Origin of the sequence: Micromonospora parastrephiae, assembly GCF_016802865.1 — a bacterium.
Classification (GTDB): domain Bacteria; phylum Actinomycetota; class Actinomycetes; order Mycobacteriales; family Micromonosporaceae; genus Micromonospora; species Micromonospora parastrephiae.
This window is the reverse complement of record NZ_JAEVHM010000011.1, coordinates 1-56558: the sequence shown is the minus strand read 5'-3', so window position 1 is coordinate 56558 and position 56558 is coordinate 1. Positions and strand designations below refer to the sequence as shown.

Annotated in this window: 50 protein-coding genes, 5 tRNA genes and 1 pseudogene (1 of these 56 running past the window's edge); 27 read left to right on the top strand and 29 right to left on the bottom strand. The window is 72.7% G+C overall.

Features of this window, described 5'->3' with window-relative positions; translation table 11 throughout:
* On the top strand, positions 1–1210 hold the 3' portion of the coding sequence (locus tag JNW91_RS04745; RefSeq protein ID WP_203173723.1) for an RNA polymerase sigma factor. 212 nt of this gene lie to the left of the window's left edge; 1210 of the gene's 1422 nt are visible here — the last part of the coding sequence; its start codon lies off the left edge, out of view; its stop codon occupies positions 1208–1210.
* Positions 1211–1377: 167 nt separating this feature from the next.
* Here the strand turns inward: JNW91_RS04745 and JNW91_RS04740 are convergent, their stop codons facing one another.
* A complete protein-coding gene (locus tag JNW91_RS04740; protein ID WP_203173709.1) occupies positions 1378–2727 on the bottom strand; it encodes a cellulase family glycosylhydrolase in 1350 nt (449 codons plus the stop codon).
* Between the two features lie 321 nt (positions 2728–3048).
* Here JNW91_RS04740 and JNW91_RS04735 point away from each other — a divergent pair, with 321 nt between their 5' ends.
* Complete coding sequence (locus JNW91_RS04735) at positions 3049–4011, top strand: TIGR03557 family F420-dependent LLM class oxidoreductase (protein ID WP_203173722.1); 963 nt, start codon at positions 3049–3051, stop codon at positions 4009–4011.
* Positions 4008–4847, top strand: a complete 840-nt coding sequence (locus tag JNW91_RS04730) for an alpha/beta fold hydrolase (protein ID WP_203173708.1) — start codon at positions 4008–4010, stop codon at positions 4845–4847. Before JNW91_RS04735 ends, JNW91_RS04730 begins: the two co-directional genes overlap by 4 nt.
* A gap of 131 nt (positions 4848–4978) precedes the next feature.
* On the opposite strand, the gene JNW91_RS04725 is transcribed toward JNW91_RS04730, so the two are convergent.
* The 6 genes from JNW91_RS04725 to JNW91_RS04700 all read right to left on the bottom strand — a co-directional run bounded on the left by JNW91_RS04725 (position 4979) and on the right by JNW91_RS04700 (position 10266).
* Positions 4979–5788 (bottom strand): endonuclease/exonuclease/phosphatase family protein, encoded by an 810-nt coding sequence (locus tag JNW91_RS04725; RefSeq protein ID WP_203173707.1) that lies wholly within the window; start codon positions 5786–5788, stop codon positions 4979–4981.
* Positions 5789–5798: 10 nt separating this feature from the next.
* Positions 5799–7289: a phosphatase PAP2 family protein gene (locus JNW91_RS04720; RefSeq protein WP_203173706.1), complete on the bottom strand. Its 1491-nt coding sequence runs from the start codon at positions 7287–7289 to the stop codon at positions 5799–5801.
* Positions 7290–7359: 70 nt separating this feature from the next.
* The gene (locus JNW91_RS04715) at positions 7360–8361 is read right to left on the bottom strand and encodes a YihY/virulence factor BrkB family protein (RefSeq protein WP_203173705.1); all 1002 of its coding nucleotides are present in this window, start codon (positions 8359–8361) and stop codon (positions 7360–7362) included.
* The gene (locus tag JNW91_RS04710) at positions 8354–9358 is read right to left on the bottom strand and encodes a diacylglycerol/lipid kinase family protein (RefSeq protein WP_309244224.1); all 1005 of its coding nucleotides are present in this window, start codon (positions 9356–9358) and stop codon (positions 8354–8356) included. Before JNW91_RS04710 ends, JNW91_RS04715 begins: the two co-directional genes overlap by 8 nt.
* A 93-nt stretch (positions 9359–9451) precedes the next feature.
* Positions 9452–10030 carry a Clp protease N-terminal domain-containing protein gene (locus tag JNW91_RS04705; protein WP_203173704.1) on the bottom strand — a complete coding sequence of 193 codons (579 nt, stop codon included), beginning with the start codon at positions 10028–10030 and terminating at the stop codon, positions 9452–9454.
* Positions 10030–10266 carry an HTH domain-containing protein gene (locus JNW91_RS04700; RefSeq protein WP_007457155.1) on the bottom strand — a complete coding sequence of 79 codons (237 nt, stop codon included), beginning with the start codon at positions 10264–10266 and terminating at the stop codon, positions 10030–10032. The genes JNW91_RS04705 and JNW91_RS04700 overlap by 1 nt, the downstream gene beginning before the upstream one ends.
* A 157-nt stretch (positions 10267–10423) precedes the next feature.
* Between JNW91_RS04700 and JNW91_RS04695 the strand changes: the two genes are divergently transcribed.
* From JNW91_RS04695 to JNW91_RS04685, 3 genes are all read left to right on the top strand, one after another.
* Positions 10424–11284, top strand: coding sequence for a universal stress protein (locus tag JNW91_RS04695; RefSeq protein ID WP_203173703.1), 861 nt, complete (start codon positions 10424–10426; stop codon positions 11282–11284).
* Positions 11285–11350: 66 nt separating this feature from the next.
* Positions 11351–13744: a phosphoketolase family protein gene (locus JNW91_RS04690; RefSeq protein WP_203173702.1), complete on the top strand. Its 2394-nt coding sequence runs from the start codon at positions 11351–11353 to the stop codon at positions 13742–13744.
* Between the two features lie 10 nt (positions 13745–13754).
* The gene (locus JNW91_RS04685; protein ID WP_203173701.1) at positions 13755–14612 is read left to right on the top strand and encodes a universal stress protein; all 858 of its coding nucleotides are present in this window, start codon (positions 13755–13757) and stop codon (positions 14610–14612) included.
* Between the two features lie 34 nt (positions 14613–14646).
* Here the strand turns inward: JNW91_RS04685 and JNW91_RS04680 are convergent, their stop codons facing one another.
* The 3 genes from JNW91_RS04680 to JNW91_RS04670 form a co-directional block, all read right to left on the bottom strand.
* Positions 14647–15639, bottom strand: a complete 993-nt coding sequence (locus tag JNW91_RS04680; protein ID WP_203173700.1) for an NAD-dependent epimerase/dehydratase family protein — start codon at positions 15637–15639, stop codon at positions 14647–14649.
* A gap of 140 nt (positions 15640–15779) precedes the next feature.
* Positions 15780–15854, bottom strand: a tRNA-Val gene (locus JNW91_RS04675).
* A 26-nt stretch (positions 15855–15880) separates the two neighbouring features.
* Positions 15881–15953 (bottom strand) — tRNA-Gly (locus tag JNW91_RS04670).
* Positions 15954–16101: 148 nt separating this feature from the next.
* Here JNW91_RS04670 and JNW91_RS04665 point away from each other — a divergent pair.
* Together JNW91_RS04665 and JNW91_RS04660 are read left to right on the top strand one after the other, a co-directional pair.
* Positions 16102–16344: a DUF6458 family protein gene (locus tag JNW91_RS04665; protein WP_203173699.1), complete on the top strand. Its 243-nt coding sequence runs from the start codon at positions 16102–16104 to the stop codon at positions 16342–16344.
* Positions 16345–16475: 131 nt separating this feature from the next.
* Positions 16476–17210: a GNAT family N-acetyltransferase gene (locus tag JNW91_RS04660; RefSeq protein ID WP_203173698.1), complete on the top strand. Its 735-nt coding sequence runs from the start codon at positions 16476–16478 to the stop codon at positions 17208–17210.
* Positions 17211–17234: 24 nt separating this feature from the next.
* On the opposite strand, the gene JNW91_RS04655 is transcribed toward JNW91_RS04660, so the two are convergent.
* The 4 genes from JNW91_RS04655 to JNW91_RS04640 form a co-directional block, all read right to left on the bottom strand.
* Positions 17235–17675: a VOC family protein gene (locus JNW91_RS04655; protein ID WP_203173697.1), complete on the bottom strand. Its 441-nt coding sequence runs from the start codon at positions 17673–17675 to the stop codon at positions 17235–17237.
* A 150-nt stretch (positions 17676–17825) separates the two neighbouring features.
* A tRNA-Val gene (locus JNW91_RS04650) sits at positions 17826–17900 on the bottom strand.
* 13 nt (positions 17901–17913) lie between these two features.
* Positions 17914–17984 (bottom strand) — tRNA-Cys (locus JNW91_RS04645).
* A 34-nt stretch (positions 17985–18018) separates the two neighbouring features.
* Positions 18019–18091 (bottom strand) — tRNA-Gly (locus JNW91_RS04640).
* A gap of 409 nt (positions 18092–18500) precedes the next feature.
* Between JNW91_RS04640 and JNW91_RS04635 the strand changes: the two genes are divergently transcribed.
* The 8 genes from JNW91_RS04635 to JNW91_RS04595 all read left to right on the top strand — a co-directional run bounded on the left by JNW91_RS04635 (position 18501) and on the right by JNW91_RS04595 (position 28614).
* Positions 18501–19103: a TetR/AcrR family transcriptional regulator gene (locus tag JNW91_RS04635; RefSeq protein WP_203173696.1), complete on the top strand. Its 603-nt coding sequence runs from the start codon at positions 18501–18503 to the stop codon at positions 19101–19103.
* A 73-nt stretch (positions 19104–19176) separates the two neighbouring features.
* Positions 19177–19758: a TIGR03086 family metal-binding protein gene (locus tag JNW91_RS04630; protein WP_203173695.1), complete on the top strand. Its 582-nt coding sequence runs from the start codon at positions 19177–19179 to the stop codon at positions 19756–19758.
* Between the two features lie 270 nt (positions 19759–20028).
* Positions 20029–22959, top strand: coding sequence for a M36 family metallopeptidase (locus JNW91_RS04625; RefSeq protein ID WP_203173694.1), 2931 nt, complete (start codon positions 20029–20031; stop codon positions 22957–22959).
* A 1061-nt stretch (positions 22960–24020) separates the two neighbouring features.
* Complete coding sequence (locus JNW91_RS04615; protein ID WP_203173693.1) at positions 24021–24689, top strand: class I SAM-dependent methyltransferase; 669 nt, start codon at positions 24021–24023, stop codon at positions 24687–24689.
* A gap of 9 nt (positions 24690–24698) precedes the next feature.
* Positions 24699–25892: a cytochrome P450 gene (locus JNW91_RS04610; RefSeq protein WP_203173692.1), complete on the top strand. Its 1194-nt coding sequence runs from the start codon at positions 24699–24701 to the stop codon at positions 25890–25892.
* A gap of 120 nt (positions 25893–26012) precedes the next feature.
* On the top strand, positions 26013–26813 hold the full coding sequence (locus tag JNW91_RS04605; RefSeq protein ID WP_309244223.1) for a polysaccharide deacetylase family protein: 801 nt from the start codon (positions 26013–26015) through the stop codon (positions 26811–26813).
* 89 nt (positions 26814–26902) lie between these two features.
* Positions 26903–27835 carry an ABC transporter ATP-binding protein gene (locus JNW91_RS04600; protein ID WP_203173690.1) on the top strand — a complete coding sequence of 311 codons (933 nt, stop codon included), beginning with the start codon at positions 26903–26905 and terminating at the stop codon, positions 27833–27835.
* Positions 27832–28614 carry an ABC transporter permease subunit gene (locus JNW91_RS04595; RefSeq protein WP_203173689.1) on the top strand — a complete coding sequence of 261 codons (783 nt, stop codon included), beginning with the start codon at positions 27832–27834 and terminating at the stop codon, positions 28612–28614. Before JNW91_RS04600 ends, JNW91_RS04595 begins: the two co-directional genes overlap by 4 nt.
* 29 nt (positions 28615–28643) lie before the next feature.
* On the opposite strand, the gene JNW91_RS04590 is transcribed toward JNW91_RS04595, so the two are convergent.
* From JNW91_RS04590 to JNW91_RS04575, 4 genes are read right to left on the bottom strand one after another with little or no spacing between them, the layout of a single operon-like run.
* Positions 28644–29297, bottom strand: coding sequence for a response regulator (locus tag JNW91_RS04590; protein ID WP_203173720.1), 654 nt, complete (start codon positions 29295–29297; stop codon positions 28644–28646).
* A 14-nt stretch (positions 29298–29311) separates the two neighbouring features.
* Complete coding sequence (locus JNW91_RS04585; protein ID WP_309244222.1) at positions 29312–30931, bottom strand: sensor histidine kinase; 1620 nt, start codon at positions 30929–30931, stop codon at positions 29312–29314.
* A 54-nt stretch (positions 30932–30985) separates the two neighbouring features.
* On the bottom strand, positions 30986–31690 hold the full coding sequence (bioD, locus tag JNW91_RS04580; protein ID WP_203173719.1) for a dethiobiotin synthase: 705 nt from the start codon (positions 31688–31690) through the stop codon (positions 30986–30988).
* A 17-nt stretch (positions 31691–31707) separates the two neighbouring features.
* The gene (locus JNW91_RS04575) at positions 31708–32874 is read right to left on the bottom strand and encodes an 8-amino-7-oxononanoate synthase (protein WP_203173718.1); all 1167 of its coding nucleotides are present in this window, start codon (positions 32872–32874) and stop codon (positions 31708–31710) included.
* Between the two features lie 152 nt (positions 32875–33026).
* Here JNW91_RS04575 and bioB point away from each other — a divergent pair, with 152 nt between their 5' ends.
* The 3 genes from bioB to JNW91_RS04560 are packed head-to-tail and all read left to right on the top strand — an operon-like array spanning position 33027 to position 34730.
* Positions 33027–34022: a biotin synthase BioB gene (bioB, locus tag JNW91_RS04570; RefSeq protein ID WP_203173687.1), complete on the top strand. Its 996-nt coding sequence runs from the start codon at positions 33027–33029 to the stop codon at positions 34020–34022.
* A gap of 5 nt (positions 34023–34027) precedes the next feature.
* Positions 34028–34219, top strand: a complete 192-nt coding sequence (gene bsaP / locus JNW91_RS04565; protein ID WP_203173686.1) for a biotin synthase auxiliary protein BsaP — start codon at positions 34028–34030, stop codon at positions 34217–34219.
* Between the two features lie 4 nt (positions 34220–34223).
* On the top strand, positions 34224–34730 hold the full coding sequence (locus JNW91_RS04560; protein WP_203173685.1) for a GNAT family N-acetyltransferase: 507 nt from the start codon (positions 34224–34226) through the stop codon (positions 34728–34730).
* A gap of 24 nt (positions 34731–34754) precedes the next feature.
* On the opposite strand, the gene JNW91_RS04555 is transcribed toward JNW91_RS04560, so the two are convergent.
* Together JNW91_RS04555 and JNW91_RS33310 are read right to left on the bottom strand one after the other, a co-directional pair.
* Positions 34755–35282: a DUF488 domain-containing protein gene (locus JNW91_RS04555; RefSeq protein ID WP_203173684.1), complete on the bottom strand. Its 528-nt coding sequence runs from the start codon at positions 35280–35282 to the stop codon at positions 34755–34757.
* 102 nt (positions 35283–35384) lie between these two features.
* Positions 35385–38283, bottom strand: a pseudogene (locus tag JNW91_RS33310) (glycoside hydrolase family 9 protein).
* Positions 38284–38671: 388 nt separating this feature from the next.
* Between JNW91_RS33310 and JNW91_RS04545 the strand changes: the two are divergent.
* Both JNW91_RS04545 and JNW91_RS04540 read left to right on the top strand, forming a co-directional pair.
* Positions 38672–40237 (top strand): aldehyde dehydrogenase family protein, encoded by a 1566-nt coding sequence (locus tag JNW91_RS04545; RefSeq protein ID WP_203173683.1) that lies wholly within the window; start codon positions 38672–38674, stop codon positions 40235–40237.
* Positions 40238–40295: 58 nt separating this feature from the next.
* Positions 40296–40694: a VOC family protein gene (locus JNW91_RS04540; protein WP_238424351.1), complete on the top strand. Its 399-nt coding sequence runs from the start codon at positions 40296–40298 to the stop codon at positions 40692–40694.
* A 42-nt stretch (positions 40695–40736) separates the two neighbouring features.
* On the opposite strand, the gene JNW91_RS31825 is transcribed toward JNW91_RS04540, so the two are convergent.
* Genes JNW91_RS31825 through JNW91_RS04530 form a run of 3 tightly spaced genes read right to left on the bottom strand, consistent with a single transcriptional unit; the run spans position 40737 to position 42501 of the window.
* A complete protein-coding gene (locus tag JNW91_RS31825) occupies positions 40737–41084 on the bottom strand; it encodes a GNAT family N-acetyltransferase (RefSeq protein ID WP_238424350.1) in 348 nt (115 codons plus the stop codon).
* Between the two features lie 2 nt (positions 41085–41086).
* Positions 41087–41806, bottom strand: coding sequence for an ACT domain-containing protein (locus JNW91_RS31820; RefSeq protein WP_238424349.1), 720 nt, complete (start codon positions 41804–41806; stop codon positions 41087–41089).
* Positions 41803–42501, bottom strand: a complete 699-nt coding sequence (locus JNW91_RS04530; protein WP_203173682.1) for an ACT domain-containing protein — start codon at positions 42499–42501, stop codon at positions 41803–41805. The genes JNW91_RS31820 and JNW91_RS04530 overlap by 4 nt, the downstream gene beginning before the upstream one ends.
* A gap of 145 nt (positions 42502–42646) precedes the next feature.
* Here JNW91_RS04530 and JNW91_RS04525 point away from each other — a divergent pair, with 145 nt between their 5' ends.
* Both JNW91_RS04525 and JNW91_RS04520 read left to right on the top strand, forming a co-directional pair.
* A complete protein-coding gene (locus tag JNW91_RS04525; protein WP_203173681.1) occupies positions 42647–43717 on the top strand; it encodes a phosphotransferase family protein in 1071 nt (356 codons plus the stop codon).
* The gene (locus JNW91_RS04520) at positions 43717–44925 is read left to right on the top strand and encodes an acyl-CoA dehydrogenase family protein (RefSeq protein ID WP_203173680.1); all 1209 of its coding nucleotides are present in this window, start codon (positions 43717–43719) and stop codon (positions 44923–44925) included. The genes JNW91_RS04525 and JNW91_RS04520 overlap by 1 nt, the downstream gene beginning before the upstream one ends.
* 9 nt (positions 44926–44934) lie before the next feature.
* Here JNW91_RS04520 and JNW91_RS04515 read toward each other — a convergent pair whose 3' ends face one another.
* The 6 genes from JNW91_RS04515 to JNW91_RS04490 form a co-directional block, all read right to left on the bottom strand.
* Positions 44935–45981, bottom strand: a complete 1047-nt coding sequence (locus JNW91_RS04515) for a LacI family DNA-binding transcriptional regulator (RefSeq protein WP_203173679.1) — start codon at positions 45979–45981, stop codon at positions 44935–44937.
* Between the two features lie 82 nt (positions 45982–46063).
* On the bottom strand, positions 46064–47488 hold the full coding sequence (locus tag JNW91_RS04510) for a GH1 family beta-glucosidase (RefSeq protein ID WP_203173678.1): 1425 nt from the start codon (positions 47486–47488) through the stop codon (positions 46064–46066).
* The gene (locus JNW91_RS04505; protein WP_238424348.1) at positions 47485–48387 is read right to left on the bottom strand and encodes a carbohydrate ABC transporter permease; all 903 of its coding nucleotides are present in this window, start codon (positions 48385–48387) and stop codon (positions 47485–47487) included. Before JNW91_RS04505 ends, JNW91_RS04510 begins: the two co-directional genes overlap by 4 nt.
* Before the next feature lie 13 nt (positions 48388–48400).
* Positions 48401–49387, bottom strand: a complete 987-nt coding sequence (locus JNW91_RS04500) for a carbohydrate ABC transporter permease (RefSeq protein ID WP_203173677.1) — start codon at positions 49385–49387, stop codon at positions 48401–48403.
* A gap of 114 nt (positions 49388–49501) precedes the next feature.
* Positions 49502–50809, bottom strand: coding sequence for an ABC transporter substrate-binding protein (locus JNW91_RS04495; RefSeq protein WP_203173676.1), 1308 nt, complete (start codon positions 50807–50809; stop codon positions 49502–49504).
* A gap of 266 nt (positions 50810–51075) precedes the next feature.
* Complete coding sequence (locus tag JNW91_RS04490) at positions 51076–51630, bottom strand: plasmid pRiA4b ORF-3 family protein (RefSeq protein ID WP_203173675.1); 555 nt, start codon at positions 51628–51630, stop codon at positions 51076–51078.
* Positions 51631–51780: 150 nt separating this feature from the next.
* Between JNW91_RS04490 and JNW91_RS04485 the strand changes: the two genes are divergently transcribed.
* The 4 genes from JNW91_RS04485 to JNW91_RS04470 all read left to right on the top strand — a co-directional run.
* Complete coding sequence (locus JNW91_RS04485) at positions 51781–52527, top strand: pyrimidine reductase family protein (RefSeq protein ID WP_203173674.1); 747 nt, start codon at positions 51781–51783, stop codon at positions 52525–52527.
* Between the two features lie 148 nt (positions 52528–52675).
* Positions 52676–54427, top strand: a complete 1752-nt coding sequence (locus tag JNW91_RS04480; protein ID WP_203173673.1) for an ATP-binding protein — start codon at positions 52676–52678, stop codon at positions 54425–54427.
* An 18-nt stretch (positions 54428–54445) separates the two neighbouring features.
* On the top strand, positions 54446–55594 hold the full coding sequence (locus JNW91_RS04475) for an exonuclease SbcCD subunit D (protein WP_151492217.1): 1149 nt from the start codon (positions 54446–54448) through the stop codon (positions 55592–55594).
* Positions 55594–56558 (top strand): AAA family ATPase (locus JNW91_RS04470; protein ID WP_203173672.1); only part of this gene is annotated, 965 nt, incomplete at its 3' end. The genes JNW91_RS04475 and JNW91_RS04470, both read left to right, overlap by 1 nt.

Below are 56558 nucleotides of genomic sequence, written 5' to 3'. Positions count from 1 at the left end.
GGTCCGCGCCGAGCAGGCCCGGCGTCGCCGGGAGGACCTGGTCGCCCGCCGCGACCCCGACGACCGGCAGCACGCCCCGGCCGCGGACGAGGAACTGACCGCCGAGCGGGACGACACCCTGGTCCTGCTCTTCCTCTGCTGCCACCCGGCACTCGCGTCGACGTCGGCCGTGGCGCTGACCCTGCGCGCCGTCGGCGGGCTGAGCACCGCCGAGATCGCCCGCGCGTTCCTGGTGCCGGAGGCGACCATGGCGCAGCGAATCAGCCGGGCCAAGCAGCGCATCCGCGCCTCCGGGCTGCCGTTCCGGATGCCCGACCCGCCGGAGCGGGCCGAGCGGCTGGCCGCCGTCCGGCAGGTGCTCTACCTGATCTTCACCGAGGGACACACCAGCACCACCGGTCCGGAGCTGCGCCGCATCGACCTCGCGGCCGAGGCGATCCGGTTGGCCCGTGCGCTGCACGCGCTGCTGCCCGACGACAGCGAAACCGCCGGCCTGCTGGCGCTGATGCTGCTCACCGAGGCGCGCGGCCCGGCGCGGACCGGACCCTCCGGCGAGCTGATCTCACTGGCCGACCAGGACCGCGGCCGCTGGGACGCCACCGCGATCGCCGAGGGCGTCGCACTGGTCACCCGGGCGCTGCCACGCGGACCGGTCGGCCCGTACCAGGTGCAGGCCGCCATCGCCGCCCTGCACGACGAGGCGCCGAGCACCCAGGCGACCGACTGGCCGCAGATCCTGGCTCTCTACGAGGTGCTGGAACGGCTCGCCGGCAGCCCGGTGGTGGCGCTCAACCGGGCCGTGGCGACCGCCATGGCGCACGGGCCGGCGGCCGGCCTCGCCGCCCTCGACGCGCTGGCCGACGATCCCCGGCTGGCCGGGCACCACCGGCTCCCCGCCGCCCGTGCGCACCTGCACGAGATGGCCGGCGACCGGGAGCGGGCGATCGACGACTACCGGGCCGCGGCGGCGCGCACGAGCAGCGTTCCCGAACAGCTCTACCTGACCATGCGGGCGGCCCGACTCGCCGCCGAGTCCGGCGGTCCTGCGGCCCGGTCCGGCGGCTCGGGTGGCTCGGGCTGCTCGGACGGCCCCGATCGCTCGGCTCCGGGCCGAGGAGGTGTCCGGACCGCCTCTGGAGCTGATGCCGTAGACGATTCATCCGGCGAGACGGATGCCGGACCCGCGCATCCGCATCCGAGTCGTCTGTGACATCAGCTCCAAAGGGGCCGGACGGCAGACGTCCGGGGGCGGCACGCACGTGCTGCTGGGGATCGCCATCGCCGCCGAGGTGCTGGCGACCAGCCTGATCTGGTCGGCGAACACTGACGACGGCGGGCGCTGGTGGCCGGGCGCGCGCCCGGCCACCAGCCCGTGGTTCAGCTCGCGGTGCAGGTCACCTCCGGCTTCGCGTTGCTGCCGGTCCAGCCGCCGATGAAACCGAAGCTGACGCTGGCACCAGCCGCGAGCCGGCCGTTGTGGTCCACGTTGCGCGCGGTCACCGCGGCTCCGCTGCTGGTCAGCGTCGTGTTCCAGGACTGGGTGACGCTCTGGCCGTTGGCGAAGGTCCACCGGGTGGTCCAGCCCGTGATCGCGCTGGCGCCGGCGGTCACCCGCACCTCGCCCTGGAAGCCGCCCTGCCACTGGTTGACCACCGAGTACGTCGCTGTGCAGCCACCGCCGGGCGGAGGCGTGGTCGGCGGGGGGCGTGGGTGGGCGGTGGGGGTGGTCGGCGGTGGGGTGCCACCGAAGACGCTGGCCTCCCGGGCGGTCTGCCGGATGCCGTTGGGGCCGTTGAAGAGCCGCTGACCCCAGGTGGTCAGGCTGGCCGGGTTGAAGGAGGTGGCCAGGTCGAGATACTCGACGCCACCGCCGTTGCCGCTCCACGACCAGCCCAGCCAGCCGATCCCGTTGGCCTGGCTGTAGGCGAGGATGGTGTCCTCGTCCGGGTCACCGTCGGAGTGGTTGAAACCGAACTCACCGACCACGATGGGCAGCCCGGCGGCACGGAACCGACCCAGGTAGTCGCTGATCTCCGCGGCGGTGTCGAACACCCCGTACATGTGGATGGAGAAGACCGTGTTGCGGGCCGGATCGGCGGCGAAGACCGAGGCGGCGTTGTCGCGCATCGTGAACGACCAGTCCTGCCCCCAGTTCGGCGCGTCCACCATGATCGTGTGGGTCAGGCCGGCGGTCCGCAGCCGCTTGACGGCGGTGGCGCTGTCGGTGGCCCAGGAGCCGTAGTTCTGGTTGCCGTACGGCTCGTTGCCGATGTTGACGATGACGTACTTCTCCTGGCCGGCGAGGACGTCGGCGAGACTGATCCAGTAGTCCACCGCTCGGGCGAGGGTGATCGCGCCGCTCTGTTCGCCGTACCCGGTGGTGTCGTGCACCTCGAGCACGCAGATCAACCGGTTGGCCTTGCACAGCGAGATGACGTTCGCGACGTCGGCGTTGGTGTTGCGGGTCCACCGGTCGCCGCTGGAGAGCACCACCCGCACGGTGTTCGCGCCGAGCGCCTTCACGTCAGCGAACGAGCTGGTCTGCTGCGGGTACCAGGTGTGCGCGTGGTTGACCCCGCGCATGATGAATTCGGTGCCGTTGGCGTCGTACAACTTGCCGTTGGCGACGGTGAAACCGGCTGCGGCGCGCGCCGGCTGGCCGAACGCCAGCACGGCGACGAGCAGCGCGAGCAGGGCCGCGGCGGTGGCGGAGAGTCGTGTCTTCATGGCCTTCCTCAGGGAGACCCCCGGTGCCCGACAGGGGTGGGACGTGACAGGGGAAGGCGGCTGAGCCCGGCAGCCGCCGCCCGGTTCCCGGCGGCGCAGACATCAGCGTAGGACGATGGATTGATCGGCGCAACCGGTTCAGTTCCCGCAGCCGGTCCGGACAGCCGCGATGGCCCAACCTGATCTTAACCGGTTAAGAGTGGCCATCCGCAGCTCGCCGTCGCTTGTCGAGCACGGTCGCCCACGAACCGGACGGGAGGGTTGACGGCTGCCGACCTGGGTATCCCGGGAACGATCCCGTCGGTGGAAGGGGAAACCAGGATGGTCAGCGTCGGCTACACCCTCATGTGCGAACAGGCCGGTCCCAAGCAGTTGGTCGACCACGCGGTCCGGGCCGAGGCGGCCGGCTTCGACCAGCTGGTGATGTCCGACCACTACTACCCCTGGCTCGACTCCCAGGGCCACTCCCCGTACGCCTGGTCGGTGCTCGGCGCGGTCGCCCACGCCACCTCCCGCGCGGAGCTGATGTCCTTCGTGACCTGCCCGATCCGCCGCTACCACCCGGCCGTGGTGGCGCAGAAGGCCAGCACGATCGGGGCGCTCTCGGACGGCCGGTTCACCCTCGGCCTCGGCGCGGGCGAGAACCTCAACGAGCACGTGGTCGGCGGTTGGCCGCACGTGCAGCAGCGCCACGAGATGTTCGAGGAGGCGTTGCAGATCATCCGGCCGCTGCTCAACGGCGAGACGCTGACCTTCTCCGGCAACCACTTCGACGTGCCCGACGCCTACGTGTGGGACCGCCCGGAGCGGCCGGTGCCGATGGCCGTCGCCGCGTCCGGTCGACAGTCCGCGACGCTGGCCGCCGAGTACGGCAACGGCATCATCTCCACCGAGCCCGACCGACGCATCATCGAGATGTACGACGACGCCGGCGGCGCCGGTCAACCCCGTTACGGCCAGGTGGCCATCTGCTACGGCCCGGACGAGGCGGAATGCCGCAAGATCGCGCACGACCAGTTCCGCTGGTTCGGGGCGGGCTGGAAGGTCAACGCCGACCTGCCGGGCCCGGAGTCCTTCGCCGCCGCCACCCAGTTCGTCCGGGAGGAGGACGTCGCCGAGGGCATCCCCTGCGGTCCGGACGTGGACGCGCACGTCGAGGCGTTCCGCAAGTTCGTCGACGCGGGTTTCACCCACGTGGCGATCGTCCAGGTCGGTGGCGAGACCCAGCCGATGTTCCTGGACTGGGCCCAGGAGCAGCTGCTGCCCCGGCTGCGGCAACTGTGAAGCCGACCGGAGCGGGCCGGTTCGGGCGGGCCGAGTTGCGCCTCGCCATGGCCGCACCCTGGCCGGCCGCCGGACTGGCCAGCGATTGGCGGCTCGTCGACGGCCTGCGCACCCACACCCGGCGCGGCGGGGACCCCGACACCGGGGCGCCACCCGTCGTGCTGGTGCACGGGCTGGCGGTCTCCCACCGCTACCTGACCCCGCTGGCCGCCTGGCTCGCCGCCACCCATCCGGTGTACGTGCCGGACCTGCCCGGCTTCGGGCTGTCCCAACATCCCCGGTCCGCGTACGACGTGCGCCGGCACGCCGACCACCTGGCCGCCTGGCTGGCCGCGTACCGGCTGCCGCCGGTGTGCCTGCTCGGGCACTCGTTCGGCGCGGAGGTGGCCGCCTCGCTCGCCGCGAACCACCCCGACGCGGTGCGCGCGCTGGTGCTGGCGGGGCCGACCAGCGACCCGGCCGCCCGGTCCCGCCGGGGCCAGTTCGGCCGGTGGCTGGTGGACACCCTGCGCGAGGCGCCACTACAGGCGCCGGTCCTGGCGCGGGACGTCTACAACGCGCGGCCCTGGCGGGTCCTCGCGACGCTGTCGCACTCGGTGCGCAACGCGATCGAGGCGGACCTGGTCCGGATCACCGCACCGACTCTGGTCCTCACCGGCGAACGCGACCCGGTCGCACCGTCGCGGTGGCGGGACCAGGTGGCACGCCTGGTGCCCGACGCCCACCTGGTGGTCGTCCCCGGGGCCGCCCACAACGTGGTCACGACCGCTCCGATGGAGGTCGCGACCGCGATGCGTCACCTCCTCGCCCCCGATCCCGCACTCATGGACAGGTGAACCTCATGCGCTTCGGCAACACGGAGATCCGCCCGCTCGGCGGTGGCCTCGGCTGCCTGCTGATGATTCTCTTCTCGATCGTCGCCTCGGTGGTGCTGACCGTCCTGCTCAACCTGGTGCTCTGAGCGGGGTCAGTCGGCCGACAGGTCCAGCTCGGCCAGCAGCGGATAGTGGTCGGAGGCCGTGTCCGCCGCACCGCCCCGGATCACCCGGCAGTCACGGACCCGCTGCGCCGACGCCGGGCTGCCGAGCAGGTAGTCCAGCCGCATTCCGGCGAACTCCTCCCCACCGAACCGGGTGGGCACGGTGAGGCCGTCGGCCTCCGGCGCCCCGGCGGCCGACGACGGCCACAGGTCGACCAGGCCGGCGGCCAGCAACCGGGCGACCGCGCGGGTGTCCACGTCGTCCCCGATCCGGCGCAGGTGCCGCCGCCGGTAGAGGGCAGGCATCCCGGCCAGCCGCTCGGTGTGGTCCACGGTCGGGTCGAGGGAGTTCAGGTCACCGGCGATCAGCGTCAGCGGCCCCGGGGCGCGTCGCGCGGCGGCGGCCAGCCACTCCGCCTCCATCCGCCGCCGGCCCCCGGAGTACGGGTAGAGGTGCGTGCTGAGCACGGTGAGCGGGCCGGCCGACGTGCCCACCACGACGCGGGCGGCGGCGTGGTGGAACGGCCGGCGCAGCGCCCCCGCGTCGACGATCCGCAGGGGCGGCCGGACCAGCACCGCCACCGGCTGCCCGAGGCAGGACCGGGCCAGGTGCGGCGTCATGCCCACCCGACCCGCCACGGCGGCCATCAGCCCGTTGCGGTCGAAGCCGCGCAGCTCCTGCAGCGCCAGCACGTCGGGGGCCTGCTCGGCGATGACCTGGACCACCCGATCCAGCCGGTCCGAGCCACCGCGGTCCCGACCGCCGGTGCGGATGTTCCAGGTCATCACCCGCAGCACGACGCGGCGCTCAGTCGGCCCGGCCGGCCCGCGCCAGCTCGTCGTCGAGGGTCCCCACGTCCTCCGACTCGATTGCCGGCTGGTTGCCTTCCTTCAGGTCCGCGTTCGGGCGGACGACCAGGTAGAGCAGCCCGATCCAGAGCGCCGAGAGCAGGATCGCGCCCATGAAGTCGGTCGGGTGGTGCATCCCCCGGTACATCCGCGACGTGGCCACACCGACCGGCATGATCACGGCCAGCGCCACGAAGATCCAACGCCACCACCGGTCGGTACGGGGGAACACGATGACGGTGATCGCCAGCCAGACGCAGATCGTCGCCGCGATGTGCCCGGACGGGAACGACGAGGTGGGCATCTGCCCGTCCAGGTTCTCCACCGGCGGTCGCGGCCGGTCGACCGCCCGCGCCGCGGCGAGGAAGAGGGACAGCTCGCCGACCATCGCCAACGCCACGAACAGCACCGGCCGCCAGCGCCGCCACACCGCCAACACCAGCGGGCAGAACACCAGCGAGATGAGCAGGATCGCGTGGGTGTCGCCGAACTTGCTCCACCACCAGCTCACGTCGGTCAGCACCTCGGTGTGCCGCTCGGCGAACCAGCGCGGCACCTGCGTGTCGAGGGTGTCGAAGAAGGTGCCCTTGGCGTGGTAGCTGACGTACATGCCGAAGCCGTACAGCGCCCCGAACACGAGCACCCAACCGACCAGCAGCTCCGCCACCGCCGAGCGGGGGTGCGCCAGCACACGCTCCTCGGCCGGCGCGGGGGCGATGTCGTGCCCGGCCTCCGGCTCCAGACCCTCGCTCAGCGGCGGCACCGACCGACCCCGCTCACGCCGCCACAGCCGGAAGGCGTACGCGGAGACGCCCAGCCAGGCGGCGCCGAGCAGCCAGCCGGCGAGCACGTCGGAGATGAAGTGCACGCCGAGCGCGATCCGGGTCAGACCGATCAGCGCCACCAGCACGCCGACGCCGACGATCGCCGGCTTGCGCCAGCGGGGCGCCATCGCCGGCAGGAACACCAGCAGCAGCGCCCCGTACGCGACGAACGAGCCGAGCGCGTGCCCGCTGGGGAAGCTGTTGCCGGGGGCGCTGGCGACCGGCACGTCCACGACCGGGCGGAGCCGGCCGACCAGCGTCTTGAGCGACGGGTCGAGGATCAGACCGCCGACCCCGGTGATGATCAGGTAGACGGCCAGTCGGGGCTGGCGCCGGATCAGCAGCCCGACCACGGCGATGGTGACCAACCAGATGAGGATCGGCCGGCCACCCAGGTCGGTCACCGCCTGGAGCACGGTGACAAGCGCGTGGTGCGGGGCTACGAGCCCGTTGAACCATTCGGCGACCGCGTGGTCGGCGTCCTGCAACGGGCTCCACCGCACCCGGACGAGCAGCAACAGCACCCCGAAGGCCACCCCGGCGCCGGTGACGGCCACCAGACCGGCGATGCTCCGTTCGGCGAAATGACCGATCGGCCGCCGCGCCACCTCTTTGACCGCGGTCACCCCGCACCTCCCTTGTCGCCTCTGGCGAGGCGCTTTACCCGATCCGCGTCGGGCGTACACGCCGGCGCCCCTACAGCGCGGTCATGTCCCCGGTGTCGAGCAGCTCCGCGCGGTCGGTGTCGGGCTCCCACAGGTCCGGTTGGGCGGGCTCCTCCACACCGATGCGCAGCGCCTCCAGTTGGGCGGCGAACGACAGCCCACCGAAGAGCGCCATCCCGGTCAGGTTGGCCCAGAGCAGCAGCGCCATCATGCCGGTCAACGCACCGTAGGTCTGCCCGAAGCCGTCGCTGAACCGCACGTACGCGGCCAGCAGCAGGCTCGCCAGCCACCACAGGGCGGTGGCGATCACGGCGCCGAAGAACAGCCAGGACAGGCCGGGCTGGCGGCGGCGGGGCGCGTGCCGGAACAGCACGGCCACCGCGAGCACGGTCAGCCCGAGGCTCAGCGGGAAGCGGACGGCGTCCCAGATGCCGTGGGCGACCTCGCCCCACTCGTAGTGCTCCCGCACCGAGTCGCCCATCGCGCCGCCGCCGACCAGGATGAGGAACCCGGCGAGCGCGGGAAGGCCGGCGGTCACCGCCAGCACCGCGGCGCGCAGGTATTTCCAGAGGGCGGGTCGGTCCCGTTCGACGCCGTAGATGCGGTTGGCGCCCCGCTCGATCTGGGCCATCGTCGTGGTCAGCGCGACGAGGCCGGTGAGCAGACCCAGGGTCAGCGCCAGTTCACCGGCGTCCTCGACACGTTCGCCCTCGCCGAGCAGTTCGCCGACCACCTGGGCGCTCTGCCCGGGGGTGAGCGCCAGCACGGTGTCGGCGACCACGCGGCCGCCCTCCTCCACGCCCAGCTCGCTGACCAGGCCGGTGAGGGCGATCAGGAACGGCACGACGGCCAGGCAGAGTTGCAGCGCGAAGGCCCGGGAGTGGCTGAACCCGTCGCCGTAGCGGAACCGGACGAAGGCGTCCCGCAGCAGGTGCCAGCCGCCCTTGCGGCGCAGTGTGTGCCAGGCGTCGTCGGCGGACAGCTCCGCGTCGGCCATCAGCCGGGTCTCCGGCACGATCCGGGTGCTACTCACGGCGCGCTTCCTCGATCAGCTGCTCGCCCCGCTCTCCGGCGCCTTGCGCGTCCGCGGCCAGGTCGGGGGCGTCCTGGGGTTGGGGGACGCAGAGCCAGAGCGCCTGGGGCCGGACGTCCGCCCGCAGCTGCCGGTCCGGGGAGATGAGGTCGCCGTCGAGCTCCCGGGGCTGGGACCGGTTGCTGGTGACCACCACGGTCCGGCCGCGGAACACCTCCATCCGGGGCACCTGGCCGCTGCGGCGGATCACCGCCCAGCCGAGCGCGAGCCAGTGCCGCAGGCTGCGCGGCGTGAGCACCGCGACGTCGAGCCAGCCGTCGTCCGGCTCGGCCTCGGTGAGCAGCCGTACCCCGCCCTGGAGCCGGCCCACGTTGGCGATCAGGACTGAGCGCGCCCGGCGGCGTACCGGTGGTCGGTCGTCGATGCGGATCTGCACCCGCATCGGCCGGTCGCGCAGGTGCCGGGCGGCGCCCACCACGTACGCCGGCCAGCCGATGCGGGCCTTGGTGGTCTCGTTGGTGGCAGCGAGCATCTGGGCGTCGAAGCCCATGCCGGCCATCACGGTGAAGTAGCGGTCCTCGACCGCGCCGACGTCGAGCAGCCGCCGGCCCCGCTCGACGGCGACCTGCAGGCCGGCGGCCAGGTCGGTGGAGAGGCCGAGGTTGGCGGCGAGCAGGTTGCCGGTGCCCTGCGGCAGCACGGCGAGGGCCACGTCGGTGCCGACCAGCGCGCTGACGCAGGACATCACGGTGCCGTCGCCACCGCAGGCGAAGACCAGGTCGACCCCGTCCTTGACGGCCCGCTCGGTCTGGCCGCGGCCCGGGTCGTCGACGGTCGTCTCGTACCACTGCGGCGCCGGCCAGCCGGCGGCGGCCAGGGCGTCGTCGACGGTGCGTCGCAGCTCGTCGAGATCGCCGACCTTCACCGGGTTGACCACCACGGCGGAGCGCAGACCGCCGTCGCCGCCCGAGGGCCGTCTGTCCTGTCCAGCATCCACGGCGCCAGTGTGCAGCACCCGGACGGCTTCAGCGAGCCCGTGAACGCGCGGCGTCGGAAGTGCCACAGAAAGGTTTCAACGCGTACGCGCCCGTCACGCGGCGGTCCGGAGCGCGCTCTCCACCCGTCGGCGCAGATCGTCGAGGTCGACGCCGGACTCGGTGAGCACCTGCGCGCCGAGCCCGTGGCCCTCGCGGAGCACGCCCAGCAGGATGTGCTCGGTGCCGATGTGCTTGTGGCGCAGGCGCAGCGCCTCCCGCAGTGACAGCTCCAGCACCTTCTTGGACCGGGGTGAGAGCGGCCCGCCGAGATACCGCTTGCGCCCCCAGCGGCGGCGCGGCGCGGGCACGGCCTCGCGCAGCGCGTCCGGGCCGAAGGACTGCTCGATGCGGGCCACGATCGCGGCCAGGTCGATGCCGATCTCCCGTAGGGCGGCCGCGTCCGCGTCGCCGAGGCCGGCGCCACCGCTGGCCGTGTGCCGGCGGACCCGCTCGCGCAGGTCGTCGGCGCGCACCCCGGCGTCGGTCAGCACGCGGCTGGCCAGGCCGGCCTCGTCGGCGAGCAGGGCGAGCAGCAGGTGCTCGGTGCCGACCGGGCGTTGCCCCTCGGCCCGCGCCTCCTCCAGCGCCCGCCGCACCACGTCACGTGCCCGGTCGGTGAACCGTTCGAACATCACGCCTCCCAGGATGAGTTGACCGCCGGTCGCCCGGCGTGCTTCTTGTGCACTGCCTGCCGGCTGACCTCGAGCGCGTCGGCGATCTCCTGCCAGGACCAGCCCTGTCGACGGGCGTTGTCCACCTGGACCACCTCAAGTCGCTCGAGCAGCCGGCGCAGCGCACGGACGGCGCGCAGCCCGACCCGGGGGTCGGTGCTGCCGGCTGCCGCCGCGAGTTCCGTCGCCTGACTCATGCCGTCAACATACGTTGACAACACCACCCTTGTCAACCCTAGTTGACGAGACGCCGGTTCGACCCGTCCCGAACCGGCCCGCCGGCGTGTTCATCCGACTACCCTCGGTCAGGACAGCGTGGTCGTGCCGGGCGCGACGCCCGGGAGGTGATGTCGGATGACCGCATCCGCGGATGCGGAGGTGCTCGTCGGCCTCGGCTCGGAGCGCGACCTCCCGGTGGTCCAGCAGGCGGCAGAGGAGGCCGTCTGGCACGGCCGGGCACTGCACCTGCTGCACACCTTCGACTGGCATGCCGCCTTCGCCGCGGACACCGTCGCCGCACCGCGCGACCGGGCCGAACAGCTGATCGCCAAGGCCGCGCAACTCGCCCACCGGACCGAGCCCGGGCTCACCGTCCGCAGCGAAATCGTCCAGAGCGCCATGCTGCAGACCCTCATCCGGCGTTCGGAGGCGGCCTTCCTGCTGGCGGTCGGCGACAGCGGCATGGCCGGCAGCGGCCAGTGCGTGCCGGCCGAGACGCCGGCGGTGCAGTTGGCGGCGCGGGCCGGCTGCCCGCTGCTGGTGGTCCGCCGCGAGCCACCGCCGCAGGGCCCCGTGCTGGTCGGCGTGGACGGCTCACCCAGTTCACACCTCGCTCTGCGGTGGGCCCTGGAGTGCGCGGCCCAGCGCGGCGCCCGACTGCTGGCGTTGCGGGTGGTGGAGTACGACGAGGACACCGACGCGGTCGCCGAGCAGCTCACCGAGGCGTTGGCCCGCCACGCCGGCGACCACACCGGGGTGCCCACCGAGTGCCGTGTCGAGCGCGGCGATCCGGGCCAGGTGCTCATCGACACGTCCCACTCGGCGCAGGTGGCGCTGGTCGCCGCCCGGGGCGACGAACCGGGCCGGGCCATGTTGGGCGCCGTCGCCCAGTCCCTGCTCTACCACTCCCCGGCCCCGGTGGTCGTCGTCCGCGGCCTGGCCGAGATGCCCCTCACCGGGCCCGACGCCCGCCCGGCGCGGGACCAACGGCCCTGATCCGGGGCGCCGCCAGCCGCGAGGCTGGACGCCGGACGCCCATTCCGACCCGCGAGAGGCAGCATCATGGACACCGCTCTCGACGTGCGCAGCGCCCTCACCGACGACGAGCTGCGCCGGCTGGACGCCTACTGGCGCGCCGCGAACTACCTCACCGTCGGGCAGATCTACCTGCTGGGCAACCCCCTGCTGCGCGAGCCGCTGACCCCGGACGACATCAAGCCGCGGCTGCTCGGCCACTGGGGCACCAGCCCGGGACTCAACCTGATCTACGTTCACCTCAACCGGGTGATCGTGGCGCGCGACCTGAACGCCATGCTGGTCACCGGTCCCGGCCACGGCGGCCCGGCCATCGTGGCGAACACCTGGCTGGAGGGCACCTGGTCGGAGCGCTACCACGACGTGGCGCGCGACGAGGCCGGGATGGCCCGGCTGTTCCGGCAGTTCTCGTTCCCCGGCGGCATCCCCAGCCACGTCGCGGCCGACGTGCCGGGCTCGATCCACGAGGGCGGTGAGCTGGGGTACGCGTTGAGCCACGCGTACGGCGCCGCGTTCGACAACCCGGACCTGGTGGTGGCCTGCGTGATCGGCGACGGCGAGGCGGAGACCGGCCCGCTGGCCGGCAGCTGGCTCTCCGACGTGTTCCTCAACCCGGCCCGCGACGGCGCGGTGCTGCCCATCCTGCACCTCAACGGCTACAAGATCGCAAACCCGACGGTGCTGGCCCGGCTCCCCGAGGCCGACCTGCTCGACCTCATGCGCGGATCCGGCTACCAGCCGTACGTGGTGGCCGGCGACGACCCGGCCCAGGTGCACCGCACGCTCGCCGCGACGATGGACCGGGCGCTGGACGAGATCGCGGCGATCCAGCGTCGGGCGCGCTCCGGCGCCGTCGTCGACCGTGCCCGCTGGCCAATGATTATCTTGCGGACGCCGAAGGGTTGGACCGGCCCCAGCGAGGTCGACGGCGCGCAGGTGGAGGGCACCTACCGCGCCCACCAGGTGCCGCTGTCGGGGGTGCGCACCAACCCGACGCACCTCGCCGAGCTGGAGCGGTGGCTGCGCAGCTACCGGCCGGAGGAGCTGTTCGACGCCACCGGCGCGCCGGTGGAAGAGCTGCGGACGCTGCCGCCGCGCGCCGACCGACGGATGAGCGCCAACCCGGTCACCAACGGCGGAGTGGTGCTACGGGACCTGGCCCTGCCCGATTTCCGCGACTACGGCGTGGACGTGCCCGAGCCGGGCCAGCCGATGGCCGGGGCGACCGGGGCGCTGGGCCCGTGGATCCGCGACGTCATCGCCGCCAACCCGCGGACGTTCCGGCTGTTCGGCCCCGACGAGGTCGCCTCCAACCGGTTGGGCGCCGCCTTCGAGGTGACCGACCGGGCCTGGGTGGCCGCCACGGTGCCCGGCGACGACCACCTCTCCCCCGACGGCCGGGTGATGGAGGTGCTCTCCGAGCATCTGTGCCAGGGGTGGCTGGAGGGCTACCTGCTGACCGGCCGGCACGGCGTGTTCACCAGTTACGAGGCGTTCATCCACATCGTCGACTCGATGCTCAACCAGCACGCCAAGTGGCTGAAGGTGACCCGGGCCATCCCGTGGCGGCAGCCGCTCGCCTCGCTGAACTACCTGCTGTCCAGCCACGTCTGGCGCCAGGACCACAACGGCTTCTCCCACCAGGACCCCGGCTTCATCGACCACGTCGTCAACAAGAAGGCCGAGGTGGTCCGCGTCTACCTGCCGCCGGACGCGAACACCCTGCTCGCCACGATGGACCACTGCCTGCGCAGCCGGCACTACATCAACGTGGTGGTGGCCGGTAAGCAGCCGGCGCCGAACTGGCTCACCATGACCGAGGCCATTCAGCACACCCGGCGCGGCCTCGGCATCTGGGAGTGGGCCAGCAGCGACGGTGGCAGCGAGCCGGATGTCGTGCTCGCCTGCAGCGGGGACGTGCCCACCCTGGAGACGCTGGCCGCCGCCGAGTTGCTGCGCCAGCACCTTCCGGAGATGAAGGTGCGACTGGTCAACGTGGTCGACCTGATGCGGCTCCAGCCGGACACCGAACACCCGCACGGCCTGACCGACAACGAGTTCGACACCATCTTCACCGAGGACCGGCCGATCATTTTCGCGTACCACGGCTACCCGTGGCTGATCCACCGCCTCACCTACCGCCGTACCAACCACGACAACCTGCACGTGCGCGGCTACAAGGAGGAGGGCACCACCACCACTCCGTTCGACATGGTGATGCTCAACGACCTGGACCGCTTCCACCTGGTCATCGACGTCATCGACCGGGTGCCCGGGCTCGCCGCCCGCGCGGCGCACCTGCGCCAGGACATGGTCGACGCGCGGCAGGCCGCCCGCGACTACACCCGCCGGTACGGCGAGGACGACCCCCAGGTCGCGGAGTGGCGCTGGGTCCGCGAGACCGACCCGACCAGCCCCTGAGGAGGACGACGTGCGTGACGCGGAGATCCTGGTCGGCTACGACGGCTCCACCGACGCCTCGGTGGCCCTGGACTGGGCGCTGGAGGAGGCTCGGCTCAGCGGCCAGCCGGTGCGACTGGCGTACGTCTTCGAGTGGCTGACCGTGGCCGGCTGGGTGGGCCCGGGCTTGGCGCCGGGCGTCTGGCCGGACGACACCGCCCGCCGGCAGGTCGAGGACCTGGTGCGCGGGGCCGCGGCGGACGCCTCGTCCGCGAACCCCGGGCTGACGGTCACCGGCGAGGTGTACGACGGGCCGCCGGCCCTGGTGTTGCAGGAGCGCTCGGCCGAGGCCGGGATGCTGGTGCTCGGCAGCCGGGGCCACGGCGGGTTCGGTGGCCTGCTGGCCGGGTCGACGGCGGTGGCGGTCGCCGCGCACGCGCACTGCCCGGTCGTGGTGGTCCGCGACGGTGCCGGCAGCGTTCCGGCCGAGGCGTCGGCCGGCCCGGTGGCGGTCGGCGTGGACGGGTCGGAGCCGGCGCTGGTGGCGCTCGGTTTCGCCGCGGAACGGGCCGCGCAACGGCGGGTGCCGCTGCGCGTCCTGCACGCCTGGACCCCGGGCCCCGGTGGGGCGGCCGGGGTGCCCGACGAGCGGGCCGCGGTCGAGGAGACGCTGGAGCCGTGGCGGCGCACGTTTCCCGAGCTGAGCATCACCGTCGACCTGGTTCCCGGCAGCCCGGCGGCGATGCTGATCGAGGCGAGCAGCGACGCGCGGCTGGTGGTGGTCGGCACCCGGGGCCGGGGTGGGCTGGCCGGGATGCTGCTCGGCTCGGTCAGCCAACAACTGATCCAGCACGCCCACTGCCCGGTCGCGGTGGTCCGGGAACGCTGACCGAGGCGGGCGGGACGACACCGTGGAGGCCCGCTCAGGCGGCGAGCAGCGCCGCCTCCCGCTCCGGGTCCAGCCCGATCGAGCTGCGATGCGGTAGCCCGGCACGGGACGGAACGGTGCCGACCTCGCCCAGCCACCGCCAGGTGTCGTCGACCGTCTCGACCACCGGCCGGCAGGTCAGTCCGGCGGCGAAGGCGCGGGTCACGTCCCGCTCCAGCAACCCCCGGTACGGGTGGCCGGTCGGCAGCCAGATCGGCAGGTCGCTCCAGGGCTCCACCCCGGCGGCGAGGATCGTCGCCGGGTCGGTCCAGCACAGCCGCGCGTCGGCACCGGTGGCAGCCTGGCACGCGCCGAGCAACTCGCCCATCGTGGTCTGGCCGGGCCGACCGATCGCGTTGAACGTGCCGCCCAGCCGGCGGGCACCCGCGTCCAGCATCCATCCCGCCAGATCACGTACGTCGATGTACTGCACCGGCAGGTCGGCCGGTGCGGGGGCGAGCACGTCGCCGCCCCGCTCGATCCGCCGCAGCCACCAGGGCAGCCGGCCGATGTCCTCCCCGGGGCCGAGGATCAGCCCGGCACGGGCGATCAGCGCCCGGCGGCCGAAGATCTCCCGCACGGCACGCTCGGCACCGGACTTGAGCTGCGGGTAGTCGCCGTCGACGGAGTCCGGGTCGGCGTCGACCACCGGGGAGTCCTCGTCCAGCCCGAGCGCGGCCGGATCGGCGTAGACCGACCCGCTGGACACGTACACGTAGTGGTCGACCGCGTCGACCAGGGCATGGGCAGCGTTCCGGGCCGCGCGCGGCGCGCCGTCCCAGGTGTCCACCACCATGTCCCACTCGCCGCCGGCCAGAGCCGCCAGACCGTCCGGCGCGGTGCGGTCACCCCGCAACCGGTGTACGCCGGGGGGCACCGCGCCGTGCAGCCCCCGGTTGAACACGGTCACCGACCAACCGCGGCGCACGGCCTCGGTGACCGTCGCCCCGCCCACGAAACCCGTACCGCCCAGCACCAGCAGTCTCATGCGCTCCACCCTGCCGGGGACGGGCCGGCGGACGGTACCCCCGTTCACCGGTAGCGGATCTGCCCGTGGCAGAACCCGGTACGTCGAACCGGAAACGGGAACAGCTCGTCACCGGATCTCCGGTAACGAGCCGTGTTCTCTGGTGGGCGATACTGGGTTTGAACCAGTGACCTCTTCCGTGTCAAGGAAGCGCGCTCCCACTGCGCCAATCGCCCGTGGTGACCGCCCGGGGCGGATCGCGAGCGGACGACGGGATTCGAACCCGCGACCCTCACCTTGGCAAGGTGATGCGCTACCAGCTGCGCTACGTCCGCACGTCCCCGGCAAGCGCCGGCGACGGGTGAAACTGTACCCGATGCCAAGATCCGCGGCCGCGGGACCCTGGACGGCGGCGATTGCGCTGCTCGGCGGCGGGGTACTGAAGGACCTCGACAGCGCACCACATCCCCTAAGGAGGCTGTCGTGGGTATCGGCGCCAGCATCTTCCTGATCGCGCTCGGCGCGATCCTCACCTTCGCGCTCGACGCGAGCGTCGGCGGCATCAACCTCGACGTGGTCGGCTGGATCCTGATGGGGGCCGGTGTGCTCGGCCTGATCATGACCACGCTGATCTGGGGTCGTCGCCGCCAGGTGGTCACCACCACCGAGCAGCCGGTCGAGTACCGCCGCGTCGAGGAGCGGCGGGACATCGCCCCGCCGCTGTGAAACGATCCTGCCCCGGGCCGGCGACCTCGATCGAGGACGCCGGCCCGTCTCGGCAGCGACCGCCGTCTCCAGCCGCCAGCGGCCGTTTCCGCTGGTGAAGCGCGCTGATGGCCCGCGTTAGGATCCTGATCATGGAGTCCCTCGACACGGTGCTGGCCGCGCACCGGGCGTACCTGCTCGGCTGGGACATTGGTGCGGCCGGAGGCCCCGACCTACCGACCTACCGCAGTGACGTGCCGCACGCGACCCTCAACGGTGTGCTGCGCGTGGCCGGGCGCACACCGCCCGAAGCGCTCGTCGCGGCCCGCCAGCGCCTGCACGGCGTACCCCGGATCTGGTGGGTTGGCCCGGACAGCGACGCCGGCACCGCCGACGGCCTGGTCTCCCTCGGCGCCGCCGAGGTCGCCCGCCTACCGATCATGACGGTGCCGGTCGGTGCGGCGGCCGATGCCCCGACGCCGGCCGGTCTGCACATCGCCGAGACCACCGACCTGGAGGCGTTCGTTGCGGCCTACGGCCGGGTGTCCGGAATTCCAGCCGACGGTGTGGCGGCGACGATCGAACGTGAGAAGGCGTTCACCGGCGACGGCACCGTGATCAGGCTGGCCGGCCGCCTCGACGACGGCCGGATCGTCGGAACGGCCGTCGTCTGGCTCAGCCACGGCCTGGCCACGCTCTACTTCGTGGGTACGCAGCCCGAGCATCGCCGGCAGGGCATCGCTGCGGCCATGACCAGGGCCGCGCTCGATCTGGCCGCCGAGCGGGGTGCCCACACGGCCGCGCTCACCTCGTCGCCCGTCGCCGAGCCGGTCTACCGCCGCCTCGGTTTCCAGCCCGTGGGCGAGTTCCGCCTGCTGACCTTCTGATCTCCGCCACCGCAGGCATCCCTGTCAGCTGAGCTGTTCGGCCAGCCCGACGATGATGCCCTCGGGGCCGCGGACGTAGCAGAGCCGGTAGCTGTCCTCGTACTGGGCCAGCTCGCCGACGAGTTGGGCGCCGTGGGCGCGCAGGCGGGCAACGACGTCCTCGATGTCGTCGACGGCGAACATGATCCGGCGGATGCCCAGGGTGTTCACCGGCGCGTCCTTCGGCTCGGCGCTGATCGCCTTCGGCGTGTGGAACATCGCCAGTTCGATCCGGCCGTGACCGTCCGGGGTCCGCAGCATCGCGACCTCCTGCCGGACGTCGTCGACACCGATGACACGTTCCGCCCAGCGTCCCTCGATCGGCTGCCTCCCCTCCAATGTCAGGCCGAGTTCGACGAAGAACGCGACAACAGCGTCGAGGTCGTCGACAACGATGAGGACGTTGTCCATCCGCTGAACCGCCATGCTGGATCTCCCTGATGTCGTACGCCCACGGTGGCCGTATCCGCTCCTGGGACGGAGCCGCCAGACCGTTCTCGACGTAAACAGCACACAGCAACGGGAACGCTCGTCACCGGACTTCCGGTAACGAGCCGTTTGACCTGTTCATCCAACTGGTGGGCGATACTGGGTTTGAACCAGTGACCTCTTCCGTGTCAAGGAAGCGCGCTCCCACTGCGCCAATCGCCCGTGCACAATGCCGAGGTGGGGACGGGATTTGAACCCGCGTACACGGCTTTGCAGGCCGTTGCCTCGCCTCTCGGCCACCCCACCGAGGTTGCCCCCGTCATGCGTGGCGGCAGCTCCGAGCGGACGACGGGATTCGAACCCGCGACCCTCACCTTGGCAAGGTGATGCGCTACCAGCTGCGCTACGTCCGCACGCCCCCGGCGTTCCCGGGTGACGGATGAGAACTTTAGCCGAGCCCGGGAACGACTGCCAACTCGGGGGTGCGTCTCGGCGCGTCCCGTCCCGTTCCGCTGAACCGCGGTACCGCCGGGAGGGGATCGCGACCACCGCCGGCAGGCTTCCTAGGGAGCTGGCCTGGTGTCTCAATTGACATGCGACCGTCACACTGCGGCATCGTGCGACCGGTCCCGCCGCCGCCGGGTCCGGTGGCCGCTGGCGGACGTCCCGGCACCCCGGTGGCGAGCTGCGGACCTCGGCAAACACCCCGAGAAGAACGACCGACGGTGCCTCCGGGAAGTGTCCGGCTTCCGACTGTCGCATCGCGGATCGAGCGGCGGCGGTAACTGTTCGTGTTCGGTTGGATGGGCTACGGTAACGGTCGTGACGAGACGTGCGGCCGAGATCCGCCTGGATGCCCTGCTGCGCACCGCCTGTGACGTGATCGTGGAGCGCGGTCTGGCCAACACCCGGACAGCGGACGTGGCACAGGCCGCCGGCGTGAGTCAGGCACTGGTCTTCTACCACTTCGCCACGAAGGAACGGCTGCTCGCGCAGGCGTTCGCGTACGCGGTCGAGCAGGACCTGGCCCGCCTGGACGCGGTGACCCGATCCCCGGCCCCGCCGCTGACCAAGCTCCGCCGGATCCTCAAGCTCTACACACCGGCCGGGCGGGCCACCTCCTGGTCGATGTGGATAGACGGCTGGTCCGAGTCGCTGCGCACCCCGGAGCTGGAGAAGGTCTCCCGCCGGCTCGACCTGCGGTGGCGGCAGGACCTGGCCGCGGTGATCTCCGCCGGGGTGGCCGACGGCACCTTCCAGTGCGCCGACCCGGACGGGGCGGCCTGGCGGATCAGCGCGGTGATGGACGGCCTGGCCGTACAGCTCGCCGTGCACGACCGGGTGATCTCCCGTCGACAGTTCGGCGAGTGGGTCCGACTGGTCACCAGCCGGGAGCTGGGCCTCGACCCGACCGAGCTGGACTGAGCCGAGGCCGCGGACGCCGGCCGTCCCGCGCAAAACCGCTCGGCCCCGCCCGCCGACCGGAACAATCGACGGTATGGATCTGCTGGAGGCGTACCGCCGGAGCCTGGCCGAGTTCGTCGACCGGGTGGACCAGGTCGCCCCCGGCCAGTGGGCCGACCCGACACCGTGCACCGACTGGGACGTGCGCACCCTGGTCAACCACGTGGTCAGCGAGGACCGGTGGAGCGTTCCCCTGCTCGCCGGCCGGACCATCGACGAGGTCGGCGGCCGGTTCGACGGCGACCTGCTCGGCGTCGACCCCGCGACGACGGCGCGGGAGGCGGCCGCCCAGGCCGAGATCGCCGCCACCCATCCCGGCGCGATCGACCGCACCGTGCACCTCTCCGCCGGCGAGACCCCCGCCGCCGAGTACCTTCAGCAGCTCCTCGCCGAACACCTGGTGCACGGCTGGGACGTGGCGGTGGCGATCGGGGCTGAGCCGCGGCTGGACCCGGACGCGGTGCGCGCGTGCGCCCGATGGTTCGCCACCCGGATCGACGACTACCGCAACGACAACCTGGTCCGGACCGGGGTGCGGGTGCCCGACGACGCCGACGAGCAGGACCATCTCCTGGCCGCGTTCGGCCGCGACCCCGACTGGACGCCGGGCGACTGACCGCACCGCGTTCTCAGCGCCGGGCCCGGACGCCGGCGACCGTACGGTCGCTGTTCCACCTGTGCCGCGTCGACCTTCTGGCGGCGGCCGGCAGCGGTGCGCCACCGGGCCAACACGTCCGGTGAGAGCCCAGTTATTTCGATCTTTTGGCGCGTCGAAGGCCTTGGGCCTTGCCGCGACCCCGGCCGGCTGATATCCACAGATGCGCATGCGTCACCGCGCTACGTCGGCCGGCGGCCGCCGGCCAATCCGCTCCCACGAGGAGGTCCCGTGCCACAACCGGAGTGGTCACCCCCGATGAGCCGGCGTCGACGCCGGCTCATCGCCATCCTGGCGACGACGGCCACGGTCGCCGCGTTGCTCCCCACCGGCGTGAGCACCGCGGCTCCCAGCGCAAACGCGCCGTCCGCCGAACGCCGGTCCGGACCGTTCGCCGAGGGGCACCAACCCGCCGACGTCGACAACCGCACCGGTACGGCGGCACCCGACGCCCGCCAGCGCGGCCTGGCCCGCGCCGCCGACCCCGACGTGCGGTGGAACCGGCTGGGCACCCCGCAGGCGCTCGGCCCCGGCCGCGCCCCCCTCGCGACCGGGCTACCCACCGACCCGGAGGCCGCCGCCCGCGCCTACCTGACCGCCAACCGCGACCTGTTCGCCATGGACGCCGCCACCGTCGCCGCCATGGAACGGGTGCTGGTACGCCCCATCGGCAGCGGCGCCGTCGTCACCCTCCGGCAACGCTTCGGCGACCTGCCGGCCGGACCGGACGGCCTGGTCACCGTCGCGGTCGCCGGCGGAACGGTGCTCTCGGTCAGCTCGTCGCTGGCCCGGAACACCGGCGCGCCAGCGCCGGCCACCCGCACCGCCGAGCAGGCGTACGCCGCCGCGCTGGCGGACGCCGGACTGAAGGCCGACGCGGTGGCCAGCCACACCGTGCGAGCCGTGGCGGTGCCCACCCCCCTGGACGGCCCCCGGGCCGCGTACGAGGTGACCCTCATCGCCGCCGACAGCGACCACCCCGCCGCGTTCACCACCTACGTGGACGGCATCACCGGGCAGGTGCTGGTCCGCGAGGACCTCGTCGACTACGACTCCGACAACCCGAGCTGGGCGGTCTTCCCGGCCACCCCGCCCCGCGACCTCGGCCCCGGGCAGGACCCCCGGGTGCGCTGGTGCGGCGACCCGGCACCCGGCTGTCAGGCCGCCTTCCGCGACCCGGCCACCGGCCAGCCGTGGGACGTCGACGCGGCCACCGGCACGCCCACCTTCACCTCGCGCGGCAACTCGGCCAACACGGTGCTCTCCTGGGGCGCCGCCACCCCGATCGTCCCGGCCACGCCCAGCCCGGAGCGCCGCTACGAGTACCCGTTCACCGACCAGTGGCACCAGGCGAAGTGCAACCCGGAGGTGTTCACGTCCGCACAGCGCAACGACGCGGACGCGTCCATCGCCAACCTCTTCGCCATGCACAACCGGATGCACGACTGGTCGTACCAGCTGGGCTTCACCGAGTCCGCGTGGAACCTCCAGGCGGTCAACCTCACCCCGGCGGGGCTGGGCGGTGACGCCGAGCAGGGCCGTGCTCAGCAGGGCGCACTGACCGGCAACCGGAACAACGCCAACCAGGGCACCGGGCGCGACGGGCAGCCGCCGACCACCAACATGTACCTGTGGCAGCCGCAGGCCGGCGGGCCCTACCCGCCGTGCGTGGACGGCGACTACGACATGACGGTGATCGGCCACGAGTACACCCACGCGATCACCAACCGGATGATCGCCGGCCCGGACAGCGGGATCGGCGGCCACCAGGGCGGGGCGATGGGTGAGTCGTGGGGCGACCTGCTCGCCGCCGAATACCTCTTCCAGAACGGGCTGCGCGCGCCCGGCGAGACACCGTTCGTCACCGGCGGGTACGTCACCGGCAACCTGGTCAGCGGTATCCGCAACTACGACCTCAGCCGCAGCCCGCTGAACTACTCCGACATCGGCTACAACACCGGCGGCCCCGCCGTGCACGCGGACGGGGAGATCTGGGGCGCCACCAACTTCCGGGTCCGTTCCGCACTGGTCAAGCGGTACGGCCTGGGCACCCCGCAGCGGCAGTTGGAGTGCGCACAGGGCAAGGTCGCCGCCGACAAGTGCCCGGGCAACCGGCGCTGGTCGCAGCTGGTGTTCGACTCGTTCCTGCTCCAGGCGGCCAGTCAGGTCAGCATGCTCGACATGCGGGACAACATGCTCACCGCCGACCTGCTCCGCTTCGGCGGCGCGAACCAGGACCTGATCTGGGCGGAGTTCGCCCGCTCGGGGATGGGCCGGGACGCCGTCACCAACGGTGCCGGTGACACCGACCCGACGCCGAGCTTCGCCTCACCGCGCGGCGGCAACGCGACCTTCACCCTGCGCCCGCGCGGCGACAGCGCCGACGCGCCGATCCGGGTGTACGTCGGGGCGTACGAGGCCCGGGCGACGCCGATCGCGGACACCGACCCGGCGACGCCGATCCCGGACACGGTGGAGCTGGTGGCCGGCACGTACGACCTGCTGGCGGTGGCACCCGGCTTCGGGCACCAGCGGCTCAGCGTGGTCGCCGACGCCGGCCGGACCGGATACGTGGACCTGCGGTTGAGACGCAACCTCGCGTCCACGACGTCCGGGGCCACGATCACCGGCGACGGGGTCAACCTGGACCGGATCGCGGACGACACCGAGGCGACGAACTGGGCCTCGCTGGACGGCGTCGCCGGCCGGCAGCTCACCGTGGCGCTGCCGGGCGACGCCGCACAGACGGTCAAGCGGCTCAACGTCAGCGCGATGCTGCGTCCCGCGATCGCCGGGGACGCCGACACCGGCAGTCAGAACGCGCTCAGTGCGCTGCGCTCGTTCGCGGTGTCCGCGTGCAACGCGACCACCACCGACTGCGCGGACCCGTCGCGCTGGCAGCGGATCTACACCAGCGCGGGCGACGCGTTCCCCGGCGGGGCGTACCGGACGTACAGCCGCGACATCAACGTGCGGACGTTCACGGTGCCCACCACCGTCGCCACCCACCTGCGGCTGGAGGTGCTGGCCAGCCAGTGCACCGGCGGCCCGCAGTACGCCGGTGAACAGGACGAGGACCCGGCCACGACGACGGACTGCGCGACCGCCAGCCCGGCCCGGAACCAGGTCAGGATCGCCGAGTTCCAGGCGTTCTCGAAGTGACACCGTGGGGCCGGCGGATGTCCGCCGGCCCCACGCACCTCGATCAGCGGTGCGCTCGGCGCCACGGGTCGGCGACGGCCGGGCGCTCCCAGCGCTGGTCCACCGGGGGATCGTCGCCCCCGTCGGTGTCCCCGGCCGCGGCCCGGGTCAGGTGCCGCAGCCGCAACAGCAGCCCCACCCCGAGGAAGAGCAGCAGCCCGCCGAGCAGGAAGGCGACCTGCACCACGCCGAACGCGCCGGACTGCGAGACCGGACGATTGGCCCCCGGCGGCGCGGCGTCGATCGGCTGGTCGGCGACCGGCTCCTCGGCGGGCGTGCTCTCGGCGTCGGCCGGGTCGCTGGGCGGGCGCCGGCGTCGCGCTCGGCGTCGGGGTGGCCCGCGCCCCCACCACCGAGCGGGTGGCGGTCTGTCGGGCCAGCAGGCGCAGGTTCGCGTCGTACGCCTCGGCGGCGAGGGTGACCCGCCCCTGGGTGACGTCCTCGGCGAAGGCCACCCGGTAGCGGGCCGTGACCGTGCGGCCGGGGCAGAGGGTGCCCGGGTCGAGCTGCCGGTCGGTCAGCCGGGCCACGCCACCCTCGGTCTGGATTTCCAGCGGGAAATCGCCGCTCTCCTCCACCCGGTCCATCTTGACCTGGTCGAGTCGGATGCCCTGCACACTGAGCACCATCGACCAGCGCACCTTCGCGCATCCGCCGCGCCGATCCGTCTGCGAGACCACCGCGGAGATGGTGCGCACCTGGTCGCCGGCGGTGAACCGGGCCGGCAGGCCGCTCATCTCGGTCGCGAAGGCCGCCTGCGCCGGTGCGGCCAGGGTCAGCACCGCCCCGGTCAGGCCGGCCAGCACCACCCCGACCCGCAGCGCATTCCGCCACACCGTCACCACCGCCGCCTCCGTTCGGTCGTCTCCACCTCGCAACGCTAGGAGCGGGGCGCTGCGCCGGACAGACGGGTGTGTTCGCACCGGGCGGCAAGCACGGGGTGGGTTTTCACCGACGGTGGTGAACCGGTCACCGCCGCCCCGCGACACGCCGGACGTCGGCTCGCTGGAACAATCGGGCAGGTGTCCGAGTTCTCCAGCACGTTCGTCCGGCTGCACGCCCGGCTGGCCCCGGTCCCGTTCGTTCCCGAGGTGCGTCTGCACCAGGCGGACGAGCCGATCGGGCTCTGGGAGCTGACCGAGGGCGAGTTCTCCAGCGACCGGCCGCCACCGTTCTGGGCGTTCGCCTGGGCCGGCGGCCAGGCCCTCGCCCGCTACGTGACCGACCACCCGCAGGTGGTCGCCGGTCGCCGGGTGCTCGACCTCGCCTCCGGCTCCGGCCTGGTGGCCATCGCCGCGGCCCGGGCCGGCGCGGCGTCCGTGCGGGCCGTCGAGGTGGACGAGCTGGCCGTGGCGGCGGTCGCGCTGAACGCCGAGGCCAACGGGGTACGCGTCGACGCCGAGTTCGGCGACATCCTCGACGGCGACGCAGGCGACGCCGAGGTGGTCCTCGCCGGGGACGTCTTCTACAGCGACGCGATGGCCCGTCGGGTGCTGCGGTTCCTGCTGCGCGCCGCCCGGGGCGGGGCGCCGGCGCTGGTCGGCGACCCCGGTCGGGCGTTCCTGCCCCGCGACCGCTTCGACGAGTTGGCCCACTACGACGTGCCGGTGCCGGAGGCGCTGGAGAGCGTCCGGGTGAAGCGCACCACCGTCTGGCAGCTGCGCGCCGGCCTGCCGGGAGCCGCCCGCTAGCGTGTCGACGTGCTGTTCCGGAGCTGGGGGTCCGCGGTCGAGGCACCCTGGCCGGACGTCGCCGAGGTGACCGACCACGTCGGCGTACGTCACCTGGTCGTCACCCGGCACGCGCAGGTCCGGCAGGTCCTCGCCGACCCGGTCAGCTACCGGCCGGACAACGCGCTCGACGCGATGACCCCGATGCCGGTGACGGCGCTGCGGATGCTGGCCGGGCACCGGTTCCGGCTGCCGCCGACCCTGGCGAACAACTCCGGCGCGAGCCATCCGCGGATCCGGGCGATCGTCGCGGACGCGTTGCACCCCACGCGGGTCGCGGCGCAGCGTCCCTGGCTCACCGCGCTGGTCCGGGACCGGGTCGCCCGACTCCGCGCCACGCTCGACGCCGGCCATTCCGTCGACCTGTACGCGGACCTCGCCGCCGACCTTCCGCTGCTGGTGCTGGCCCGGCTGGTGGAGCTGCCGGACGCGCCGGTCGGCGCCGTCAAGGAGTTCGCCCGGGCCGCGCTGGAGCTGTTCTGGGCGCCGCTGGACGCCGACCGGCAGGTGGCGCTCGCCGGCGAGGTGGGCCGGTTCCACCGCGTCCTGCGCGACTTCGCGGCCACCGGCGGTGGGCTGGCCGCCGACCTGCGCAACGCCGGACACCCGCCGGACGTGGTGGTCGGCGCGCTCTTCTTCCTGCTGGTCGCCGGGCAGGAGACCACTTCGCAGTTCCTCACCCTGCTGCTGCACCGGCTCGCCGGTGAACCGGCGGTGCGGGCCGGGCTGCGTACCGGCGAGGTCGCGGTCGGCGACGTGGTGGAGGAGGGTCTGAGACTGGAACCGCCGATCGTCACGTGGCGGCGGGTGGCGGCGGTGGACAGCACGCTGGGCGGAACGCCGGTGCCGGCGGGCACCGGTCTCGTGCTGTGGCTGGGCCGCGCCGGCCGGGATCCGGCGGTCGTCGAGTCGCCCGACGAGTTCCGTCCGGGCCAGCGCGGATCGCGCCGGCACCTGGCGTTCGGGGCGGGCGCGCACCGCTGCGTCGGTGACATGCTGGCCCGGATGGAGGCGGCCGTGGTGGTGGCCGAGGCCGCGCCGCTGCTGGACGGGGTACGGGTGATCCGTCCGCCCTGGTGTCCGGACAATCTCACCTTCCGAATGCCGGATGCCTTCGTGGTGCGGTCCGCCACCGGCCGCCCCGCTGGTCGAACCGGGTTCTGACCCGAGGCTGGGCAGCCCGGTCGAGGCTGCCCGAGGAGCGTCCTCGCGGGGCCGCGGCCCTGACCTCGACCCGCTATGTTTCCGGGCGTGTCATCAGCCCGCCCGCGTCACATCCCCGCAGTGGTAACGCTTCTGTCCCTGCTGGTGCTGAGTGCCTGCGCAGTCGACCGCGGCCACACGTTCCACGTCCGGCAGATCACCGCGGCCCAGCCGACCCCGACACCCTCGGCCTCGCCGTCCCCCACGGCGAAGCCCGCACCGGGGAGTCTGGCCTGGTACGTGTCCCAGGTACCGACGTTTCCGGAGGCGCCGCCACCGCAACCGGTGCCGCTGCCGGCGACCGGTCCGGCCCCGTTCTGGCACCGCCTGCCGACCGAGCAGAGGGTCGCCTTCATCACCATCGACGACGGTGGACTGGCCCGGCCGCCCGCGGTGATCGACTTCATCCGGGAGGCCCACATCCCGGTCACGATGTTCCTCAACTCACCGGCGGCGGCGGAGCACACGGACTACTTCCGGGGCATCGAGGCGGCCGGTGGGGTCGTCGAGAACCACACCATCACGCACACCTCGCTGTCCGGGCGGTCGTACGCCTTCCAGAAGCAGGAGATCTGCGGAGCCGCGGACCGGTTGGAGACGCTGTTCGGCAAGCGACCCACCCTGTTCCGCCCGCCGTTCGGCAACCGCGACACCAGCACCCTCCAGGCGGCGCACGACTGCGGCATGAAGGCGGTCTTCCACTGGTCCGAGACCGTCCACGAGGGAAAGGTGCGCTACCAGACCCCGGAGAAGGTCGTACGCCCCGGCGACGTGCTGCTCATGCACTTCCGGCCGGCGCTCATGGACGACCTCCTCGGAGCACTGAAGGCGATCCACCGGTCCGGGCTCACACCAGCGCTGCTGGAGGACTACGTGCGGTGACCGGTCGGCCGCCGACCTGACGAAAGTCAGGGCCGGGTGGTGCCGTTCGGGCGCGGCGAGACGGCGGCCGGCGCGCCTAACGTCACCACATGATCACACTACGTGGGTTGACGAAACGGTTCGGTGCGACCGTCGCGGTCGACGCGCTGACCATCGACGTCGCGCCCGGCCGGGTCACCGGTTTCCTCGGCCCCAACGGCGCCGGCAAGTCCACCACCATGCGGATGATCCTCGGACTGGACCGGCCCAGCGCCGGGCAGGCCCTCGTCGGCGGGCGTACGTACCGGGAGCTGCGCCGACCGCTGCGCGAGGTGGGTGCCCTGCTCGACGCCCGCGCCATCCACCCGGCCCGGTCCGGGCGGGCGCACCTGCTGGCCATGGCCCACAGCAACGGCATCCCGGCCGGCCGGGTCGACGAGGTGCTGGACACCGTCGGGCTGGACGGGCACGCCGCCGGGAAACCCGGCCGGACCCTCTCCCTCGGCATGGGCCAACGGCTCGGCATCGCCGGCGCACTGCTCGGCGACCCGCCGGTGCTGATGTTCGACGAGCCGGTGAACGGCCTCGACCCGGACGGGGTGCGCTGGGTACGCCAGCTCACGCGCTCCCTGGCCGACGAGGGACGTACCGTCTTCGTCTCCAGCCACCTGATGAGCGAGATGCAGCTCACCGCCGACCAGCTCGTGGTGATCGGCCGCGGACGGCTGCTCGCCGACGCGCCGATCGACGACGTGATCGCGGGGAGCGCGGTCGCGGTCCGCGTCCGCAGCCCGCACCCGGACGGGCTGGCCACCCTCGCCGCGCGGCTCACCGCCACCGGCGCCACCGTCGAGGCGGCCGGCCCGCACGAGCTGACCGTCACCGGCACCACCGCCGACCGTGTCGGTGACCTGGCGCACGAGCTGGGGGTACGACTGCACGAGCTGAGCCCGCACGGCGCGTCGCTGGAGCAGGCGTTCATGGAGCTGACCGCCGGCAGCGTCGAGTACGCGGGCGGACCGACCGGAGGTGGGACGCGATGAGCACGGACACCCGTCCTAACCTCCTGCGCGGCGCGGTGGCCGCCGAGTGGACCAAGCTGTCCTCGGTGCGCAGCACCTGGTGGACGGCGCTGTCCGGGGTGTTGTTGATGGCGGCGAGCGCCGGGCAGCTGGCCATCTACGCCGCCAACGCCAACACCAACGACGATCCCGCCGACGATCCGGGCGTCGTCGCCGCCGGCAGCGTGGTGATCGACGCGGTCGAGCTGACCCAGTACGCGGTGCTGGCGCTGGGCCTGCTGGCGATCACCGCCGAGTTCACCAGCGGCACCATTCGGACCACCCTGCAGTGCACCCCGTCGCGCGGGCGGGTGCTGCTGGCCAAGGCCATGGTCGCCGGCGCGGTCACCTTCGTGCTCGGGCTGCTGCTCGGCGGCGTCGGCGCCCTGGTCGCCCGGCCGGTCCTCGGCGAGTGGGGCAGGGCGCCCGCGGCCGACACGATCGGCGACATCGTGGCGGTGGCGACCTACCTGGCGCTGGTCGGTGTGCTCGCGTTGGGCCTCGGCGCGGCGCTGCGCAGCGCGGTACTCACGATCATCGTGCTGCTCGCCACCCTGATGATCGTTCCCCTGTCACTTCAGGAGCCGGACATCGCCGTGCTGAACCGGATCGCCGACGTGTTCCCCGGGGTGGCCGGCGGGCACTTCCTGGCCGGCGACACCGACCCGTACCCCGGTGCGGTCGGGCTGCTCCTGCTCGCCGGGTGGGCCGGCGCCGCGCTGCTGCTGGGCCGGGCCGCCCTGCGCCGACGCGACGCCTGAGCGCCGAGCGGGGGCCGGAAGGCTCCCGCTCAGCCGTCGACCAGCCCCGCCTCGTACGCGAGGATCGCCGCCTGCACCCGGTTACGCACGTCCAGGCGGGTGAAGATGCTGGTCAGGTAGCTCTTCACGGTGCCCTCCACCAGGTGCAGCCGACGGGCGATCTCCGCGTTGGACAGTCCCGCGCCGACCAGGGCCAGCACCTCCCGTTCCCGCTCGGTCAGTCCGGCCGTCCGGTCCCGCGCGGCCGGTCGACGGGCCAGCCGCCCCGCACCCAGCTCGATCACCCGCCGGGCCACCCGCGGCGACAGGTACGCCCCGCCGTCGGCGACCGCGTGCACCCCGGCGATCAGCTCACGCGGGTCGCCGGCCTTGAGCAGGAACCCGCTCGCGCCATGCCCCAACGCCCGGGCCACGTGGTCGTCCTCGCCGAACGTGGTCAGCATGACCGTCGCGGTGTCCGGCGCCACCCGGCGGATCTCGGCGGCGGCGGCCAGCCCGTCCAGCCTCGGCATCCGGATGTCCAGCAACGCCACCCGGGGCCGGTGCGCACGGACCAGTTCCACCGCAGCCCGCCCGTCGCCGGCTTCGGCGACCACCTCGATGCCCGGATCGGCGGCGAGGATCGCCCGGACGCCGGCCCGGATCATCGCCTCGTCGTCGGCCAGAACCACCCGGACGGGCAGGGCCGTGTCGGCGTTCACTGCGCGATCCGCTCCTTGCTGGCCAGCCGGCCGTCGGTGAAACAGAGCCGCCACGTCGGTTCGGCGAGCGGAAAGTTCCCGTCGGTGTAGTACTCGCAGCCCGGCTCCGACGTCCCGAGCGGCGGGGTGAGCTGCCGGCGGGGCAACCCGGGCAGGTCGGCGCGGGCGCTCCCGGGCCGCATCCGGTCGTACGCCGACTCGTCCAGCACCGTCCCGGCCGTGGCGAACGGGTAGTAGACCAGCGACAGGGCGAGCGCGAGACCGGCCGGGGCGGCGAGGGCGGTCACCAGGCTGCGCCGGACCCGGCGGCGGGCCTCGCGCAGCCGCCGCTCGGCGGCGGCCGGCGGCTCGATCCCACCGCCGTCGTCGCCCGTGCCGTCGGTGACGTCCCCCGGATCGGCGGGCACGGCCGACCATCCCCCGGCCGGCACGCCGGTGAACGGGTCGGCGGGCAGCGGCAGCCGGGCCCGCACCGCGTAACCACCGTCGGGGCACGGGCCGGTGTCCAGGACGCCGCCGGCCAGCCGTACCCGCTCGGCGAGGGCGAGCAGGCCGCTGCCCGAGGACGCCGGTGTGGGCGGCTGGCCAGCCGGCGCCGGCCCGTTGCGCACCCGCACCTCGATACCGTCTCCCGCCCCGTCTCCCGAGGGGGCGAGGGTGACGGTGACCGGGGCGCCCGGGGCGTACCGGGCCGCGTTGGTGAGCGCCTCCCGGACCACCCGGTGCGCGGCGGCACCGGTCATCCCGGGCAGTGCGACAGTGCCGGGCGCGACGTCCAACCGGACCGCCATCCCGGCCTCCCGCGCCCCGTCCACCAGGTCGGCGACGGTCTCCCCCACCGGCGCGACACCGGCCGGGCGGCCCTCCTCGCGCAGCACCCCGATGATGCCGTGCAGCCGTTCGGTGGCCGCCGCGACACTGGCCCGCAGCTCACCCACCGCCGCCCGGTGCGCCGACGGCAGGTCGTCGGCCAACTCGAGGGCGGCGGCCCGCAGCGCGATCAGACTGAGATCGTGGCCCAGCGAGTCGTGCATCTCCTCGGCGATGCGGGCCCGCTCACGCAACCGGATCCGTTCGGCGGCGCCCCGCCGCTCCCGTGTCAACGCCTCGACGTGGCGGCGGCCGGCGTCGGTCAACTCCTGCTGCTGCCGGCGGTACCGGCCCACCAGCCACGGGAACACGCCGGCGAACAGCAGCACCGAGGCCAGCAGGAACCAGGTGGCCGCCCCGGTGCCGAGCAGCCCCAGATTCAGCACGGTGCCGCCGACCGCGATCACACCGAACAGCACGGCAGCCGGTGCCGCGCCCGCGCTCCGACGCCCGGTCAGATAGCTGAACACCGGGATCGCGAAGACGAAGTTGCCGTCCACCAACGAACCGAGCAGCACCAGCAGCAGGCCGACCAGCGGCCGGCGCCGCCCCGACGCCACCGCCACCGCCAGCAGCGCCAGCGACCCGACCAGCAGCGCCGTATCGAAACGCGGGTGCGGCGGGCTCAACCTGGCGGCCGCGATCGGGGCGGCCACCACCGCCCAGAGCAGCACGTCCGGCAGCGGACGCAGCCACCGGTGCACCCTGTCCGGCGAACCGGGCCCCGAGCGGTCCAGAATCCTCACGGCGGCCAGGCTACCCACGCCCGACCTGGTCGGACACCGACGAAAGTCAGGTGTTCAGCCGCTCTCCTCGGCCCACGTCCGCCAGTCGTCGAGCACCCCGTGCAGAGCCGGGGTGAGCCAGCCCGGCGCCGACCGCCGGAACACGCCCGGGTCCATCGCGCCGGCGCCGTCGGGCACCGCGCCGAGCAGGTTCGGCACCAGGTCGGTGAGGTTCGTCCAGTGCACCAGTTCCGGCGTGGCCGGCCACGCGCCGATCACCACACCCGCCGGCACCGCCCGACGGTCCAGCGCCTCCAGGGTCAACGCGGTGTGGTTGAGGGTGCCCAGGCCGGCGCGGGCGACCACCACCGCGGGCGCGCCGAGCGACACCGCCAGGTCGGCCATCGTCCACGGCTCGCCCGACGGACGCAGCCCCATCGGCACCAGCAGCCCACCGGCGCCCTCGACCAGCACCAGGTCGTGCTTGTCGGTCTCGTCGCGGACGGCGTCCACCGCCGTGTACAACTCCAGCGGCGGAAGGTCGGCCACCCGGGCGGCGGCCAGCGGCGCCAACGGATCCGGGTAACTGGCCAGCGTGCGGCCGGTCAACGGGGCGGCCAGCCGGTTCACGGCGTCCACGTCGCCCGGCTCACCGCCGGCCGTACCGGTCTGGCCGGGTTTGACCACGGCCACCCGCAGACCGGCGGCCTGCGCGGCCGCCGCGATCGCCGCGGTCACCACGGTCTTGCCGACCTCGGTGTCGGTCCCGGTGACCAGCACCGGCCCCTGCCAGGCGCTCACGCGACCACCTCGGTATCCCTCGCCGGCACGGGCGCACACTCCACGACGACGTCCACTGCCCGCTCGAAGTCCGCCCGGGGCACCCCGGCGCTGACGGTCAGCCGCAGCCGGGAACGGCTGTCCGGCGTGGACGGCGGCCGGAAACAGCCCACCGCGACGCCCCGGTCCCGGCAGGCGGCGGCCCAGGCGGTCGCCGCCTCCGGCCCGGGTGCGGTCACCGAGATCACCGCCGCGTCCGGCGCGGACACGACCAACCCGGCCGCGCGCAGCCGACCGACCGCCAGCGCGACCCGCTCGGCCAGTTCGTCGCGCAGGCCGTCACCGGCCCGGCTCAGCCGCAGCGCGGCATGCACCCCGGCGGCCACCGCCGGCGGCAGCGCGGTGTCGAAGATGAACGTCCGGCCGGTCTCGACCAGATGCCGCACGAGCTCGGCCGGGCCCGCGACCACTCCCCCCGCGCCACCCAGCGCCTTGGACAGGGTGGCGGTGATCACCACGTCCGGCTCGCCGGCCAGGCCGGCGGCGGCGACCGCACCGGCGCCGGCCGGACCGGTCACGCCGAGCCCGTGCGCGTCGTCGACCAGCAGCAGGGCACCGTGACGGCGGGCCACCGCGTGCAGTCGGGTCAACGGGGCGAGGTCACCGTCGACCGAGAAGATCGACTCGGTCACCACCACAGCCGGACGGCCCGGGGCCGCCGCGAGCGCGGCCGCGACCGCCGCCACATCGGCATGCGCGGTGACCACGGTCTCCGCGCCGGAGATCCGGCAGCCGTCGATCAGGGACGCGTGGTTGTGCGCGTCGGAGACGAGCAGCGTGCGGGGCCGGACGAGGGCCCGCAGCGCGCCCAGGTTGGCCAGGTACCCGGAGGAGAAGACGAGCGACCCGTCGGTGCCCAGCCACCGCGCCAGCTCGTCCTCCAGCGCCTGGTGCGCGTCGGTCGAGCCGCGCACCAGCCGCGACCCGGTGGCGCCCAGCCCGTAGGCCGACAGGGCCGCCGCGGCGGCGGCGGTGACCTCCGGGTGGGTGGCCAGGCCGAGGTAGTCGTTGCCGGCCAGGTCGGTCATTCCGTCGTCGGCCGGACGCGGGTGCAGCCGCCGGGTCAGCCCGGCCTTCGCCCGCAACTCCGCGCGGCGGTCGAGCGCCGCCAGCCAGTCCGCCACCGTCACCCCTTCGCCGCTGTCCGTGCCGGTCACGCCGACCCGCCGGGGGAAATTACCACCCGCCGCCACCGGCCCGACGGATCCACTCGGTGCGAGGGCCCACCGACAGCGGGTCATTCCGGCTGATCGGGGGGCCTTGTAGGGTACGAGCCATGCCAGAGATCCTCGACCAGGCCCGGACCCAGGTCCTGGGTGACGGTGTCGGCCTTGACCAGGCCGGCGTCCTCGCCGTGCTCAACCTGCCCGACGAGCACCTGCCCGCCGCCCTTCAACTCGCCCACGACGTGCGGATGCGCTGGTGCGGCCCGGAGGTCGAGGTCGAGGGGATCGTCTCGCTGAAGACCGGCGGCTGCCCGGAGGATTGCCACTTCTGCTCCCAGTCCGGGCTGTTCACCTCTCCGGTGCGCTCGGTCTGGTTGGACATCCCGTCGCTGGTCGAGGCGGCGAAGCAGACCGCGAAGACCGGGGCGACCGAGTTCTGCATCGTGGCCGCGGTGCGCGGGCCGGACGCGCGGCTGATGAAGCAGATGCGCGAGGGCGTCGCCGCCATCAAGGCCGAGGTCGACATCCAGGTCGCCGCGTCGCTGGGCATGCTCTCCCAGGAGCAGGTCGACGACCTGGTCGACATGGGCGTGCACCGCTACAACCACAACCTGGAGACCTGCCGGTCGTACTTCCCCAACGTGGTCACCACGCACTCGTGGGAGGAGCGCTGGGAGACGCTGCGAATGGTCCGCGACTCCGGCATGGAGGTGTGCTGCGGCGGAATCCTCGGCCTCGGCGAGACCGTCGAGCAGCGGGCGGAGTTCGCCGCGCAGCTCGCCGAACTGAATCCGCACGAGGTGCCGCTGAACTTCCTCAACCCGCGCCCCGGCACGCCGCTGGGCGACCGGCCGGTGGTGGAGGGCAAGGACGCGCTGCGCGCCATCGCCGCGTTCCGGCTGGCCATGCCGCGCACCATCCTCCGGTACGCGGGCGGCCGGGAGATCACCCTCGGTGACCTGGGCACCCGCGACGGTCTGCTCGGCGGCATCAACGCGGTGATCGTCGGCAACTACCTCACCACGCTGGGTCGGCCGGCGACCGCCGATCTGGACCTGCTGGACGAGCTGAAGATGCCGGTCAAGGCCCTCTCCGCCACGCTGTGACGACCATGACGACGACTGAACTGTGGTGCGACCGGTGCGGTGAGCCGGCGACCGACGGCGCCCACCCGGGCTGCGCGTCGGCCCGCCAGTTGGAGCCGCCCCGGTACTGCCACCGGTGCCGCCGCCGGATGAAGGTGCAGGTGCTGCCGGTCGGCTGGTCGGCGGTCTGCGTCGAGCACGGCGAGATCGAGGGCTGAGCCGGTGCTGCGGGGACGGGCGGTGACACTGCGACCGGCGACGGTCGCGGACGTGCCGGCCCTCGCGGCGATCCGGGCGGACCCGGAGGTACGCCGCTGGTGGCGGGGCGGCGACGACCTGGCCGACTCGGTCCGTGCCGACCTCGGCGACGACGACCTGACCCTGTACGCCATCGAGCACGACGGCCGGATGGTGGGCGCGATCCAGTGGTACGCCGAATCCGATCCGGACTACCGGCACGCCAGCCTGGACATCTTCCTCGATCCGGCGGTACGCGGCGAGGGCCTGGGCGGAGACGCCATCCGCACCCTGGCCCGGCATCTCATCGACGAGTACGGCCACCACCGGTTCACCGTGGACCCGGCGGCGGCGAACAGCGCAGCCATCCGCGCGTACGCCAAGGCGGGTTTTCGTCCGGTGGGCGTCATGCGGCGCTACGAGCGCGGCGAGGACGGCCGCTGGCACGACGCCCTGCTGATGGACCTGCTCGCCGACGATCTCACGGAGTGAGCCGGCTGGCGACGGCCGTGCGCCTCAGCCGTCCCAGCACAGGTGCCCGTCCGGGAGTCGGCGGGCGCCCTCGGCGGGCTGGTGCGGACTGAGCCGCCCGCCCGGTAGGAGGTGCGCCACCGGCGTCTCGTGACCGAGCACCGCGACGTCGGCGATCAGCCGGCGGTGGCAGCGCCACCAGAGGCTCTCACTGCACATGACCGCGGTCGTCCGCCGGGCCGCTTCCGCCAGCACCTCGGCCAGCGCCACGTCGAAGTCCGGCGTGCGGGTGTACCTGGCGTACGCCCGGAACGCCGCGACCGTCCACCAGGTGTCCGGCTCCGGCTCCCCGGCGGGGATGTGCCGGCGTCCGCCGAGGCGCGGCTCCCAGCGGTAGTCGATCCCCCGCTCGGGCAGCCACCGCTCAAGCTCCTCCCGCCGGACGTCCGGGGTGGTACGGCTGGCCGGGTACCGCCGCACGTCCACCACCAGGGACACCCCGGCCTCGGTCAGCTGCTCTCCCAGCCGCACCCGGTCGGCTGTGCCGTGCCCGACGGTCAGCAACTCCCCCACGAGGCTGGCATGCCCAGAATCCCGGCGGCTTATCCCAGGCCCGGGTGGTGAGATTTTGGACAGTTGCCGTCCACGGGGGACGGCAACTGTCCACGGTCCCGGTCAGGCCAGCGTGCAGGCGGTGTTGTTGACGGTGAAGGCGGTGGGTTTCGGGTTGGCGCCGCTGTGGTTGCCGTTGAAGCCGAAGCTCACCGACGCGCCCGGCGCGAGTGTGCCGTTGTAGGACAGGTTCGTGGCGGTGACCGCCGCCCCGGTCTGGCTGACCGCCGCCGACCAGCCCTGACCGACGGTCTGCCCGCCGGGGAAGCTGAACCGCAGGGTCCAGCCGTTGATCGCGGTGGTGCCGGTGTTGGTGATCGTCACCGTGGCGGTGAAGCCGGCGCTCCAGTCGGTGCTGGCGTACCCCACCGAGCAGGTGCCGCCGACCGGCGGGGCCGTGGTGGTCACCGCGACCGGCGCGGACGCCGCTGAGGTGTTCCCGGCCGCGTCCACGGCCACCACGTAGAACTGGTACGCCGTGGACGCGGTCAGCCCGGTCACCGCCTGGGTGGTGCCGGTCGGCGAGCCCACCAGCGCGTCGGTGGCGCCGGCCTCCCGGTAGACCCGGTAGCCGGTGACGCCGACGTTGTCGGTGGACGGCGTCCAGGCCAGGGTGAGCCCGGTGGCGGTGACGCCGAGGCGACCGGCGTGCCGGGCGTGCTCGGCGCGGTGGTGTCAGCGGTGCCGGCCGGCGGCGTGGTGACGGTGAGCTTTGGCGAGGCGGCCGAGGTGTTGCCCGCGCCGTCGCGGGCCACGATCCTGTACTCGTACGTCCGCTCGGGCAGCAGCGTGCTGACGGTGATCGAGTTCTCGGTGACCCGGCTGATCGCCACCACGTCGTTGCCGACCATGAACTCGTGGACGTCGTAACCGGCGAGGCCGCTGCCGCCGCTGTCGGTGGACGGCGCCCAGGTCAGGGTGACAGTGCGGGGGCCGAGGGCGGATGCCACCGGGGTGCCCGGGACGGTCGGCGCGGTGCTGTCCGGGACGACCGGGCCCGGCTCGTCGCCCCAGACCCGGGTGCCGCCGGAGTAGAGCGGCACCTTCCGGTTCGGCCCGGCGGTGGCCTGGTACGACGGGTCGTTTGTCGGGTCCCAGGTGCCGCCCTCCGGCACGCCGATCTTGAACTGGACCTCCATCCGGTGCTGCGACTGGCCGGCCGGGGCGATGGTGTACCCGGTGCAGTCCACCTCGACGTACCAGATGTCGCCGCTGAACTGCTTGGCGGTGGTCGGGGACGGGCAGCCCTGGGTGTAGCCGGCGGTGACCTGCACCGGGCCGGTGCCGTCGGGCCGGAAGTAGTACCGGAACTTCCCGTCGGTGAGCGCCCGGGCCGGGAACGCCGACTTGTTGTACACCATCACCTTGAGCCCGGTGGCCCGCGGCTCGGCCTGGGTCACAGTGGTCTCCACGGTCAGCTCGTCGATGTCCGGCTTCTCGGCGACCGGGAAGTTCGCCAGCGGCGTGCCGCCGTACTCGGAGGTCAGCCGAACCAGCGCGGAGGTGAAGCCGGCGTTGTAGTCGGTGGCCACCTCGTTCATCACGTAGTCCGACCGGCTGTCGCTGTACGCGTCGTTGGCCGAGGACGGGCCGCCGACCAGCGCGCCGTAGAGGGTGTGCCGGGTCTCGACGGGCACGGTCTGGCTGTCCCACCAGGAGCCGTGCGCGGTGCGGTGGTGCGGGTTGCGCGGCGAGTTGGCGCCGAACCCGATGACGTAGCTGGAGTTGCGCGGGTTGTCGCCGAGCGCGTAGTTGATCTGCCGGACGGCGAAGTCGTGGTAGCGAGCCTTGCGGGTGGTGTCGGTGGTCTTGTCGCTGTAGACCAGCGCCGCGAAGGAGGTGTTGGCCGCGTAGCGCAGCGCGCCCCAGGAGTCGAGCACCGCCATCCCGCCCGGCGAGTACGGCACCCGCTGCCCGTTCACGCCGACGGTCCAGTAGTCCAGCCAACGGTTGCGTCGTCGACGTACTTCTGCTTGCCGGTCAGGTTGGCCAGCAGCACGTACGCGCCGAACTGCTTGTTGTCCCAGGCAATCGTCCACTTGTAGGAGCGAGTGGTGGACTGGTTTTCGGTGCCGAGCTTGTCGTACTCACTCTCGGCCTTGGCCAGGTAGCTGGCCTCGCCGGTGGCCCGGTGCAGCCAGATCGCGGCCCAGACCAGCTCGTCCTGCCAGCCGCTCCACGAGCGGTAGAAGCTCGTCGCGTCGGTGATGCACTCGTGGTAGGACTTCCGCACCGTGTCGGCGAACGTGTAGAGCTGCCGCGCGTGCCCGAGCAGCCGGTCGGCGTAGGCCGCGTCGGTGGGCCGGAACACCATCGATGAGGCGGCCATCGCGGCCGCCGTCTCCCCCGCCAGGTCCGCGCCGCCACAGCTCGCATCGATCTTGTACGCGGGCCGCGCCATCGGCATCACCTCGGCCGGGCCCCACCACTTGTGGTCGTCGTCGCCCTTGCCGACCTGTCCATAGAGAACGTTGGCCGACGGGTGCGCCTTGATGAAGTAGTCGTTGACGAAGCGCAGGTTGTTCAGCAGGTGCGGCAGTTGCCCGGAGGTGGCGTAGCCGCTGCGGTACTCCACCGCGCCCCAGGCGAGCATGGTGGCGCTGAACGCCATCGGGAAGCCGAACTTGACGTGGTCGCCCGCGTCGTACCAGCCGCCGGTGAGGTCCAGCCCCGCGTCGGCGCCGTCGGTGAGCGCGCTGTCCCCGCGCCACGAGACCCGGTTCCAGTCGGGCAGGCGACCGGACTGCTGCGCCTCGTAGAAGAGCAGCGACTTCTGCAACGCCTCGGCGTAGTTGAAGGTCGCCGGCGCGGCGGACGCGGTCCCGGCCACCGGGGCGGCGACCGCGAGGGACAGTCCGGTGAGCAGGGCGATGCCGGCGGTCAGCATTCGCCGCGGCCAGGGCTGGTCGGCGACCGGCGACCGGCCGGGTTGGCCGGGAACCGGCCGGGTGGGATGACGCATGGCGAGCTCCTGTCGGAGGCGCCGCCGGTGGTCGCACCGACGCGGGACGGCGTGGGAGCGGCGCGGCCACCGGCGACGGTGGGGTGGCGGTGTGACCAGGGGCAGGCATGGAAGCGCTCCCATGGATATTCGACAATGTAATGCGCCCGCAGTCGCTTGGGAAGCCCGCAACCCGAGCTACCTCACATCATCGACTCTCTTCGATTGCATCGACGGATGTCCGCAGCTCGGCTCCACACCACCGGACAGGCCGCCGGGCACAACGGAGCGAACAGCGTCCAACCAGATAAACGTACTGTTGCTGACCCGCTACTCCGCGCGAGACAGTACCGATCACCAGCGGTGCCATCGACGCCGCCGCTCCCCGGCCGACCCTGAGGAGAACGCGATGGCACTACGACTCGCCGAGGGCACCGCCTGGTCCGAGGTCCTCGCCCGCGCGGTGGCCGCCACACCGGAGGCGTTCGGCGCCGACGTGGACGGCGTCACCACCCTGCACAACCTGGTCGAAGGCGAATGGCTGGCCGTCGGCCGCCCCGCGCCGGTCCGCACCCCGGTGGACAACAGCGTCGTGATCAACCTGCCCCGGCTCGACGCCGACACCGCCCGCTCTGCCGTCACGCACGCCACCGCCGCGCACCGGGCCTGGGCGCGGACCCCGCTCGCCGAACGCAAGGCCCGGGTCGCCGACGCGCTGGACGCCCTCACCGCCCACCGTGACCTGCTCGCGCTACTGCTCGTCTGGGAGATCGGCAAGCCCTGGCGGCTGGCCTGCGCCGACGTGGACCGCGCGCTCGACGGTGTCCGCTGGTACGTCGGCGAGATCGACCGGATGCTCGCCGACGGCCGCGAGCCGCTGCCCGGCCCGGTCAGCAACATCGCCTCGTGGAACTACCCGATGAGCGTTCTGGTGCACGCCGAACTGGTTCAGCTGCTCGCCGGCAACGCGGTCATCGCCAAGACCCCCTCCCAGGGCGGCGCGGTCTGCCTGACCGTCGCGCACGCGCTGATGCGCCGCGCCGGCCTGCCCGCCACCCTCGTCTCCGGCGGCGGCGAGGAACTGTCCGAAGTGCTGGTCCGGGCACCCGAGATCGGCGCGGTGGCGTTCGTCGGCGGACGCTCCAACGGCGGCAAGGTGGCCGCCGCGCTGCTCGACAGCGACAAGCGGCACTTCATCGAGCAGGAGGGCCTCAACGCCTGGGGCATCTGGAACTTCTCCCAGTGGGACCTGCTCGCCACGCACCTCAGGAAGGGCTTCGAGTACGGCAAGCAGCGCTGCACCGCGTACCCCCGGTTCGTGGTGCAACGCGACCTGGTCGACGAGTTCCTCGACATGTACCTGCCCGTCGTACGCTCGGTCCGCTTCGGTCACCCGCTCGCCGTCGACGAGAACTGGACCGCCGGCGACCCACTGCCCGAACTGGACTTCGGGCCGCTGATCAGCGCCGCCAAGGCCGACGAGCTACGCCGCAAGGTCGACGAGGCGGTCCGTGGCGGCGCGGTGCCCCTGCACCGGGGCAAACTGACCGGGGCGCCGTTTCTGCCCGGCCAGGACACCTCGGCGTACGTGGCGCCGTCGGTGCTGCTCGCCCCGCCCGGCCGGTCCCGACTGATGCACGCCGAGCCGTTCGGGCCGGTCGACACGATCGTCGTGGTGGACACCACCGACGAGCTGCTGGCCGCGATGAACGCCTCCAACGGCGCGCTGGTCGCGTCCCTGGCCTGCGACGACGAGGAGCTGGCCGGCAAGCTCGCGACGGATCTGCAGGCGTTCAAGGTGGGTATCAACAAGCCACGCTCGCGGGGTGACCGCGACGAGCCGTTCGGCGGTCGGGGCGCCTCGTGGAAGGGCGCGTTCGTCGGCGGCGACCTGTTGGTGCAGGCCGTCACCGTCGGCGGCGACGGCCGGCTCTACGGCAACTTCCCCGACTACAACAGCTACCCCGCCACCTGACCGACATCCCGGGCCGGTCCCCGCCACCGCGACGGGGACGGCGGCGTACGGTCGATCAATGGCGATGATCGCGCAGCTCTCCCTGGGCGTGTCCGATGCGGAACGAGCGGGAGCCTTTTGGGCCGCCGCCCTCGGCTACCGCCGCCGGCCGCCCCGCTTCGACAACGACGAGTGGATCGTGCTGGAGCCGCCGCCCGGGGCACCGGGCACGGCGATCGCCATGGACCTCAGCGAGAGCCCGGTGCAGGAGTTCCCGCGGCTGCACCTGGACCTGGACGCCGGTGAGCGCCCGCTGGACGAGGAGATCGACCGTCTGCTGGCCCTCGGCGCCCAGCGGGTGCGGTGGCAGCACTATCCCACCGACCCGCATCCGACCGAGCCGCCGTACGTGGTGCTCGCCGACCCCGAGGGCAACCGGTTCTGCGTGTCGGGCCACCGCAAACCCTCCGCGAGCTGAGGGGTCCACGGACCGTTCTCGACCGAGCCCCGGTGGCCCTTCCTACGCGCCGGACGACAGGAAGGTGCTCGCCGCCTCGACCGGACGCGGAGCGACGAGCGGGAGGGTGAGAGTGAGCAGGGCACCATCGCGATCAGCCGAGCCGGGCCGGTCCAGCCGACGCACCGTACGCAGCATCGGGGTGTTCTCGGCCTGGACGTGCAGCAGCAGCGCCGCGTACCCGGCCTGGTCGGCGTGCCGGGCCAGCCGGCGCAGCAACGCCGAGCCGAGCCCACGTCGCTGCCAGTCGTCGCGCACGAGCAGCGCCACCTCGGCTTCGTCGCCCTCGCCGAGCAGGTTCGCCATCGCCACCACCGACTCCGCCGCACCGTCGCTGGTCGTGGCAACCATCGTCAACCCGCGGCTCGGCTCCAGCAGTCGACGCAGCCGGGCCGGCTGTGGCAACGCCGCCCCGCCCAGATACCGCCGGTGCCGGCTACGCGGGGAGCACCGCTCGTGCAGCTCCAGAACACTCGACAGGTCGTCCGCGCACGCCGGCCGCACGGCCACCTCGGCGCCCTCGGGCAGCACCAGGGTGACCTGTTCGGCGGCCCGGCGCGCCACGGTGGCGGCCAGCTCGACCAGAGCCTGCGCGCGGGCGTACTCCGCCGGGGTGAAGGCGGGCGCCGCCCGGCGCAGCGCGAACGAGCCGCCCGCCGGTCGGCCAGCGCCATGGTGGTGCCGGTGATGCCCCTCTCGACGCCGGTCGACGCCGGTCGCCAGCTGACCGAGTCGGCACCGAGCAGCGTACGCAGCGCCTCGCCCGTTGCGTCCGGGTCACGCACCAGCCGGTTGGCCAACCCGAGCACCCGGGTGGGCTGGTCGGCCAGGCCGCGCGCCTCGCTGCGCGCCACCCAGCAGTCCCGCCCGCGACCCCGCTCGACGGCCGCGATCAGGTCGGCCTCGTCGAGCGCGTCCGGCGCGTCGACCAGAAAGTCGTCCACCGCGCCCTGCTCGGTCGGCTGCACCTGCACGGTGAGGATGTTGACCCCGCGCAGCGCCAGGCTCGCCGTGAGGACCGACAGGTAACCGGGCCGGTCGTCCACCGTCGCTCGGATCCGCCACAACGTCATGGTTGGCTCACCGGGGGCGCGCCGACCAGGTCCAGTCGGTCACCGAGGATCACCGCGCTGGCCCGGACGAGCTGGCTGAGCCGGTCCACCTCGGTGCTGTGGAAACCGGCGGCACAGAGCGTCTCGCTGTGGTCGCGGGCCACCACCAGCACCAGGCCGGCCCGGCCGAACGGCGCTATCGCGTGGTGGGTGCCGTCGGTGGCGGTCGTCGCCCGGCCGCGCAGCGGGGTCACCTCCGGCAACCGCGGCGGTACGGGAGCGCGCCAGCTGGCGTGCCCGACGGTGGCTCCGCCACCCCCGGTCCGTGCCGCCCAGTCCACCGGAACCACCGCGGCGACGGCCCAGTCGGCCGCCAGCAGCCCGGGTACCGCGTCGACCAGGGTGGCCAGCCCGTCGGCCGGGTTCGCCGCGACCTGGGCCAGCAACTCCGCGTCCTGGCCGGTGGTGGTGGGCGCGCCGATCGCCCGCCACACGCCGTCCACCCGCACACCGGGGATCGCCGCGAGACCGGCCAGTAGCCGCTCGACCCGGGCGGCACCCGGCCAGACCACCGTGAAGTCGTCCACCGCACGCCCGCCGAGCCGCTCCAGGACCACCACCTGGACGATGTCCGCGCCGGACACGCCCAGCGTGCGGGCCACCTGGCCGAGGGTGCCCGGACGGTCCGGCAGGGTGACCCGAACTCGCAGCAACATGTCTGTCCCTCCGCTCGGCGGGCCGGCGACGGCCGGCAGGCTGGTCACAGCCTGGCCGTTGACCATTTCGTCCCTGTTGCGAAGGCATGTCCCGACGGGAAAATCTGACCTTGACAAGGTGAGCGGGCTGCCATCAACTAGTCGGATGACTGATCCGGCCGTCGACGCGCTCCGGCCCGGAGCAGCCCCGGCCGGACTGGACCTGGCCCGGCTCGCCGACCACCTGGCACGGCACCGACCCGAGCTGGCCGCCGGGCCGCTGCGGGCCGAGCTGATCGCCGGCGGCAAGTCCAACCTCACCTACCTGCTGCGTCTCGGCGACCGGGAGGTCGTACTGCGCCGGCCGCCGCTGGGGCACGTGCTGGCGACCGCGCACGACATGGCCCGCGAGTTCCGGGTCATCTCGGCCCTGGCGCCGACCGAGGTGCCGGTCCCGGACGCGCTGCTGCTCTGCACCGACCCGGAGGTGATCGGCGCCCCGTTCTACCTGATGGAACGCGTACCCGGAGAGGTGTTCCGCACCCGCGCGCAGACCGACCCGCTGGGCGACGAGCGTCGTCGGGCCCTCGCCACGGCGATGATGGACACCCTCGCCGCGCTGCACACCGTCGATCCGGCCGCGGTCGGGCTGAGCGACTTCGGCCGCCCCGAGGGCTACCTCGCCCGGCAGGTACGCCGCTGGGCCGGGCAGCTCGACCTCTCGCGCAGCCGCCCGCTGCCCGGCATCGACGAGCTGCGCGACGTGCTCGCCGCGACCGCGCCGGAGGGTGCGAACGCCGGCCGGATCGTGCACGGCGACTACCGGCTGGACAATCTCCTCGCCTCGGCCGACCCGGTGGCCGTGCACGCGGTGCTCGACTGGGAGATGGCCACCCTCGGCGATCCCCTCGCCGACCTGGGACTGCTCCTGACGTACTGGGACGTGCTCGGTGGCAGCGAGACGGCCGCCGGCAACCCGGTCGCCGACGGCCTCGGCCCACGGGCCGGCTTCCCCACCGGCGCCGAACTGATCGACAGGTACGCCGGGCGCAGCGACGTCGACGTCGGGCCGCTGCACTGGCACGTGGCGCTCGGCTGTTTCAAGCTCGCGGTCATCTGCGAGGGCATCCACTACCGCCACACCCTGGGGCAGACCCTCGGTGCGGGTTTCGACCGGATCGGCGACATGGTGGCACCGCTGGTCGCGCACGGGCTGACCGCCGCCAGGGAGCGGTGATGGACTTCTCGTACGACACCCGGACCGAGGAGCTGCGCGACGAGCTGACCCGGTTCCTGACCGAGCACGTCTACCCGGCCGAGCAGGTGCACGCCGAGCAGGTCGCCGCCGGCGACCCCTGGTCGCGTACCCCGGTGCTGGCCGAGCTGAAGGCCGAGGCCCGCAAGCGCGGCCTGTGGAACCTCTTCCTGCCCGACCCGCGTTACGGCGCCGGCCTGACCAACCTGCAGTACGCCCCCCTCGCGGAGCTGACCGGGCGCAGCCCGCACCTGGCGCCGGAGGCCGTCAACTGCGCGGCACCGGACACCGGCAACATGGAGTTGCTGGCCGAGTTCGGTTCGGACGCGCAGCGGGAACGCTGGCTCCTGCCGCTGCTGGAGGGCCAGATCCGCTCCGCGTTCTGCATGACCGAGCCGGACGTCGCGTCCTCCGACGCCACGAACATCGCCACCCGGATCACCCGCGACGGCGACGAGTACGTCATCAACGGACGCAAGTGGTGGTCGTCCGGGGCCATGGACCCGCGCTGCGAGATCTTCATCGTGATGGGCAAGACCGACCCGGACGCCGACCGGCACCGCCAGCAGAGCATGGTCCTGGTGCCCCGGGACACCCCCGGGGTGAACGTCCGTCGGGGCATGACCGTCTTCGGCTACACGGACGGGTCGCACGGCGGGCACGCCGAGATCGACTTCACCGACGTGCGGGTGCCGGCGGAGAACCTGATCGGCGCCGAGGGCGGCGGCTTCGCCATCGCCCAGGCCCGGCTGGGTCCGGGCCGGATCCACCACTGCATGCGATTGATCGGAATGGCTGAGCGGGCATTGGAGCTGCTCTGCAAGCGGGCGCTCGGGCGGGTCGCGTTCGGCCGGCCGCTCGCCGAGCAGGGCGTGGTCCGGGAGTGGATCGCCGAGTCCCGGGTGCGCATCGAGCAGGCCCGGCTGCTGGTGCTCAAGACGGCCTGGCTGATGGACACCGTCGGCAACAAGGGCGCGCACACCGAGATCCAGGCCATCAAGATCGGCACGCCGGCGATGGCGGAGTGGGTGATCGACAAGGCCATCCAGGGGTACGGCGGCGCCGGCGTCAGCCAGGACACCCCGCTGGCCGCCCTCTGGGCACAGACCCGCACCCTGCGCCTCGCCGACGGCCCCGACGAGGTCCACCGCAACTCCCTCGCCAAGCGAGAACTCCGCCGCTGGGCCTGACCCCGCCCGTCAGGCGGAGGCGCGGTAGACCAGCTGGGTGTCCAGCAGGAGGTGGGGGGCGGGGATGTCCTCGCCGCGGATGCGGGCCACCAGCAGGCGGGCCATCTGCCGGCCCATCTCCTCCACCGGCTGGAAGACCGTGGTCAACGGCGGGTCCGCCTGCCGGGCGACCGGCGCGTCGTCGAAGCCGATCACCGCGACGTCTTCGGGCACCCGCCGACCCGCCTCGCGCAGCGTACGCAGCGCGCCGAACGCCATCAGGTCGGACGCGACGAACACCGCGTCCAGGTCCGGGCAGGCGTCCAGGAGCCGGCGCATGGCGCTCGCGCCACTGCCCTCGCTGAAATCGCCGTACGCGATCAGGTCGGGGTTGACGCCGGCCCCGGTGGCCTTGACGGCCTCGGTGTAGCCGGCCAACCGCGCCAGGCCGACGCCCATGTCCTGGGTGCCGGCGATGGTGGCGATCCGGCGCCGCCCCTGCCCCGTCAGGTATTCCACGGCCTGCCGGGCCCCGCCAACGTTGTCCACGTCGACGAACCAGGCCGGCTGGGCGCCGGGTTGCAGCATCCGGGCCGGCCGGCCGCCGAGCACGGCGGGCAGACCGCGTTCCTCCAGCAGGGTGGGCAGCGGGTCGGAGTCGTGCAGCGACAGCAGCAGGACGCCGTCGACGTGCTGATTGGTGAGGTGGTGCTCGACCCGCTCCCGCTCCACCGGCGACTGGGCCATGGCCAGCCAGAGCTGCATCGGCGTCTCCAGCAGCCCGGAACTGATCCCCCGCACGATCGCGGCGAAGAACGGCTCGGTGAAGACCCGGTCGCCCGATTCGGACACCACCAGCGCGACGGAATCGGTCCGCTGGGTGACCAGCGCACGGGCGGCACGGTTCGGCACGTACCCCAGTTCGGCGATGGCCTGTTGGACCGCGGCCCGGGCCTCCGGGCTGACCTGGGGCGAGCCGTTGACGACGCGGGAGACCGTGCCCCGGCCCACGCCGGCGCGCGCCGCGACCGCGTCGAGGGTCGGGCGCCCGAGCGACCGGGTGCGCTGCGTTGTCATCGTCTGCTCCTCCGACGGCGGGCGGACCCGGTGCCACCGACGGGAGGTGGACACCAGGACCGCCCTGATGGCTGGCCCGAGCCTATTGTGCGGCCAGACCGTTGCGTCGGATCACCGAGGCGTACCACCTGGCGCTGGACTTGGGGATACGAACCTGGCTGTCGTAGTCGACATGGATCATGCCGAACCGCTTGGTGTAACCCCAGGCCCACTCGAAATTATCCATCAACGACCAGGCGAAGTAGCCCCGCAGGGGCACCCCCGCGTCGATAGCCTCGTGCGCGGCGCGCAGGTGGGCGTCGAAGAAGGCCAGCCGGTCGACGTCGTCGACCTGCCCGTCGACCACCGTGTCCACGAACGCGGAGCCGTTCTCGGTGACGTACAGCGGCAGGTCGGTGTAGTCGTCGTGCACCCGCCGCAGCGTCTCCGACAGGCCGGGAGCGTCGATCTCCCAGCCCATGTCGGTGACCGGGACGCCCCGGGTGACGAACCGGACGTCCTCGCTGCCCGGCCAGCACGACGGGGCCGGGTCGGCCTCGACGCCCTCGGCCGACGCGGCGACGACGTGCCGGCTGTAGTAGTTGACGCCGACCATGTCCAGCGGCGTGGCGATGGTCGCCAGGTCACCGTCGTGCACGTGGTCGAAGTCGGTGACCGTGCGCAGGTCGCTCACCAGGTCCTGCGGGTACGACCCCCGCAGCAGCGGGTCGAGGAAGAAGCGGTTGGCCAACCCGTCGATCCGCCGGGCCGCGTCCACGTCGGCGGGAGCGTCGGTGGCCGGGTCGACCGGGTAGAGGTTGACCGTCACACCCACCTCGGCGTCCGGCCGGATGGCCCGCAACGCCTGCACGGCCAGACCGTGGCCGAGCATCAGGTGGTGCCCGGCACGGACCGCGTCCGCGCCGTCGGTGCGGCCTGGCGCGTGCACGCCGGAGCCGTAGCCGAGGAACGCCGAACACCAGGGCTCGTTCAGCGTGGTCCAGTAGCGCACCCGGTCGCCGAGCGCGTCGGCGACCAGCGTCGTGTAGTCGGCGAAACGCGCCGCGGTGTCGCGGGCCGGCCAGCCGCCCGCGTCCTCCAGCGGCTGGGGCAGGTCCCAGTGGTAGAGGGTCAGCCACGGCTCGATGCCGTTAACCAACAGCTCGTCGACCAGCCGGCGGTAGAAGTCCAGGCCGCGCTGGTTGGCCGCACCAATGCCGCCGGGCTGCACCCGCGACCAGGAGACCGAGAAACGGTACGACTTGAGGCCCAGCTCGGCCATCAGCGCGACGTCGTCGCCGAGCCGGTGGTAGTGGTCGCAGGCCACGTCGCCGGTGTGCCCGGCGACGACCCGACCGTCGGTGTGGCTGAAGGTGTCCCAGATCGACGGGGTACGGCCGTCCTCGGCCGCCGCCCCCTCGATCTGGTACGCGGCGGTCGCGGCACCCCACAGGAAGCCGGGCGGAAAGGTCAACCCGGGCCGGTCGTCGAGGACACCGACGGCGGGCGGGCTGGCGGGGTTGCTCACGACTTGACGGCACCTTCCATGATCCCGCCAATGATCTGGCGGCCGAACAGAACGAATATGACAAAGAGGGGAAGGGTCGCGATCAACGTACCCGCGAAGATCTGGGAATTGTCCGCGAAATATGCGGTGTTCAGGCTGCGCAGCGAGATCTGCACGGTCGGGTTGGCCGGGTCGGCCAGCACTACGAAGGGCCAGAAGAACTGGTTCCACTGCTCCATGAAGGTGAGCAGACCGAGCACCGCCGCCGCGGGTCGCAGCGCCGGCACCACCACGTGCCAGTAGATGCGCCAGGTGGAGCAGCCGTCGACCCGGGCCGCCTCGATCAGTTCGTTGGGCACGGCCTGTTCGGCGTACTGGCGCATCATGAAGATGCCGAAACCGCCGATCAGGAACGGCACGGTCACCGACGGCATGGTGTTCAGCCATTCCAGCTTGGCCATCAGGATGTACAACGGCAGCACGCCGAGCTGGATGGGAACCATCATCGAGGCGAGTATGACGAGCAGCAGCGCGTTCTTGCCCCGGAACTTCAGCTTCGCGAACGCGAACCCGGCGAGCGAGCCGAAGAAGACGGTCGCCACCGTGATCGTGCCGGACACCAGGAACGAGTTCAGGAGACCCTTGACGATGTTCGCGTCGCCGTTGTCGAGCACCCGCTGGATGTTCTCACCCAGCTTGCCGCCGGGCAGGAACGGCGGTGGCCAGGAGTTGGCCGCGTCGCTCGTCCGCGAGGCGATGACGATCATCCAGTAGAACGGGAAGAGCGACAGGATCACGCCGAGGACGAGCCCGAACCAGGTCAGGGGGCTGGCCGTCCAGAGCTTCTCCGCCTGGTGGCGGATGCCGGTACGCCCGGCCGGCGGCAGCGCCGCCGGTGGTCGCAGAGTGGTCATGGTCATGGGTGCGCCACCCTCACTTGTCGGAGCTGATTCGGCGGGCCAGCAGGTAGTTGAGGAACGAGACGGACGCGATCAGCAGGAACAGCACCAGGGCGACGGCGCCCGCGTACCCCCACCGGAACCGCTGGTTCATCACGTCCAGCAGGTACATCGTGATCGTCTGGAACTGCCCCTCCGAGCCACCGGAGAGCGCGCCCGAGCCGCTGGTGAACATGAGCGGCTCGGTGAAGAGCTGCAAACCGCCGATGGTCGAGATGATCAGCGTGAAGATGATGGTGGGACGCAGCTGGGGAATGGTGATCGACCAGAACTGCCGGCGCCGGGAGGCGCCGTCGATGGCGGCGGCCTCGTACATGTCCTTGCTGATCGACTGCATCGCCGCGAGGTAGATCAGCGCGTTGTAGCCCACCCACCGCCAGTCGACCATCGTGGAGATGGCGAACCAGGAGGCGAACCGGTTGGCGCGCCAGTCGATGGGGCCGAGGCCGACCAGGTCGAGCAGCCAGTTCACCAGGCCGAACTCCCGGGCGTAGATCATCGAGAAGATGAGCGCCACCACGGCGGTCGAGGTGATGATCGGCATCGCGATGGCCAGTCGGAAGAACATCTGCCCGCGGATGCGCCGGTTCAGGGCGTTGGCCAGCAGCAGGGCGATGATCAGCTGCGGAACGGTGGACAGCACGAACATCCCGAAGGTGTTCAGCACCGCGTTCCAGAACTGCGGGTCGTTCGTGAGCAGCTCGACGAAGTTGTCCAGGCCGACGAAGCTGATCGTGGAGTTCAGCGGTGACCGGTCGGTCATCGCGATCCAGAACGTGTAGAAGATCGGGTAGATGCCGAAGATCGCGAAGAGCACGAAGAACGGCAGGACGAAGACGTACGGGGTCAGGCGCAGGTCCAGCCGGTTCAGCAGCCGGCCGCGTGCTGGGGAGTGCCGCGGAGAGGGACGCTGCCGGGGGGCCGGCGCGGCCGGCGGCGCGGGGGTCTTCAGTGAGCTCATGGGCGGTCCTTCACACTCGGCGGCGCCGTCGGGCGCCGCGGCAAGGCGTTCCGACGCGGGTTGACGGGTGGTGCCGGAGGAGTCCGGCACACCCGTGAGCGCGTCGACAGCCGGTTACTTGCCTGCTGCCTCGCCGTTCTTCACCGCGTCCTGCCAGGCCGCGTCGGCGGCCTTGCCCTGCTCGACGCTGCGCAGCGCGTTCTCGACCGCGTCGCGGACCGCCTGGTTCTTCGGCCCGAGGTAGACCGGCTTCAGCTCCTTGGCGCCGGCGGCGAAGATCTTGCCGATCGGTGCCCCGCTGAAGTAGTCGTTGGTCGCGGCGAGCACGGCCGGGTCCTCGAGGGCCTGCGGCGACGAGGGCAGGTTACCGACCTTCTTGAACGCCTCGGTCTGGCTCTTGGCGCTGGTCAGGAACTTGGCCAGCTCCGCGGCCTCCTTCTGGTGCTTGCTGGACTTCGGCACAGCCAGCCACGAACCGCCCCAGTTGCCGCCGTTGCCAGGCGCCTTGGCCACGTCCCACTTGCCGGTGGCCGCGTCACCGGCCTGCCCCTTGATGACACCGGTCATCCACGCCGGGCAGCCGATGGTGGCGAAGCTGCCGTTCTTGAAGCCGGCGTTCCACTCGTTGGAGAAGCTCTTGAGGTTGTTCGACAGACCGGCGGCGGTCATCTTGGTGGTCAGCTCGAATGCGGCCCGCACGTCCGGGTTCTCTCCGACGGTGAGCTTGTTGCTCTTGTCGAAGTAGGTGTAGCCGGTGCCCTCGCCGGCCTTCTGCATCAGCACGATGTTGTAGAAGTTCGTGGCCGAGTCGACGAACTTGTGCTTCTTGTCGGCGGCGACGAACTTCTGCCCCTGGGCGATGAACTCGTCCCAGGTCGGCCAGAGGGCGCCAACCTGCTCGCGGTCGGTCGGCAGGCCGGCGGCCTTGAACAGGTCGCTGCGGTAGCAGACGGCCATGCCGCCGACGTCGGTGCCGAGGCCGAGCACCTTGCCGTCCGGCGTGAGGCCACCCTCCCACTTCCAGGGCAGGAAGTTGCCCTTCAGGTCGTTGGCGCCGTGGTCGGCCAGGTTCACGAACTTGTCGGCCTGCGCGAAGAACTGCACGATGGTGCCCTCTTCGAGGGCGACGACGTCGCCGGCGCCGGCGCCCGCGGTGATCTGCTGCGTCAGCCGGGTGTTGTAGTCGCCCAGGCCCAGGCCCTTGCCGCGCTCCTGGATCTTGACGTTCGGGTGCTCCGACTCGTACTGCTTGTAGAGCTCCTCGTACCCGAAGCCCTGGTCGCCGAAGACGTCGACGACGAGGTTGACCTTTCCGCCGTCCGATCCGGACGACGAGTCGTCGCCGCAGGCGGTCGCCGAGGCGAGCACGGCGACGGACGCGAGCGCGATCGCCGCAAAGCGGCGACGTGAGGTGACGCTCATCCTGACCCCTCTCAAGTGGTGAGGCTTGGTGTCGTGTGTGGCGGGGGTTGCTGCAACGCCCTGCTGTCGCCGGGCCGATGGCCGTGGCATCGCGGGGGGGGAGCCGTGAGGAGATGTCCGCCACTCCCCCGGGAGCGCTCCCATGAGATTGCCGGCGCACCCCTGGGGTGTCAATAGACCACTGGGAGCGTTCCCAGATCGTTACCGCCCTGTTTCGGACCGACACTCGCGCCGATCAGGCGGCGCTGGGCCGACCGCGCCGGGGGTCAGCAGAAGCGGCGCAGCAGCGTGGTCGTGCGGTCGAGGTCGAAGCGGGACGGGTCGTAGGTGACCCCGGCCCAGTCGCGCAGCAGGGCGTATCGCGGGTCGGCAGGCGCGGCCGGATCGTCGAGCGCGACCAGCAGCGCGCGATAGCCCGACGGCCCGCCGATGCCCTCCGGCGGGCAGGCCCGCTCACCGTCCAGGCAGATCGGATACCGCTCGTCCGGGTCCGCGGTCAGCGCGTCCTCGACGACCAGGTCGTGCTCCCACCAGTCACCGAAGTCGTACGTGTAGGAGAACCGGCTGCCCTTGCCGAGCACCGCGTCCAGCCGCACGTCCAGCTCGTCGTCCAGCGCGAGCTCCCCGTCCGGGTCGGGCTCGCCGTACTGCACGGCGTCGATCTCGAACGAGTGCAGGTGGCAGTCCCGCCAGCCCATCGCGTGCTGCACGACCCGGTGCAGTCGGTCCAGCGTGTAGCCGGCCGGTACGAGTACCCGACGCCACACCGGCGGACGGACGCCGGCGAGGGACATCTTCAGCTGGAAGATCTGACGCGGCATGCTGTCCTGTCCTCCCGCGGCTTAGGCTGCCAGCATGATCTGCCGAGCATGCCGGGCCCGGCGGCACGGCGACTGCCCGGGCCGGAACTGGTGCGACTGCCAGCACCGTACCGCCCGGCCGACCCCTCCGGTCACCGGTCCGGCCACCGAATGACGGTCGGGATCCCGATTCGAAGGCTCTGGCCCGAGCCGTCGACCCAGCCTCTCGACGACGCCACGCTGACCCACCTCTACCGTCGCGCGGACCGGCCCCGGCTGCGAGTCAACTTCGTGGCCAGCCTGGACGGCGCGGTCACCGTGGACTCGTACTCCGCCGGGCTGTCGGGTGAGCCGGACAAGCGGGTCTTCGGCCTGCTGCGGATGCTCTGCGACGCCCTGGTGGTGGCCGCCGGCACGCTGCGCCACGAGGGTTACCGAGCGGTCCGGCTCGACGAACGCCGTCGCGCCTGGCGTCGTGCGCACGGACTGGCCGAGTACCCGACGCTGGTGGTCGTCTCCGGCTCACTCGACCTGGATCCGGCGCAGGCCGCCTTCGCCGACGCGCCGGTCCGGCCGATCGTGCTCACCCACGCCGACGCCGACCCGCCGCCCGGCCTGAGCGACGTCGCCGACCTGCTGCGCTGCGGCGGCGACCGGGTCGATCTGGCCGCCGGTCTCGCCGAGCTGCACCGCCGCGGGCTGACCCAACTGCTCTGCGAGGGCGGCCCCCACCTGCTCGGCGCGCTCACCGCCGCGGACCTGGTGGACGAGCTGTGCCTCACCGTCGCACCACTGCTCGCCGGGCCGGGCCCCGGGCGGATCACCGCCGGCGACTCCGCCCCGCCCCGACACCTGCCGCTGGGGCATGTGCTCGCCGCCGACGACGGCGTTCTCCTGCTCCGCCACGCCCGCCCGTGACGGGCCGTCGCCCTGTCACACACCAAGCGTCGTGAGTGTGACGGCGCATGGTGTCGTCCGCCGCGTCGCGTGGCGACCTGTCGTACTCCTCGGGCAGGATGCAGGGCATGCGCGCCGACCGTGATGCCCGACCGACCCGAGTCGCCCGATGACCGACGCCGGCCTCGACGGCCCCGGCGAGCCGGTCGGCCGGGTGCTGGGCACCGCCGACGCCACCCCGTTGCAGTTCTGGACGGCCGTGGCGCCGGGCAGTTACCTCCAGCTCGACGACGTGGTGGTGACCCGGCGGGAGCTGCCCGACCGCGAGCCGGTGACGATCGCCGGCGTGGTCACCCAGGTCCGGGCCCGGCACGAGGGCGCCCAGTTCGACTCGGACGTGTTCGCCATCGCCGACGGCACGCTGCCCGCGCAGGTGCAGGAGGCGGCCGAGGTGACGACGACCCGGGTCGATCCGGAGTTCTACGTGCCGCCGACCCCGGGCGCCGTGGTGCACCGGGCCGAGGGCGACGCCCGGGCGCGGGCGCTGCACTTCGACCGGATGGAGCGGCGCATCCCGATGGGCATGGGTCGTGACGGGGTGCCGGTCTACCTCAACGCCGACTTCCTCGACGGCAGCCGGGGCGCGCACGTCTCCATCTCCGGCATCTCCGGTGTGGCCACCAAGACCAGCTTCGCCACCTTCCTGCTCTACTCGGTGTTCCGCTCGGGGGTGCTGGGCGGCGACGCGGTCAACGCCAAGGCGCTGATCTTCAACGTCAAGGGTGAGGACCTGCTGTTCCTCGACCACCCCAACACCCGCCTCGACGAGCCGACCCGCGCGGCGTACGCGAAGCTCGGGTTGACCGCCGGCGCGTTCCCCGACGTGCGGGTGTACGCCCCGCCCCGGGTCGGTGACGCCGCCGGCACACCGGACGTGAGCAGCCGGCTCACCGGGGTGGACTCCTTCTACTGGACGTTGAGCGAGTTCTGCGCCGACCGGCTGCTGCCGTACGTCTTCGCCGACGCCGACGACGAGCGCCAGCAGTACACGATGGTCGTCCACTCGGTCACCGCGCACCTGGCCCGCTACGCCCAGCCGGCGGACGGCGGGGTGAGCATCGACGGGGTCCGGCTCGGCTCGTACGGCGACCTGGTCGACCACATCGTCGACCAGCTCAACGACGACGAGACGCGCTCCGACTGGGCGGGCAGCGCGGTCGGTCTGGGCACCGTCAACGCGTTCGCCCGCCGGTTGATCGGCAGCAAGAAGGACCTCGCCCGGCTGATCCGCGGCGACCTGGCCACCCGCCGCCCGCACTCGATCAACACGAGCGAGTCCGCGCAGGTGACCGTGGTCGATCTGCACAACCTGCCGGACCGCGCCCAGCGGTTCGTGGTCGGTGTGACGCTGAAGAGCGAGTTCGAGCGCAAGGAGAAGTCCGGCACCGCCAAGCCGCTGCTCTTCGTCGTTCTCGACGAGCTCAACAAGTACGCCCCCCGGGAGGGCTCCTCGCCGATCAAGGAGGTTCTGCTGGACATCGCCGAGCGTGGTCGGTCACTCGGGGTGATCCTGATCGGCGCCCAGCAGACGGCGAGCGAGGTGGAGCGGCGCATCGTCACCAACTCGGCGATCCGGGTGGTCGGCCGGCTCGACCCGGCCGAGGCCTCCCGACCGGAGTACGGCTTCCTCCCACCGGCGCAGCGGCAGCGGGCGTTGCTGGCCAAGCCGGGCACGATGTTCGTCAACCAGCCGGACATCCCGGTGCCGCTCTGCCTGGAGTTCCCGTTCCCGGCCTGGGCGACCCGGGTCTCCGAGGCGGGCCGGGCGCCTTCGGAGACGCTGCGTTCGATCACCCAGTCCGCCGACCCGTTCGCCGTGGTGGGCTCCGGCGGCGGCACCGACGACGACATCCCGTTCTAGCTAGGGGCCAGCGCAGCCATGAAGATCCTGCACACCTCCGACTGGCACGTGGGCAAGGTGCTCAAGGGGCAGTCCCGGGCCGAGGAACACAAGGCCGTGCTGGCCGGGGTGATCGACATCGCCCGTGCCGAGCAACCTGATCTGGTGATCGTCGCCGGCGACCTCTACGACACGGCCGCGCCCACCTCGGAGGCGACCCGGCTGGTCACCCGGGCGTTGACGGCGCTGCGCCGCACCGGCGCGGACGTGGTGGCGATCGGCGGCAACCACGACAACGGCCCGGCGCTGGACGCGCTGCGTCCGTGGGCCGACGCCGCCGGCATCACGCTGCGCGGCGGGGTGCGGGAAAACCCGGACGAGCACGTCATCGACGGCACCACGGCGGGCGGCGAGCGGTGGCGGTTGGCCGCGCTGCCCTTTCTGTCCCAGCGGTACGCGGTGCGCGCGCTGGAGATGTACGAGCTGACCGCCGCGGAGACCAACCAGACGTACGCCGACCACCTGGGCCGGGTGTTGGGGCGACTCACCGAGGGTTTCACCGAACCGGACCGGGTGCACCTGGTCACCGCGCACCTGACGGTGACCGGCGCGGCCACCGGCGGCGGTGAACGCGACGCGCACACGGTGCTCGGTTACGCCGTGCCGGCCACGGTCTTCCCGGCGACCGCGCACTACGTGGCGCTGGGCCACCTGCACCGGGCTCAGCGCGTCGAGGGTCCCTGCCCGGTGCGCTACAGCGGCAGCCCGTTGGCGGTCGACTTCGGCGAGCAGGAAAACGTCCCGTCGGTGACGATGGTCGAGGTGACGGCCAGCACCGCCGCGCGGGTGCGGGAGGTGCCGGTGACCGCGGCGAGCGCGCTGCGGACGGTGCGGGGCACCCTGGCCCAGCTCGCCGAGATCGAGGCGCCGGACGCCTGGCTGCGGGTGTACGTGCGGGAGCAGCCCCGCGCCGGCCTGCGCGAGGAGGTCCAGGAGCTGCTCCCCCGGGCGCTGGAGATCCGGATCGACCCGGAGCTGCTGGCCGCGTCGGGCAGCGGGGCGCGCATCGCGCAGCGGTCGGGCCGGTCGCCGCGGGAGTTGTTCGCCGACTACCTGGACAGCCGGGGCCACGCCGACGAGGGTGTCCGGGAACTCTTCGACGAGCTCTTCGAGGAGGTCGATCACTGATGCGCCCGATGCGGCTGGACATGGCGGGGTTCACGGTCTTCCGGGACGAGACCACCGTCGACTTCACCGACGCCGACTTCTTCGCCCTGATCGGCCCGACCGGTTCGGGCAAGTCCACCGTGTTGGACGCCATCTGTTTCGCCCTCTACGGCACCGTGCCCCGCTGGGGTGGCGCCCGGGGGTTGGCGAACGCGCTCGCGCCGTCGGCGGCCGAGGCCCGGGTGCGGCTGGTCTTCGAGTCCGGCGGCGCCCGGTACGTGGCGACCCGGGTGGTCCGCCGCGACGGTCGGGGCAACGTGAAGACCGCGAACGCCGGGTTGCAGCTGATGCCGGCCGGTTTCGACGTGACCAAACTGGACACCGGGTTGAGCCCGGACGATCTCGGTGAGGTGGTGGCCGGCACTCCCGCCGAGATGGAGCAGGCGGTGCTGGAGGCGGTGGGGCTGCCGTACGAGCAGTTCACCAGCTGTGTGGTGCTGCCGCAGGGGCAGTTCGCCGATTTCCTGCACGCCAAGCCGGCGACCCGGCAGCAGATCCTGGTCAACCTGCTCGGCCTGGGCGTCTACGAGGACGTGCAGAAGCGGGCGACGGCACGCGCGGCGCAGGCGGAGGCCCGCCTCGAAGCGGTCGACCAGGTGCTCGCCGGGCTGACCGGCGTGGACGACGAGGCGCTGGCCGACGCGGACGCCCGGGTCGACCGGATGGTCGAGCTGTCCGCCGCGGTGACCGCCGCGGTGCCGGAGTTGGCGGCGGCCCGGACCGCCGCGCGGGAGGCGGCGGCGGCGCTGACCGCCCTGGACGACGAGCTGACCGTGCTGTCCGGTGTGCGGGCGCCGGGCGGGGTGGCCGAGGTGGCGCTCGCGGTGACGGCGGCGCGGGCCGAGGCCGAGGCGGCGGCCACGGCCGTCTCGTTGGCCGAGGAGCGCGAGGAGAAGCTGCGCGGCGAGCTGTCCGGCGCGGGGAC

Excerpts from the sequence above, each read along its gene's own strand:
- JNW91_RS04740 (WP_203173709.1), bottom strand. The coding sequence starts at position 2,727 with ATGAAGACACGACTCTCCGCCACCGCCGCGGCCCTGCTCGCGCTGCTC.
- JNW91_RS04735 (WP_203173722.1), top strand. The coding sequence starts at position 3,049 with ATGGTCAGCGTCGGCTACACCCTCATGTGCGAACAGGCCGGTCCCAAG.
- JNW91_RS04705 (WP_203173704.1), bottom strand. The coding sequence starts at position 10,030 with ATGTTCGAACGGTTCACCGACCGGGCACGTGACGTGGTGCGGCGGGCG.
- JNW91_RS04700 (WP_007457155.1), bottom strand. The coding sequence starts at position 10,266 with ATGAGTCAGGCGACGGAACTCGCGGCGGCAGCCGGCAGCACCGACCCC.
- JNW91_RS04695 (WP_203173703.1), top strand. The coding sequence starts at position 10,424 with ATGACCGCATCCGCGGATGCGGAGGTGCTCGTCGGCCTCGGCTCGGAG.
- JNW91_RS04690 (WP_203173702.1), top strand. The coding sequence starts at position 11,351 with ATGGACACCGCTCTCGACGTGCGCAGCGCCCTCACCGACGACGAGCTG.
- JNW91_RS04680 (WP_203173700.1), bottom strand. The coding sequence starts at position 15,639 with ATGAGACTGCTGGTGCTGGGCGGTACGGGTTTCGTGGGCGGGGCGACG.
- JNW91_RS04660 (WP_203173698.1), top strand. The coding sequence starts at position 16,476 with ATGGAGTCCCTCGACACGGTGCTGGCCGCGCACCGGGCGTACCTGCTC.
- JNW91_RS04655 (WP_203173697.1), bottom strand. The coding sequence starts at position 17,675 with ATGGCGGTTCAGCGGATGGACAACGTCCTCATCGTTGTCGACGACCTC.
- JNW91_RS04630 (WP_203173695.1), top strand. The coding sequence starts at position 19,177 with ATGGATCTGCTGGAGGCGTACCGCCGGAGCCTGGCCGAGTTCGTCGAC.
- JNW91_RS04600 (WP_203173690.1), top strand. The coding sequence starts at position 26,903 with ATGATCACACTACGTGGGTTGACGAAACGGTTCGGTGCGACCGTCGCG.
- JNW91_RS04595 (WP_203173689.1), top strand. The coding sequence starts at position 27,832 with ATGAGCACGGACACCCGTCCTAACCTCCTGCGCGGCGCGGTGGCCGCC.
- bioB (WP_203173687.1), top strand. The coding sequence starts at position 33,027 with ATGCCAGAGATCCTCGACCAGGCCCGGACCCAGGTCCTGGGTGACGGT.
- bsaP (WP_203173686.1), top strand. The coding sequence starts at position 34,028 with ATGACGACGACTGAACTGTGGTGCGACCGGTGCGGTGAGCCGGCGACC.
- JNW91_RS04545 (WP_203173683.1), top strand. The coding sequence starts at position 38,672 with ATGGCACTACGACTCGCCGAGGGCACCGCCTGGTCCGAGGTCCTCGCC.
- JNW91_RS04540 (WP_238424351.1), top strand. The coding sequence starts at position 40,296 with ATGGCGATGATCGCGCAGCTCTCCCTGGGCGTGTCCGATGCGGAACGA.
- JNW91_RS31825 (WP_238424350.1), bottom strand. The coding sequence starts at position 41,084 with ATGGTTGCCACGACCAGCGACGGTGCGGCGGAGTCGGTGGTGGCGATG.
- JNW91_RS31820 (WP_238424349.1), bottom strand. The coding sequence starts at position 41,806 with ATGACGTTGTGGCGGATCCGAGCGACGGTGGACGACCGGCCCGGTTAC.
- JNW91_RS04530 (WP_203173682.1), bottom strand. The coding sequence starts at position 42,501 with ATGTTGCTGCGAGTTCGGGTCACCCTGCCGGACCGTCCGGGCACCCTC.
- JNW91_RS04525 (WP_203173681.1), top strand. The coding sequence starts at position 42,647 with ATGACTGATCCGGCCGTCGACGCGCTCCGGCCCGGAGCAGCCCCGGCC.
- JNW91_RS04520 (WP_203173680.1), top strand. The coding sequence starts at position 43,717 with ATGGACTTCTCGTACGACACCCGGACCGAGGAGCTGCGCGACGAGCTG.
- JNW91_RS04515 (WP_203173679.1), bottom strand. The coding sequence starts at position 45,981 with ATGACAACGCAGCGCACCCGGTCGCTCGGGCGCCCGACCCTCGACGCG.
- JNW91_RS04505 (WP_238424348.1), bottom strand. The coding sequence starts at position 48,387 with ATGACCATGACCACTCTGCGACCACCGGCGGCGCTGCCGCCGGCCGGG.
- JNW91_RS04500 (WP_203173677.1), bottom strand. The coding sequence starts at position 49,387 with ATGAGCTCACTGAAGACCCCCGCGCCGCCGGCCGCGCCGGCCCCCCGG.
- JNW91_RS04495 (WP_203173676.1), bottom strand. The coding sequence starts at position 50,809 with ATGAGCGTCACCTCACGTCGCCGCTTTGCGGCGATCGCGCTCGCGTCC.
- JNW91_RS04490 (WP_203173675.1), bottom strand. The coding sequence starts at position 51,630 with ATGCCGCGTCAGATCTTCCAGCTGAAGATGTCCCTCGCCGGCGTCCGT.
- JNW91_RS04485 (WP_203173674.1), top strand. The coding sequence starts at position 51,781 with ATGACGGTCGGGATCCCGATTCGAAGGCTCTGGCCCGAGCCGTCGACC.
- JNW91_RS04480 (WP_203173673.1), top strand. The coding sequence starts at position 52,676 with ATGACCGACGCCGGCCTCGACGGCCCCGGCGAGCCGGTCGGCCGGGTG.
- JNW91_RS04475 (WP_151492217.1), top strand. The coding sequence starts at position 54,446 with ATGAAGATCCTGCACACCTCCGACTGGCACGTGGGCAAGGTGCTCAAG.